We start from the raw sequence: 42,735 nt of genomic DNA, 5'->3' as shown, positions 1-42,735 counted from the left end.
TGCGGCGGGCGAGAGCGCCCACCACCCGGCGAGTCCGAACATGATGGAGGTCAGCAGGGTCGAGGGGCCACCGATGTCCGCGTAGAAGAAGTCGACGAACGTCCAGGTCAGCAGCCCGACGGCGGTCAGTCCGCAGTCGGCGGGGCGGCCCTGGCGGCGCGCGGCGCGCAGCCGTCGGAGCCCGAGCGCCAGCAGCGCCGCCCAGCTGCCGAAGACGGCGGTGACCCCGATCAGGCCCTGCTCGCTGAGGATGAGCAGATACATGTTGTGCGGGGAGAGCAGGGGTTCGCGCTGGAACTCCAGCCCGGCGCCCGCCGTGTCGCTCCCCGAGGACAGCCCGAGCGAGGCGTGTCCGTCCCGCTGCGCGGGGAAGCCCTTGAGGCCCACGCCCGTCACCGGTTCGTCGCGCCACATGCTCCGCGCCGCGGCCCACAGGCTGTACCGGTCGGTCACCGACCGGTCGGGGGCCGCCGCGACCTGGGTGATACTGCTCAGCCGCTGCCCGACCAGCGCCCGCAGCGCGAGCCGGGCGCCGGCGAGGACCAGCACGGCCGACGCCGCCACCGCCGTCGCGAGCCAGGCCCCGCGGCTGAACGACAGCGCGAGCGGCAGCAGCAGCAGCGACGCGCAGACCAGCGCGGCCGGCCGCAACCGGCGGGAGGAGTCCGCGGCCGACGGCAGGCCCAGTGCCAGCGCGATGATCAGGCCGTGCGCGACGACGGTCGCCATCCCCATCACGTCGAGCGGGCCGAAGGTGCCGACGGCCCGGATGTCCTGCCCTTCGTACGAGGCCCCGGTGCCGGTCGCGTACTGCTGGACGCCGAGGGCGCCCTGCACCACGGCGATGGCCAGGACGCCGCCCGCCACCACCATGAAGTCCCGCCGGGAGCGCAGCAGCAGCACCAGGGCGAGCGGGACGAGGACGAAGACCTGGAGGTAGCGGACGAAGCCAGGCAGGCTCGTCGCCGGATCGTTGGAGGTGGCGGTCGCCACGGCGAAGGCCACGGCCGGCGCGGCCAGCACCACGACCGCCCGCCCGGTCAGCAGCCGTGTCCGGGCGCGGACCACCGCGACCAGGCAGCACAGCACCAGGACCGCCGACCCCACGTCCGCCGGGGTGACGTGGACGGCCGCGGTGATGTCCTCGTGACCGGCCGGCCAGCACAGCAGCAGCACGGTGGCGACGGCGGGCAGCACCGGCCACCAGACGGCCGTCCTGGCCGCGGCGCGCCGGGCGGAGCGCTCGCCGGGCGGACGCCCACCGCCCCGCGCCCCGCGCACCGTCTGCTCGTCGGCCCGTACGGATTCCGGCTCCCGCCCGGCCGGCTCCCGCCCCACCGGTTCGGGCGCTGTCGGTTCGGGCGCTGTCGGCGCTGTGGGGTGAGGCATGTCAGCTGCCTCCGAACCGGAAGAGCGAACCGGCGGTGTGCAGCAGAATCCGTACGTCCTGCCACAGCGACCAGGTCTCGATGTAGTGGTTGTCGAACCGGGCCCGGTCCTCGATCGAGGTGTCGCCCCGCAGCCCGTTGACCTGTGCCAGCCCGGTGATCCCCACCGGCATCCGGTGCCGGCTGCCGTAGCCGGGGTGCGTCTGGCTGAACTGCCGGACGAAGAAGGGGCGTTCGGGCCGCGGGCCGACCAGGCTCATATCGCCGCGCAGCACGTTCCACAGCTGCGGCAGCTCGTCGAGGGAGGAGCGGCGCAGCAGGTGCCCCACGGTGCTCATCCGCCGGTCGCTGGCGACGTTCCACAGGGTCGCGGACTCGTGTTCGTCGGCGGGGCGCAGGGTGCGGAACTTGAGCACCACGAAGGGGCGGCCGGCCAAGCCGATACGTTCCTGCCGGAAGATCACCCCCGGCCCGTCGGCGAGCCGGACCGCGAGGGCGCAGGCCAGCAGGACCGGCGCGGCGGCCAGCAGCGCGAGCGCGGCGACCGCGATGTCCAGGACGCGTTTGCCCAGGATGCCGGGGCGGCGGCGGGGCGGCGCGTCGAGGCGGCGGCAGGCGAACCCCCAGAGGTGATCGGGTCCTTCGGGGCGCGGGAGCCCGGCGTGCCCGGCCGGGTCGCCGTTGACCAGCCAGACCGTGCAGCCCGCGTCCCAGAACAGCCGCATCAGCTCCGCCGTCTTCGGATCGCCCCAGGGCCCGCGGGTGAACACCACGCTGCGGACGGCGTTCTGGATGACCGCGCGGGTGACGTCCTCGGGCGATACGAGCACCGGCGCGGACAGCTCCGAGAGGGCCGGCCCGGAGCCGGCGTCGGACGCGCCGACCAGGCCGACCGGCCGCATGCCGTACTCGGGGTGCTCGTGCAGCACCGCGAAGACGTTCCTGGCGGCCTGGTCCGCGCCCACCACCAGCGCGGAGTACGGGCGCCGGCGTCTGCGCCGGCGCACCAGGTGATGAACCGCGCCGCGTCCCGCGCACGCCAGCAGCCCATGCGTGGCCACCGCGGCGAACAGCAGTCCGCCGCGGGGTTGCGCCGCGGGCAGGACGCCGACCAGCACGGCCGACGTCACGCACCAGGCGATCGCGCCGTGCCACAGCAGCCGGGGCGCGCCGTCGAGGGCGGACGCCGAGAGTCCGGGCCGGTACATCCCGCCGCGCGCGTTGAGCGCGACGAGCGTCAGCAGCAGCGGCCCGAGGGTGAGCGCGGCCCGGAGCGTGCCGCCCAGCGCGGTCGCGGCGACGGCGGCGGCCGCGCAGTCGGCGGCGATGTACGGCCCGGCGACATACCCGGGGCGCGGGATCCGCTGCCGGTGGAAGGGCCGCCGCAGCACCTGGAGCCCGCCCGGGCGGCGGGTGAAGGGGACCGGCGAGGCCGGCCGGGTCGTCGTCTTGGGAAGGGGCATGACCCGCCCGGGGTTGGGGACCTCTGCGTTCTCCGTGGTCATCGCCCGGTGCGCTCCCTGCGGTTGATGTGCGGGCCGACGCGATGGACGGCGCCGGGGCCGAGCAGTTCCCGGTACAGCTGCGAGACCGCGGCCGCCGTCTGTCGCACGTCGTATGTCGCGTGCGCGTGCCGCCGCGCCTGCTGTCCCAAGGTCTCGCGCAGCTCCGCGTCCGCCAGCAGGGCGGCCAGCGCCCGGGCGAGCGCCCCCGGATCGCCGGGCGGGACCAGGCAGACGGGCGCGTGCCGGTCGGGCAGGCTCTCGCGGGCGCCGCTGACGTCGCTGACCACGACCGGCCGGCCGCACGCCATCGCCTCCAGCGGCGACAGCGCCATGCCCTCCCAGCGGGACGGCTGCACCACCAGGTCCGCCGCGGTGTACCAGGGGACGGCGTCGCCGGTCCGGCCGGCGAAGACCACGCCCCGGGGCGCGGCGGCGCGCAGGGCCGCGGCCTGGGGTCCGTCGCCGACCAGCACCAGTCGGCTGCCGGGGACTTCGGCGGCGATCCGCGGCCAGGCGCGCAGCAGGACGTCCTGGCCCTTCTGCCGGCAGAGCCGGCCGACGCAGGCGACGAGCGGCGCCGTCGGCGAGATGCCGTACCGCTCGGACAGCCGCTCCCTGGCCAGCCGCCGCTCCCGCGCGCCGACCGGCCGGAAGCGGGCGGTGTCGACGCCGTTGTGGATCACGCTCCAGCGGCCGGGCACCCCGGAGCGCCGGCCGTGCAGCCGTTCGTCCTCGCTGACGCACAGCACGCAGCAGGCCCAGCGGGCGGCGAACCGCTCCCAGCGCAGGGCCAGTTCGGCGACTAGGCCGCCGACGGCGTCGAAGGACCAGGCGTGCGGCTGGTAGACGGTCGGGATGCGGCCGCGTACGACCAGCCGGCCGGCCAGCCCGGCCTTGGCGCTGTGCGCGTGCACCAGGTCGGGGCCCGCGCGCCGGACGATCCGCGCCAGCCGCGCGGCCTCGCGCGGCAGCCGTACGCCCGGTTCGCGGCCCGCGGGCCAGTCCAGCACTTCGGCGCCGGCCGCGGCGGCGGCCTCGCCGAGCATCCCGCCGGGCGGGCAGGCGACCACCGCCCTCACCCCCGACTCCGACTGGCTGCGCACCAGGTCGGTGACGACTCTGGCGACGCCGCCGTCGACGGGCTGGGAGATATGCAGCACCGTCAGCCGGTGTTCCGCACGCTCGCGTTGCAACAAGTCCAGCTCCCCACACGCGAACCGATGGACCCCGACCCACGCCGCGGTCGGTGCGTCCCGGGAAGACCCGCGCAGCCCGTCTCGGGGCTCCGCAAGCTCGACCGGCCCAGACGATGTCAGACAAACCTCTCAAAACGTACATGCCGCGCTCTATCGCACCGTCAGGAAGTCCGCCATTCGGCGCAAGGTGCGGCACGCCGACAATCCCACTTGCACGATTATCGGCATGCGAATTGCTAGCTTCTCGTCTCGGGCGACGCTATGAACAATTCAGCCGATTCAGGCCGTCGCCGCAATGAATTCTGATCGAGACAGCACTGCGGGAGTGCCCCTGATGGCGTCACCGAGACCTGCTCCACAGCTGACCGAGGAATCCACCGCACCTATCGCTGCTCCGGTTTACGACTACGAGCGCTACAGCCAATTGGCGGGTCCGCTCACCGAACCGAGTCCGGAATTCCCCTATCGGGTGCGCTACCGCAGCCTGCTCGCGCAGGAGCCGCACCGGATCCGGGCGGCCCTCCTGCTCTGCGCCGCGCCGCTCTTCTCGGCGGTGCTGCTGGTATGGCTGCTGCGACCGGAGCACTGGGTGCACCGGCAATACGTTTCCGGCTGGGAAACAGCCGCCGACACCACGATGCTGGTCTCCATCGGGCTGATCGAAGCGTTCCGGCTGTTCACCGTCGTATCCAACGCGCACGCCACCCTGGTGGCCCGCGACCCGGTCCCGGTGAACGCGCGGCCGGGCACCCGGGTGGCCTTCCTCACCAGCTTCGTTCCCTCCAAGGAGCCGATCGGGATGGTCCGGGCCACGCTGACCGCGGCCACCCGCATCCGGCACGCGGGCCACCTCGACGTCTGGCTGCTCGACGAGGGCGACGACGCGGCGGCCAAGGAGCTGTGCGCGGAACTGGGGGTCCGGCACTTCTCCCGCAAGGGCGTGGACCGCTGGAACCAGCCGAAGGGCCCGTTCCGGGCCAGGACCAAGCACGGCAATTACAACGCCTGGCTGGACCGGCACGGCGACGCCTATGAATTCATGGCCTGCGTCGACACCGACCATGTCCCGCTGCCCAACTACCTGGAACGCATGCTGGGTTACTTCCGCGACCCCGATATCGCCTTCGTCGTCGGCCCGCAGGTCTACGGAAACTACGACTCGCCGGTCACCAAGGCCGCCGAAAGCCAGCAATTCCTGTTCCACGCCCTGATCCAGCGCGCGGGAAACGCCTACGGCGGAGCCATGTTCGTCGGCACCAACAACGCCGTCCGGGTCAGCGCCCTCAAAAGCATCGGCGGCCTGTACGACTCCATCACCGAGGATATGGCCACCGGTTTCGAACTCCACCGCCACCGCAATCCGGCCACCGGCGCGAAGTGGCGCTCGACGTACACCCCGGACGTGCTGGCCGTCGGCGAGGGCCCCAGCGCGTGGACCGACTTCTTCACCCAGCAAATGCGCTGGAGCCGCGGCACCTACGAGACGGTGCTCAAGCAGTTCTGGCGCGGAACGTTCTCGCTCTCCCCCGGGAAACTGCTCAACTACTCGCTGATGGTGGCCTACTACCCGATGACCGCGCTCAACTGGGTGCTGTCCGCCCTGTCCTGCGCGCTCTTCCTGGTCCTGGGCGCCTCCGGGATCCAGATCTCCTCGGAGATCTGGCTGATGCTCTACAGCGACGCCGCCGCGCTGCAGATCGGGCTGTACGTCTGGAACCGCCGGCACAACGTCAGCCCGCACGAGCCGCGGGGCTCCTCCGGCGCGGCCGGCATGCTGCTCTCCGCGCTCTCCGCGCCGATCTACGCCAAGTCCCTGCTTGACGCGGTGCTGCGGCGCAAGAGCCGGTTCGTGGTCACCCCCAAGGGTGACTCCACGAGCCCCGACCGGGTGGCCACCTTCCGCATCCATCTGCTGTGGGCCGCGTTCTTCGGCGGCTCGCTGATCGCCTCGTTCTTCCTCGGCCACACCCATGTCGCGATGCGCACCTGGACCGTGGTCGCGCTCGCCGTCTGCCTGGCCCCGCCGGCCATCTGGTACGCCGGGCTGCTCCGCCCGCGCAAGGCGCCGCCCGCCGCGCCGCCGGTGCCGCCCGCCCGCAACGACACCTCCAGCGCCGCCTCCGCAGAGAAGGATCCCCTGTGCGCCATCTGATCAGCCCACGTGTCCGCACCGCCGCCGTCACCACCACGGCGATGGTCGTGCTCGCCGGCCTCAACGCCCCCGCGGCGATCAGCTACGCCGAGCGGACCTACCACGCGTACAAGATCGACCAGCCGGGGTACACCGCCCGCCTCGGCCACTGGGACCTGCTCTCGGTCCCGGAGAAGTACCGGGTCAGCGCCATCCACGCCGCGCTGCTGCGCACCGGCAAGGTGCTGCTCATCGCGGGTTCGGGCAACGACGAGAAGGGGTTCGCCGCCGGCACCTTCAAGACACTGCTGTGGGATCCGGCCAACGACACCTTCAAAACGGTGCCCACCCCCGAGGACCTGTTCTGCTCCGGCCACGCCCAACTCCCCGGCGGCCGGCTGCTGGTCGCCGGCGGCACCGCCCGCTACGAGATCATGGCGGACCAGGTCGAGCGCGCCGCCGGCCCGATGCTGGTGAAGAACGAGTCCCCGAAGAGCCCGCGCACCTTCTCCCGCGGCACCGTCTTCCACTCCCCCGACGGCCGCGAGTACCGCTCCGTACGCAGCTTCACCGTGCCCGCCGCCACGAAGACCAAGACCAAAGGTAAGGGCAAGCACAAGCGCGTCAAGGTCAAGATCGTGGCCGGCGAGGTCCGCGCCTTCGTCGAGGCGGTGAAGAAGGGCCGCGACCAGACCCGCTCGCGGCCCGCCCAGTACCGCATCGACGGCCTCCACGGCCCCGACGGGCAGAACGTGTACGGCCTGGCCCAGGCCATGACCATGGACCAGCAGGACTACCAGGGCACCAACGCCGCCTACGAGTTCGACCCCCGGGCGGAACGGTACGTCCCCGTCGACCCGATGGCCGAGAGCCGCTGGTACCCGACCCTGGTCACCCTGGAGGACGGCCGGGTGCTCGCGGTGTCCGGGCTCGACGACATCGGCCAGATCATCGACGGGAAGAACGAGATCTACGACCCCAAGACCAAGAAGTGGTCCAAGGGCCCCAAGCGCTACTTCCCGACCTACCCCGCGCTCTTCCTGACCCAGGGCGGCAAGCTCTTCTACTCCGGGTCCAACAGCGGCTACGGACCGGCCGAACGCGGACGGCAACCGGGCCTGTGGAACCCGCGCAGCAACACCTTCGCACCCGTCCCCGGGCTGAAGGACCCCGACGAGCTGGAGACCTCGGCCTCCGTCCTGCTGCCTCCGGCGCAGGACCAGAAGGTGATGGTGCTGGGCGGCGGCGGCGTCGGCGAGTCGAAAAGGTCCTCGCCGCGCACCGCCGTCGTGGACCTCAAGCAGGACCTCAAGCAGGACCCCGGGAAAGCCACCGGGAAAGACCTCGGCAAGGCGCCCCGCTTCACGGACGGCCCCGACCTGCCGCAGGGCACCCGCTACCTGAACAGCGTGATCATGCCCGACGACACCGTCTTCACCAGCGGCGGCTCCGCCGACTACCGGGGCCGCGGCGGCAGCGACGTCCACAAGGCACAGGTCTACTCGCCCCGGACCAACAGCTTCAGCCCGGCGGCCGAGCCCGTGGTGGGCCGCAACTACCACTCCTCAGCACTGCTGCTGCCGGACGGCCGGGTCGCCACCTTCGGCTCCGACCCGCTGTACGCCGACGGGGAGAACACCCAGCCCGGCGACTTCGAGCAGCGAATCGAGATCTACACCCCGCCCTACCTCTACCGGAAGTCACGCCCGGTGCTGGGCAGCGGCCCCGCCGAGGTGAACCGGGGCGAGCGCGCGACGTACGCGGTGCGCTCCCGCGGGAAGATCGCCGCGGCGCGGCTGATGCGGCCCAGCGCGGTGACCCACACCACCGACGTCGAGCAGCGCTCCATCGACCTGCACGTCGAGGCGCGCGGGCGCTCGGTGCGGGTGTCGGTCCCCAAGGACCCCTCGCTGGTGCCGCGCGGCTGGTACATGCTTTTCGTCACCGACGCCAACGGCACGCCCTCCAAGGCGAAGTGGGTGCACGTGCCCTGACGCCCCCTCACCCCCCGGCCGACTGGGCGAGCCCCAGTGCGTACTGCGCCCACCACTGGCCCGCCGGGGGGCCGCCGTTGCACGGCCCGTCCGACTCGCCGGGGCGCTTGATCCACAAGAAGGCGTCCGCCTTCTCGAATCCGGTGCGGGTGGTCGGCCGCTCGCCCAGCTTCCGGCCGGGGGGATTGCACCACTCCCGCTCGCTCGCCCGGTCGACGGCCCTGGTCTCGGGGTCGACGGGGCCATTGCCGTTGCGGCTGGTGTCGACGAGGTAGTGCGCGCCGCCGAGTGCCTCGGAGAGCTGGTCCCCGTACGTCATCGAGATCCGGGTCGACTGGAAGTTCGACACGTTCAGCGCGAAGCCGTCGGCCTGGGCGACGCCGCTCAGCCGGAGCGCCTCCGCGAGCCGGGCGCGGTCCTTGACCCAGCCCGAGTGCCCCGCGTCCAGATAGACCCGCGTCGCCGGCAGTGCCGACAGCGTGACGACCGCTTCCTTCAGCAGACCCAGCCGCTCCGCCCGCAGCCCCTCCGGGACGCAGCCTTCCACCGCCTGTGCGACGGCATCGGGTTCGAGCACGACGATCGCTTTTCGGCCCTCGATTCCGGACGCGAATTCCTTGACCCATTTCCGGTAGCCGTCCGCGCCCGCCGCGCCGCCCGCGGAGTGGCTGCCGCAATCACGATACGGAATGTGATAGGCGACCAGCACCGGAGTTTTCCCGGCGCGGGCCGCGGATTCCGTGATGTGCCGTGCCCGAATTCCGGGCGCGTCCCCGATCCATTCCGCGATCGGCTGGTCCGCGAGCCACTGCAACGCCACCGCGTCACCGTCCCGTCCCTGCTGCCGCCATTGCAGGACCTGCTGCGCAGCGGGGGTTTCCGGATTCACCCAGAGCTCCGCGTCCGTGTGCGGCGTCTTGCTCCCGATGAGGTAGCAGCCGCTCAGCGACAGTCCCAGCGCGGCGCACAGCGCCATGGTCCGTGAATAGCGCGCAATGGTTCTCCCGGTACGTTCCCCGGCCATCCAAGCCTCCTTCTCGTCCCGTGTAACCACCCCACTCTCACCCATGCACGGACAATTCAGTCCAACCCTGCACGCACTTCCACGCCCGACAGGCCCAATTGGGTGACATGTGCACCCTCGGCAAATGCGAATCGTTGAGAAGAGTGCCGCATCCACATTCCCGAGAGGAAAATTATGAAGAACCGAGTCGCCAAGGCCGCCGCACTGACCCTCGCCGGCTGTGCCCTCAGCGTGGGTGCCGCCGGTACTGTTTCCGCGCATGACAACCCGAGTGGCGCGTCCGCCTCGGCTGCCGCGATCGGCTCCCCCGGCGTGCTCAGCGGCAACATCGTCCAGATCCCCATCCACATCCCGGTCAACCTGTGCGGCAACAGCGTCAACGCGATCGGCTTGTTGAACCCGGCGATCGGCAACACCTGCGTCAACCGCTGATTCACCACCGCAGAGGGCCGGGTCGTCGGAGCGTCCCCCTCCGACGGCCCGGCCCGCTGGCGTCGGCTGCGGCGTCTCCGGCTGATCCGCGTCGCCGCAGGTCAGAGCCTTGTTATCGAAGATGACAACGGACACCGATGCAGCCTTTGCCGATCTGCGCGAGGTGCGCTTCACTGCGAGGGCCGAAGGTCAAAGGTCGAACGCTGGATCGGGGAGGCGCACCGCCATGAGCGCACGCAAGGGGCACGGTCACGGCCGCGGAACGGCCGCGGACGGAGCCGCCGGACACCCGGCCGGCAACGGCCACCACGGGGCCGGCGGGCACGCCGGGCACGCGCACGGCGTGTCGGTGGACGCCGACCGGCGCTGGCTGGCCATCGCGCTCGCCCTGATCACCTCGTTCATGGCCGTCGAGGTCGTCGTCGGCCTCATCGCCGGCTCCCTCGCGCTGCTCTCCGACGCGGCGCACATGCTCACCGACGCCGCCTCGATCGTGCTCGCGCTGATAGCCATGCGGCTCGCGGCCCGGCCGGCCCGCGGCGGCTTCACCTACGGTCTCAAGCGCGCCGAGATACTCTCCGCGCAGGCCAACGGCCTCACCCTGCTGTTGCTCGGCGCCTGGCTCGGCTACGAAGCCGTCCACCGGCTGATCGACCCGCCGGCCGTGCAAGGCGGCCTGATGCTGGTCACCGCCCTGGCCGGGATCGTGGTCAACCTCGCGGCGGCCTGGTGCATCTCCAAGGCCAACCGCTCCTCGCTCAACGTCGAGGGCACCTACCAGCACATCCTCAACGACCTGTTCGCTTTCATCGGCACCGCCGCGGCCGGACTGATCGTGGTGACCACCGGCTTCGCCCGCGCCGACGCCATCGCGACGCTGCTGGTCGTGGTGCTGATGGCCAAGGCCGGTTACGGCCTGGTCCGCGACTCCGGCCGGATCTTCCTCGAAGCGGCCCCCGCCGAGCTCGACCCCGACGAGATCGGCGATCTGCTGGCCGGCCGGCCCTCGGTCACCGAGATCCACGATCTGCACGTCTGGACGATCACCTCCGGGCAGTCCGCGCTCTCCGCGCATGTCCTGGTCACCCCCGAGAGCGCCTGCCACACCGTGCGCCGCGAGTTGGAGGAAATGCTCCGCGCCGACTACGCGATCACCCACACCACGCTGCAGGTCGACCACTCCCCCGCGCGGCTGCTGAGCGTCGCGGGTCCGGGCGGCGCGGTCGTGGAACCGTCGCACTGCGAGGACCCGCACGGGCCGGTGCACAGCGCCGGGCCGCACGACCACTGAGGCGACGCCGCCGCCGGGCCGCGGCACGGTCCGGCGTCCGTTCCCGTGCCCCCGGGGGAAGTACGGGCGCACGGGAGGGGACACGCAAGATATCGGCGGTACCGATTGAGGCCGCGAAAGAGTACCCCCGGGCCGTACCGCGTCGACCGAATCCGGCACTAGCCTCCGAGTACTTCGAAGTACGTCACGCAGCGGAAGGCGGGGCAGTGGCCGAGGCATCGGTGGGCGCTCAGGACCGGTCGGCTGGCGGAGCCGACGGAGCCGACGACGTACTCGTCGACGAGCGCGACGGCGTACTGGTGATACGGCTCAACCGGCCCCGCGTACGCAACGCCCTGACCCGCGGCACCGCCGAGCGGCTGGCCGCCGCCCTCGACGAGCTGGACGCCCGGCCCGACATCAGCGTCGGCGTGCTGGGCGGCGAGGGCCGCTGCTTCTGCGCCGGCATGGACCTGTCCGCCTTCGCGCGCGGCGAGCGCGCCTCCCTCCCCGGCCGCGGCTTCGGCGGTCTCACCGAGGCGCCGCCCGTCAAGCCGCTCATCGCGGCCGTCGAGGGCGCGGCCGTCGGCGGCGGCCTTGAACTCGTCCTCGCCTGCGACCTGGTGGTGGCCGCCTCCGACGCCGTGTTCAGCCTGCCCGAGGTCCGCAGGGGCCTGGCCGCGGCCGCGGGCGGCCTGCTGCGACTGCCCCGCGCGATCCCGCCCAACATCGCCATGGAGATGGCGCTCACCGGCGAGCCCATCAGCGCACAGCGCGCGTACGACTTCGGATTGGTGAACCGGCTGGCCCTGCCCGGCACGGCGATCGACGCCGCTTACGAGTTGGCCAAGACGATCGCGGCGAACACCGGACGCTCGGTCGCGGCGTCCAAGCAGGTGCTCGCGGGCGCCCGTGACCGGCGGTTGGCCGACGAATTCCACAGGCAGCGGGAGGTGCTCGCACCGCTCCTGGAATCGGCCACTGCCCGGGAAGGCGCCAAGGCATTCGTGGACGGTCGTGCTGCTGGCCGGAGCGGCGGTCAGCCGCCGGCCGCGGGAAGGCCGTAGAACGGACTCGGCTGCTCCGAACACCCGCTCTGGCCCGGCGCCCCCGCTTGCGAGGAGTACTTGCGGAACAGCTCGCGCCGGCCGCTCACCCCCAGTTTGCGCAGGACACTGCTGACTTGATTCTTTATGGTCTGATGCGCCAGCGAGAGCTCTTCGGCTATCTCCTCGTTGGTGTAGCGGCGCAGTACCAGACCGAACACCTCCTCCTCACGGCGCGTCATGGCGGTCAGCACGTCATTGGTCACCGGCCGGGTGTCGATCGGGCCGCCGTCCTTGCCGTCCAGCACCCATAGGCGCTGGCCCAGGAAGGTCTTCTCGACCGCCTCGACGACCTCGTCGTATCCGACGCTCTTGTGCAGATAGCTGTCGGTCCCCGCGGAGATGGCGGCGACCACCGCGCCGGGCGAGCTGTCACCGGTGAACACCAGTACCCTCGGCGCGCGTTGCAAGGTCTTCACCCGCCTGCACAGCTCGATCCCGTTGATGCCGCTGTCGAACTCGAGTTCCAGCACGATCACATCGGGGGGCTGGGTCTTGATGCTGTTCCACGCCTCCTCGGCCGAGGCGGCTTCAGCCGTCCATGCGGCTCGCGATTTCAGCAGTGACGTCAACGCGTAACGAACTACGGGATGATTGTCCACCGCAAGTACACTCAACATTGACATGGATGACCCCTCAGAAGCAGTACATCGGCCGTCACCGGTAACCCCACAGCGATAGTCCGCATTTCACATTTCACGGATACGCGACAGAGGAGGGAAATGGCAGAGGGAGAGTGAGCACTCAGACTGGTCATGGGGTGAGGTCCGGACGGGCGGGTCATCCCCGCGCCCGGAGGAGGCAGGCCGGTCACGCGCTGCCTCTGCTCCGCTTTATCCCGCACGCTCGCGACAGTAACGCGATCGCCCTGCTATAGCGGTCTGCGAGCACCAGAATCAGCCATTCCCCCTTTTACCGGCATGCCCATCATTTGACCGGGCAACTAGAGAATGTCATCGGCGCCGGGCCCGGGACAGTCCCTCATCGTACTTTGTACGATAGCTCGTACAGTACTGCGAGTACCGCATCGTGACCAGACCCGAAGGCGGCCCGCCCGGCCCCTGGTCCGGACCGCAGAGGCTCACAACGCCCCCTCCCGGCGGCTGACCAGCGGTTCCGCGACTCGCTCCAGGCGATCTTCGGCAGCGGCGAAAGGGCCGCCGCCGCGACCGTGGCGAACGCAGTGAGCCGGGGACCGTCCCGGATGGGAGGGTCCCCGGCTCACCACGGTACTGGGAGTGTCGGAGTCACGCGTTCCGGCAGCCGCTCGGCGCGGGCCGGAACGGTCGGCTCACTCGGTCGGCTTGCGGTACACCGAGACCGAGTTGAGGCTGTCGAAGGTGAACCGCTCCTGGTGCCAGCCTCCCCAGCGCCCCTCCAGTTCGAGTCCGGCCAGCCGGCCCATCAGGTCCTGCTCCGGCGGCCAGGCGAAGCGCATCGTGGCGGCGATGATGCGGTTGCCCTTCTCGCTGACGATCACATCGGTGCGGTTGATCGTCTGCGTCGTCGGGTCGACCGTGTTCATCTCGAACCACGCCATGCTCGGGTGCCCGGCCAGCCGGCCGGAGACCCGGAAGGGCGCCGTGGTGTCGAAGTCGTTGTACCGGCCGCGCTGATAATTCGTCAGGTCGGGCACGATGTTCTGCACCACGAGCCGACCGCCCGGGTTGAGGTGGGCGGCGCTGTTCGCGAAGCAGCGCACCTGGTCCTCCTGCGTGGTCAGGACGAACAGGGTGGCCAGCGCGATGAAGATGACGTCGTAGTCCTCCTTGACGTCCACATCGGCGAAGTTGCCCTCGTATATCCCGATCTTGTCGCCGCCCTCCTTCTCCCGCAGCTTGCGGATCATGCCGGGCGAGGCGTCGATGCCGCTGACCTTGACGCCGCGTTCGGCCAGCGGCAGGGCCACCCGGCCGGTGCCGATGCCGAGTTCGAGCGCGGTGCCGCCGTTGGCGAGCTCGGCCAGGAAGTCCGCGGCCTCCTCGGCGTCGTCGCGGCGGTCGTTCGGGGTCCAGCTGTCCCAGATGTCGGCGTAGCGGTCCCATTCGGCCGCCGCCTCTTCCTGGACCTGCCGGCTGGTCTTCTGCGTGCCGGTCATGCCATCACTCGCTTTCATCCCATGGCCTTCGCGAATCCGGATTCCGGGTGACGCCCGGCTTTCACATCGGTGATCGCCCCGTCGAGGGCCTCTACGATCTCCGCCACGTCGGCTTCGGTGACGACGAGCGGAGGCATGAGCATCAGGTTGGGCGCCACCCGCAGGCTGGAGCTCAGGACGCCCCGGCTCTCCAGCGCCAGCCGGAGTTTGTTGGCGGCGCTCGGGGCCCAGGGGGCGCCGTCCTCGTCCCCGAACTCCAGGCCGCACATGAGCCCTTGGCAGCGGATGGCGGTGATCTCCGGGTGCCGGGCCTGGAGTTTGCCCAGTCCGGTGACGAGGTCGGCCGACCGCTGCCGCACGTTCTCGAGTACGCCGTCCTTGGTGAGGACGTCGATGACGGCGAGGGCGGCGGCCGCGGCCACCGCGTGGCCGTCATTCGTCGAGCCGACGCTGAGCGCGAACTCGCCCGTGGTGTTGTCGTGCAGTTGCTGGTACAGCCGGTCGTGGATGGCCACCGCGGACATCGGGACGTACCCGGAGGTGATTCCCTTGCCGAGGGTGATGATGTCCGGGGTGACCTCGGGGATCTGCTCGGCGCGGGTGAACGCGCCGACCCGGCCCATGCCGGTGACGATCTCGTCGAAGATCAGGTGGATGTCGTGGGCGCGGCAGAACCGGGCGAGCGAGCCCAGGTACTCGTTGGACAGGATGTGCCCGCCCTCGCCGATGATGGGCTCGACGATCACCGCGGTGACCCGCTCGGGGCCGAACTCGCTGATCGCGCGCTCCATCTCGCTGACCCCGTCGGCGTTCGGGGAGGAGAACGGACCGGGCGCGTGGTGGATGCCGGGCAGCATCGGGCCGGTGTGGTGGTGCAGGTACGACACGCCGGTCACCATGCCGGCGCCGGGGCCCTGGCCGTGGAAGCCGTCCCACATCGCGAAGACCGCCGAGCGCTCCGGGTGTCCGTGCCGCAGCCGCAGGAAGCGGGAGAGCTGGACGGCGGTCTCCACCGCCTGCGCGCCGTTGCTGGCGAACCTGATCCAGTCGATGCCGTCCGGCAATTGGGCGACCAGCGCGTTGGCGCACTCGTGCGTGACCTCCGCGGGCCGGCCGTAGCCGTAGCTGTTGGCGAACGGCAGCCGGTCGATCTGGTTCTTGATGGCCTCCTTCACCCGCTGGTTGCTGTAGCCGAGCGTGGTGTTCCACAACCCGGACCGGCCGTCCAGGTACCACCGCCCGCCGGCGTCGCGCACCCGTACGCCCTCGGCCTCGGTCAGCATGTCCTCGGGGGCGAGCGCCTTGAGATAGGGGCGTGGCACTCCGCTGTTCCACATCGAATACTGCGCGGGGTTGATCACGGCAGGTTCCTCCAACTAGTAGGTATTCACCACGGGCGCCGCCGCCGGGGCCGGCCCGGACGGGCTAGTGCCCCTCCCGGCCGAGCAGGCGCGCCGCGTTGCCGTGGAGCCAGTCGTGCGTGACCTCCTCACCGAGGCCCAGGTCCGCCACTTCCCGCACGATGGTTCCCACGGGCACGGAGTGGACCCAGGTCGCGGAGCCGAACATCACCTTGCGGCGCAGGGTGGTCCGGCCGTAGAGGAGCAGCGGCTCCCATCCCGAGCCCGGCCGGGCCATCCAGCTCGGCCGGTGCGACGAGAACTCCAGGTGGACATTGCGGTGCTGCTGGGCGATGGCGATCATCTCCAGCACCCACGGCCAGGCGGCGTGGCCCGCCACGACCTGGAGCCTCGGGTGGCGTCCCGCGATCCAGTCGACGTTGCGCGGGTGCGATACCTCGGCGGGCCGGCGGGAGAAGTGATGGCCGGTGTGCACCCAGATCGGCATGCCCAGGTCCTCGGCGGCCCCGTAGACCTGGTCGTAGCGCGGTTCGCGGGGGTCGGTCCCCTGCCAGAACGGGGTGATGGCCAGGCCCCGCATGCCCAGCGCGTGGCAGCGTCCGATCTCGGCGACGGCCGCGCGCGGGTCGGACAGGTCGATGCCGGCCCAGGCCGTCATCCGGTCCGGCGCGCGGGCGGCGAGGGCGGCGACTCTGGTGTTGACGTTGTCGCCGTCCGCGGTGACGTCCGAGATGCCCATGACCACTTGGTGGGCGATCCCGTCGCGGTCCATGCCTGCGAGGTGGTCCGCGAGGTCGATCCGTGCCGGGCGCCCGGCAACCAGCAGGCCGATGGCGGCTTCCTGGTCGCCCCGGTCACCGTCGCCGAGGATCTTGCGGTACTCCGCGTGGTCCACGCCGAAGACGCTGGTCAGGTGCCGGCCGAAGGCGTGCAGATACGAGGGGGCCTGCGCGCCCAGGGCACGGAAGTAGGTCCGCCAGGACTCCCGGTCGTGGACCAGGGCGCACATGTCGACGGCGCCTCGCAGGCCCGTCACCGCAGCCGCTCCCGCTTGACCTCGACGCCGGCGGCGCTGCGGTCCCAGGTGTCCGCGCCGACGCCCTGTTCGCGCAGGTCCGCCTTGAGCACCTTGCCGGTGGGTGTCTGGGGAAGTTCCGGCAGCGTGCGCAGGTAGCGCGGGATCATGAAGTGGGCCAGCCGGGGGCGCAGGAACTCGATCAGCTCGGCGGGCTCCACCGTCCCGCCGGGGACCGGCGCCACGACGGCGAGGATCTCGTCCTCGGCGTACTCGCTGGGGACGGCCACCACCGCCGCCTGGGCCACCGAGGGGTGCGCGAGGATCTCGGCCTCGACCTCGACCGAGGAGATGTTCTCGCCCCGGCGCCGGATGGCGTCCTTGATCCGGTCGACGAAGAAGTAGTCGCCGGACGCCTCCCGGTAGAGGGCGTCGCCGGTGTGGAACCAGCCGTTGCGCCAGGCCCGGACGGTGGCCTCGGGCATGGCCTGATACCCGTGGAACATCGACCACGGCCGGTCCGCCCTGACGATCAGCTCGCCCGCCGTGCCGTCCGGCACGTCGAGGTCGTGCTCGTCGACCACCCGGCACTGCACGCCGGGGCGCGGCCGTCCGCAGGAGCCGACCCGGTCCGGGTTGAGTTCGGAGACCAGCGGGGCCGAGGTCTCGGACATGTTGAAGCCCGTGTAGACGTCCACGCCGTACCGCCGCCCGAACTCCAGCGCCTCGCGGGTCAGCGGCATCACGCAGGCGGCGCGCAGCGTGTGCTCGCGGTCGTCCGGGCCGGCCGGCAGTCCGACCAGGAAGTCGGTCATCGCACCGATCAGGGTGCACATGGTCACCCGCGTCTTGCGGACCACGTCCCAGAACTCGTGGGTGTCGAAGCCCTCCACCACCGCGATGGAGCCGCCGCAGAAGAGCATGCAGTACGCGACCTCGGTGCCCCCGCCGTGGAACAGCGGCAGGTTGAGCAGATAGCGGTCCTCCGGCACCAGTTCGTCGTCGGTCAGCGAGGTCACCGTCGAGTAGTGGTGGACGTAGGAGACCAGGACGCCCTTGGAGGGCCCGGTCGTGCCCGACGTGTAGATCACGGCCATGGTGTCCCATGGCTCGACCGGGTCGGCGGGAGGGCTGAAGTCGGCCGCGTCGCCGTCCAGCGCCTCAGGGCCCAGGAACCGCGGGGCGCGCGGCGCTCCGGTTTCGGGCGCTCCGTGCTCCGTCGCGTCGCCGAGGACGATCACCTGCTCGACGCCGCCGGGGTCGACGCCGGTGAGCCGCTGGGCCAGCCGGCCGTGCGCCACCAGCAGCCGGGAGCCGGAGTTGGCGATGACGTGCTCCAACAGCCGCCCCCGGTAGGCGGTGTTGAGCGGCACATGCACGCCGCCGAGCAGGTTGACGCCGAACCAGACGCGCAGCGCGTCCCGCCCGTTGGGCAGCCAGCTCAGGACGGCGTCGCCCCGGCGTACGCCCTGCCGGTGCAGCGCGACGGCTGTCCCGGCGGCGGCCTCGTACGCCTCGCGGTAGGTCCAACTGCCGCCGTCCTCGAAGACGGCGTAGACCCGGGCGGGGTGCGCCCGCGCGCGCTCGGCGAGCAGTGAGCCGACCACGCACTGCTCCCGCGAGGGCACTCGGGGGTCTCCCGGGGGCAGAACCACGTCTGCCGGCAGCGTCATCGCGTCTCTCCGTAGAGGTCGATGAGATGGCCCCCGGACGTGTCGTAGCTCCTCATCTCCCGGAGGTACAGCTCCCAATTGGCCACCGTCTGGGCGCTCTTGCTCACCGGGCGGACCGGGATGATGGGGCCGACGCTGACCGTCGACGGCCGGGTGACCACCCACAGCACGACGTCCGCGATGTCCGCGGGGGAGAGCAGTTCGTCCTCGGGGACGCCGAGCGATGCGGGCGACTGCGCCAGGTCGGTGCGCACCCAGCCGGGGCAGATGCCGACGGCCCGGACGCCGAGGTGGCGGTTCTCCAGGTCGATCTGCGCGGTGAGCGCGTTCAGCGCCCGCTTGGTGATGGAGTACGGGGCCGACCACTCGGCCTGGAGCAGGCTGCCCTCCGAGCTGATGTTGACGACCCAGCCGTAGCCGCGCTCGCGCATCCCGGGCAGCACCGCCCGGCTCAGCAGGAAGGGCACGTCGAGGTTGAGCCGGAACGCCTGCGCCCAGTGCCGGGGCGCGGTGTCGTGGATGGGGCCGGTGCGGGCCAGCGCGGCGTTGTTCACCAGGATGTCGACGGGGCCCAGCGCCGCCTCAGCGGCGTCCACCGCCCGCTGCGGGACGTTCTCGTCCGCGAGGTCGGCGACGTACGCCAGGGTGCGCACCCCGTGGGCGCTCACCGCCGCGTCCACCTTGGTGAGTTCGGCTTCCCTGCGGGCCACCAGGGCCACGTCCGCCCCGGCGGCGGCGAGCGCCTCGGCTATTCCCGCCCCGATGCCCGACGACGCCCCGGCGACCAGCGCCACCTTGCCTTCCAGCGGCCTGCTCGCGCTCACGATCGGCCTCCCTTCTCGTCACGGTCCGGTGTGTGGCTGTACGGATCTTCGGCGGGCGGCCCGTCGGTCGGCGGCCCGTCGGCGGCGCGTGCGCCGCCGAGCGCGGGCAGTCCGAGCAGGCTGTATCCGCCGCCGTCCGCGCGGAGTTGGGCGCCGGTGAGGCCGTCGGCCGCCGGGCTGAGGAGGTAGCAGATCATCGCGGCGATCTCCCCCGGCTCGCTCATCCGGCCGGTCGGGACCAGCCGCAGCGTGGACTCCAGGAAGGCGGGGTTGGTGACGTCGGTCATCGGCGTGCGGACGAAGCCCGGCAGTACGCAGTTGGCTCTGACCCGGTGCCGGGCCGCGGTGGTGGCCAGGTGCGAGGTGTAGCGGGCCATGGCGGCCTTGCTGATGCCGTAACTCGCCAGGTTGGCGACGGGCGCGCTGACCGCCGCGAGCGAGGAGACGGCGGCCACCGCGCCGGGGCGGCGCTCGCCGGACCAGCGCTCCACCAGCGCGTCGCACGCGGCGGCGTAGGAGAGCGAGTTGAGCGCGAGCAGCCGCTCACGGTGCGCGGAGTTGTCGCCGGGACCGTCGAAGGACACCACGCCGGCCGCGTAGGCGAGGCCGTCGATGCCACCCGCGGCGTCCCACGCCTCCTTGATCAGCTCGGGCACCCTGGCAGGGACGGACAGGTCGGCCGGCAGCGCCCAGGCCCGCCGGCCCAGCGCGCGGACCTCCTCGGCCAGCCGCTCCAGCTCCGGCCTGCGGCGGGCGACCAGGACCACGTCGGCGCCCCGGGCCGCGGCCTCGCGGGCGATGCTCGCGCCGATCCCGCTGCTGGCCCCGGTGACCAGCAGCACCCGTCCGCCCAAGCCGAACGGGTCGGGGCCGTCCGCCTCGACGGGCTCCGGTTCGCGCCGGCCGCCCGACGCCTTGCCGGGCTTGGCCGGCCGGGGCATCGGGACGAAGCCGGCGTCCAGGCCGCCGTCGAGCGGGAAGGTCTCGCCTGCCACGTTCTCGAAGCCACGGGAGGCCAGCAGCCGTAGGACCGACGCCAGTTCGGCGGGCCGCACCGGGCGGCGGCTGATCAGATGCCGGAGCAGTTCCTCCTCGGCCGCGGCGTCCAACTCATGGCCCAGGAAGGGCGCGTAGCCCACCCGTACGGTGTTGACCAGCACCCCGCGAGCCGCGCACCGCTTGGCCAGGTGCTGCCACCAGGCGAGGTCGGCGGCGCGCCGGGCGGCCAGGTCGGGGTCGGCGTCGTCGTGGATGTGCGGCGAGGCGTCGGTCACCAGCACCGCGCGGCCGAAGCCGCGCGCCGACATGGCCTCCAGCACCCGGGCCACCCGCTCGCGCGGCAGCGGCGCCGAGTCGCGGGGGGCGCCCAGCGCCTCGTTGCCGATCGCGACGACACAGTAGACATCCGGGGCGGACTCCCCGCCGGGCGAGGCGTCCGGGGCGGGCTCCCCGCCGCGCACCTCCATCCCGTACCGCTGCCAGGCGCGGGCGACGGCCCGGCCGGCCGGGGCGTCCGGGTCGCCTTCGAGGAGCACGCCGGGGCCGACCGGGCGCAGGGACTCGGTGTCGATCACGGTCTCAGGCATCCGCGCCGCCCAGCAGGATCGCGCTGGCGACGGACCCGATGGTGTAGTTGAGACTGAGCGCGCGCTCGATGCGCAGCGGCGCGGTCCGGTGGCCGGGTACCGGGTCGAAGGTGCACAGCGCCGCGGGGATCTCGCAGTTGGCCGTCGGGGCCACCTGACCGTGGTTCATCATGAGCAGCGTGGCCGCGACGCCGATGTTGCCCAGCGGCGCTCCGCTGTGGCCGAAGCAGCCTTCCTGGACGGTGACCGGCAGTCCGGCGGACCGCTCGCCGAAGAGTGTGGAGATGATTTCGGCCTCCATGGCGTTGAACGCCCGGTCGCCGGTGGCGCCGCCGTTCACGTAGTCGATCTCGTCGGGGGTGACCCGGCCTTCCATGCAGAGCCGGGCGGCGCGCACCGCCGCCGTGCCCTTGCCGTCGATGGCCAGGTTGGACTGGGCGTTGCGGCTCGTGGACTGGCCGAAGATCCGCCCGTAGCCGCCCCGGCCGCGGCGCTCGGCGTGTTCGCGGCTCTCCACGATCATCGTCACCGCGCCGTTGCCGTAGTTCAGCCCCGCGGCCCGCTCGTCGTAGGGGCGCATCGGCTCGTCGACCAGCGTCGCGGTCTGCGGCTCCAGCGAGGTCACCGAGCGCTCCTCCAGCGCCGCGTACTGCCGCAGCCGGTCGTAGCGCCAGTAGTCCGCGCCGGTGACCAGCACGATGTCCGCCTCGCCCGCCACGATCATCCGAGCCGCGTTGCCCAGCAGCACCGAGGAGGAGGCGCAGCCGCAGGACAGCGTGTAGCTGGGGCCTGTGGTGCGCAGCAGTCCCGCCTGGGTGGCCTCCACGTCGGAGAGCACGGCGTTGAGGACGTTGCGGAAGAGCAGCGCGCGGGCCTGCTGGGGCGTGGTGCGCTCGGTGTCGGCGAGCAGCACCGGCAGGTACGAGTCGAGGACCAGGTCGGCGCTGCCGTTTCTGGCGACGAGCAGGGCCGCGTCGGTGAGGTCGCCCGCCCGCCAGTCGAAGCCGGCGTCGGCGCAGGCCTCCAGGAGGGCCAGCAGTCCGTAGAAATGGAGGTCCGAATATTTTTCGAGATAGCGCTCCGGTATCTCCGGGAGCTTCTCCTGGATATCTTTCTCGACGATGCTCACATTGCCGAAATAGCAGCCGTCATCCTGCTTCAGGAAAGACTTTCCGCCCGCGATGACATCCCAGAACTGCTGTGTGGTCGCCGTCATGCCGTCCGGTCCGGGGAGGCAGAATCCCATTCCCGTCACCAGGGCGTCCCGCGGGCCCCTTGCTGTGCTCACCTCGGCGTTCCTCCGATCAGATCCGGTACAGGAGTCCGCCCCAGCACCAGACTCCGCCGCCGATGGACGGGGAGAGCAGCAGTTGGCCGGGCTTGAGGACTCCGCGCTGCTTCAGCTCGGACACCGTGCTGGGGATGGAGGCGCTGGAGACATTGCCCCGGAAGGAGAGGTTGGTCAGCACCCGGGCGGGGTCCGCGCCGAGGCTGTGCTGGATGCCCTTGGCGAGCGGCTCGGTGCCCGAGTGCGGCACCAGGTAGTCGATGTCGTCGATGGACAGCTTGTTGCGCTCCAGCAGTTCCTGGACCGCGCGCCGGATGTGGTCGAGGGCTACGTCGTTGAGGTCGGGGTGGCTCTTGACCCAGCCGTGCGGCGGGTACGCGGCGGACATGTCGGCGAGGCTGCCGTCGGTGTGGAAGACCGAGTCGATCAGGCCGGGCTCGCCGCCGGGGGAGGCTTCGAGCACCACCGCGCCGGCTCCGTCGGACACCAGCATCGCGCCCTTGGATCCGGGGCGTACCCGCCGGGTGACCCGCTCGCTGGCCGCGACGAGGACCTTGCGGTACTTCCCCGGCGAGGTCAGGAAGGCGCCGGCGGTGTGGACGGCCTGGATGAATCCGGCGCACGAGCCGGCCACCTCGAACGCCATCGCGTTGTTCGCGCCGATCGCGGCGGCGGTCAGCGCCCCCACCTCGTCGCGGTAGTTGCGGTCGGTCCAGTGACTCACGATCACCAGGTCGATCTCGGCCGGGTCGGTGCCGGAGTCGGCGAGCGCCTGCCGTGCGGCCTCGGACGCCATGAAGGTGGGTGTCTCGTCGTCGGCGGCGCGGTGCCGGGTCCGCACGCCGATGCCGCCGATGACTCTGTCCTCGACGACGCTCGTGGTCGCGTCCTGAAAGCTTTCGTTCTGGATTGTCTCGCGCGGAAAGTAGTGGCCGAATCCAGTGAACCGGATTCCCGCGTCACCCCAGATTCCGCTGTGGCCATTCGTCATACCCGGAACGTTAGAAGGCTGCTTGTCGGCGGACATCATGCCTCAAGTACCCTTTCCATTTCAGTGCTGGTACCGGAAGTACTCACGGGAAACACAGGGCTCACGAAAACCGTCACGGAACCCATCCGGGGGGCCCTCCGCCGTCGATTCGGATGACCGATCCGGTGAGGTATCGATTTTCCGCGGCGAAACACACCGCGTCGGCGATTTCGTCCTCCTGCGCCCAGCGCCCGAGCGGAATCGTGCTCTTCAGCCGCTCCATGTAGCGCGCGTGCTCGGGGTGCCGGGCGAGTTTGTCGTGCAGCGCCTGGCCGTCCATGACGCCCGGCGCGACGCCGACCACCCGGATGCCGTACTCGCCCAGTTCGTAGGACCAGGTACGGGTCAGCGCCTCCACCCCGGCCTTGGCCGCGGTGTACGCGGACTGGCCGTAGGCGCCGCCCGCGAGGCCGGACGAGACGTTGACGATGGCGCCGGGCACCTGGTGCCGGATCATGGCGGCCGCCGCCTCCCGGCCGGCCAGGAAGACGCCGGTGAGGCAGAGCCGCACCGTGTTCTCCCAGTCCTCCAGGGAGTGCCGCAGCACACCGTCCGGCTCGGCCGCAGCGGAGCCGGGGCGCGCGGCGCGGACCAGCAGCCGCGAGAGGTTCCGGCCCGCGTTGTTGACGCACAGATGGAGCGGCTCGGTGGCGGTGACCTTCGCGAACAGTTCGCGGACCGAGTCCTCCGAGGTGACATCGGCCTGCACGGTGCGCAGTTCGAGCTGTTCGGCCTCGGCCTCCTCCTTCGCCCTGCGCAGACTCTCGGGGTCGCGGCCGGCCACCGTGGTACGCCAGCCGTCGCGGGCCAGGCGTCGCGCGACGGCGAGCCCCAGCCCTCTGCTGCCGCCGGTGACGATGGCGTTCCTGACCTCGGACACGGATCTCCACCTCTCGCCGCACTGTGTCCCGCCGCAATCTGTCTCGCCGCACTGTGCGCTCGCCCGGGAACGCCCTGCGCGCGCCCGGGAATTCAGCGGTATGTGAACAACATCGCTCCCCAGCTGATGCCACGGCCGATGCTCACCCCCAGCAGCAGTTCGCCGGGCTGCACCGTGCCGTTGTGCACGAACTCGGAGAGGGTGCCGGGCATGCCCACGCTGGACGTGTTGCCGCGGGAGGGGAGGTTCAGCAGCACCCGCTCGCGCGGGATGCCCAGGTGCTGCGCGACCGGGTACAGCAGGTTGGCGTTGGCCTGGTGCGGTACGCACCAGGCGATTTGATCGGCCGTCAGATCGTTGCGCTTGAGGACCGTCTCGCCGGCGTCGATGAGCATGCCCGGTGTCACCTCGCCGAGCACCCCGCCGCGCATCACCATCTTGTCCTGCTCGTCGATGTCGAAGGCGTCGTAGTAACGGCCGTCCGCACGCAATGCGACGTCGAGCATGCCGTTGCGCCCGTCCTCGGGCACCGTCCACACGGCGGCAGCCGCCCCGGCGCCGAACAGCGCCGAGTTCTTGTAGCGGAAATTGAGGATGGCCTTGGGGCTCTCCGCGCAGACCACCAGGGCGTTGCGCAGGCCCATGGTCGCCAGCAGTCCGCGGGCGACGACGCTCGCGTACAGGAAGCCCGCGCAGGCCACCGAGGTGACGTCGAAGCAGAACGCGTCGTGGGCGCCGAGCTGGCGCTGTACCGGCAGCGAGATGTCCATGTAGTTGTTGCCCATGGACGAGGGGTTGACCCGGGGGCGGGCGGTGGCGCTGGTCCCGATCACCACGTCGATGTCGGACGCTTCGAGGCAGGCGTCCTTGAGCGCGAGGCGGGCCGCCTTGACGCCCATCTCGGCGAACCGCTCCCCCGGCCCTGCCCAGTGCCGGGACTCCACGCCGGTGTGCTCGCGGATCCACGCGTCGTCGACGTCGAGGTCAGGGAGTCCCTCGAAGTATTCGTTGGTGATGGGGTCGCCGGGGAAGTAGTGCCCGATGCCGCTCAGTTGGACAGGGACGGCGGCATTCGGCACGGGGGACGGCGAAGGTGCGTCGGACATGGGAAAGGGCTCCTTCATCACTTCGTCAGAGTTGGAACAGCAGGGCGCCGGAGAACCACCCCGCCCCGGCGGCGGGAGCCAGGATCAGCTCGCCCTTCCGGAGCTTGCCCGACTCGGTGAACTCGGACAGCGCGGTGGGGATGGACGCGCTGGTGGTCTGGCCGCGGTGGCGCAGGTTGGTGAGCACCCGCTCGGGGTCCGCGCCGATGCGCTCGCGCAGCCGCTCCCCGATCCGGGTCGAGCCGGGGTGCGGCAGCACCCAGTCGACGTCTGAGATCTTCAGGTCGGCGCGGCCCAGGACCTGGTCCACGGCCTCGCCGGCGGTCGCCGAGGCGACCTCGGCGATCGAGGGCAGGCTCACCGTCCAGCCGTTGGGGCCGCGGGCCTTGGAGACGCCGGCGTGCTCGCCGTAGCTGAGCACGACCGAGTCGCGCAGCCCCGGCTCGCCGGCGGGGCCGACCTGGAGCACGGCGGCCCCGGCCCCGTCGCCGCCGACGTACGAGCCCCGCCGGCCGGGCTTGAGCCGCTGGGTGAACTGGTCGGAGCAGATCACCAGCGCCCGCTGCCAGCCGTGGCTGCTCAGCAGTGATGCGGCGGTCTGCACGCCATGCACGAAGCCGACGCACGCGGCGCAGACGTCGAAGGCCAGGGCGCGCCGGGCCCCGAGGCGCAGGGCGATGCTCGGCCCGTCCTCCGGCGCGTACTTGCGCTGCGACCAGCTGGAGAAGACGACCAGGTCGATCTGATCCGCTTTGAGGCCCGCGTCGCGCAGCGCCATCCGGCCGGCCTCCACGGCCATGAAGGAGATCGTCTCGTCCTCGTTCGCCACATGGCGCCGGTCCACCCCCAGCGAGGCGCCGAGGATCGCCGCCTCCTGTTCCGGGGCGGCCGGCAGGTCCGCCGGGGTCTCTTCGCATCGCTCGGGGAAGTAGCGGCCGAAGCCGCCGAAGGCGATGCCCCGGCCCTCCCAGATTCCTCGACTCACGCTGTGTGCTCCTTCATCGGTAGAAACCTTCGGGGTCCAGGCTTCGCAGCCAGGCGATCTCTTCGTCGCTGATCCCCCGCTCGGGCAGCCAGCCGTCCGTCAGGACGGGCCAGGCCGTCAGCGCGGCCACCGCCTCCGCCGGGGTCGCCGGGACCGGCCGGGCCGGCGCGGCCTCGTTCACCCGGTCCGCCGCCCGCCGCGCGGGCGTCGGTCCGCCGCCCTCCAGGGGCAGCCAGGTGGCCAGCCGGAAGGGCGCCCCGGGTCCGTCGCGGCGGAAGCGGCCGAAGTGGCTCACCACCTCTCGCACCCGCCGTCCCGGGCTGGTGACGAAGGCGACGCGTTCGACGAACTTGCGCGGGGAGGCGGTGGAGACGACGACGCAGTCCGCGGTGGAGGCGATGTCGTTGGCGCCGCCCGAGCCGGTGAGCCAGCGGCCGTCGGACAGCTTGCTCGTGTTGACGTTTCCCGCCGCGTCGACCTCGCCCGCGGCGAGCACGCCGAGGCAGCCGTCGTTGGCCGCCACCATGCCGCCGAGGATTTCCGGGATGCCGGCCAGCAACTGGGAGCGGTTGCCGTGCAGTTGGCTGAAGAGGAAGACGTCCCCCGGCTCCGGGTCCATGCCGTAGAAGCCCAGCTCCGCGCAGACCGCGACCTCGACGCCGCGCCGCCGCAGCATCCCGGCCGACAGCCAGGCCGCCAGGTGGGACGCTCCGATGCCGGCCAGCAGGGTGTCGTAGCCGTCCTCGGTCACCCGGTCCGCGATCGCGCGGGCGCCGAGCACGATCAGCCGCTCCTGCTGGGAGACGGGCAGGCGCGCCGCGGGCTCGGCGGTGGGCCGCGCGGGCCGGGCCTCGGCGTCCGTACGGGCCGCGGCGGGCGCAGCCGCTGCGCCGTCCGTAGCCGCTGCGCCGTCCGTAGCCGCTGCGCCGTCCGTAGCCGCTGCGCCGTCCGTAGCCGCTGCGCCGTCCGGGGCCGCTGGACCGTCCGGGGCCGCCGGACCGCCCGTAGCCGCCGCGCCGTCCCTCGCGACCGGGCGGCTGGGCAGCACCAGTTGGCGGCGGCGCTCGGCGCCGAGCCGGCGCAGGTAGCCCTCGTGGCTGCCGGTCTCCTCGACCCACTCGTGGTACCACGCCTTCGCGCCGTCCTCGGTGGACAGCCGCTCGGCGAGCTCGGTCAGGAAGGTGTAGTCGTCGTGGTAGCCCGCCACTCCGGCGATCCCGCCGCCGCGCAGCGACTGCGGGTGCGCGCCGAGCGGCGCCTCGCACAGCGCGATCACCCGCTGGCCGGGAATGACGATCCGCTCCGGCTGTTCGTCGATGACGTGATCGGGCACGATCCGCTCCACGGACGCCAGCACGCCCCCCTTGGCCGCGTAGGCCGCCCACGCGCCCTCGCCGACCGGCGGTACGAGCGCGATGTTGCCCCGCGAGTCGGCGCAGACCCCGTGCAGCAGCGTGAGGTCCGGGCGCAGCGGCCGGATCAGCGAGACCTCCTGGTCCGAGCCGCCGGGGTCGGGGAGCCGGAAGAGCGCGTCCTGCTTGCCGTCGGCCAGGTCGCTGCCGCTCAGCGAGGCGGTGACGGCGTACGGCAGGCCCATCGCGCCGGCCATCAGCCGCTGGGTGAAGCTGAGCAGTGACCACAGTTCGGAGGTGAAGGGGACGCCCCGCGCGAGGTCGCGGTAGAGCGGGTTGGGGCGCGGCGAGGGGTAGGTGTCGCCGAGAAAGCAGGTGATCATGTGCCGGACCGCGTCGGACATGGTCAGCGCGTGGGCGGCGGAGTGCACCGCCGAGGTGCTGATGGTGAACTCGCCGCGGCCCGCGAACTGCCGGGCGAGGGCGTAGACGAGCGCGTTGGGCCGCCCCAGCGTCATCGCCAGGTGGAGGTGCATGCCGGGTGACACATGCCGCGCCACCAGGGTGTCCACGTCGGGGACGATGGCCGGGCGTCGCCGGTCACCGGCTGAACGCGTCGTGCTCATGCCGCCCTGCCCTTCTGTCGTTTCGCGGCTCCGCGGTTTGGCTGCGGTTTCTGGGCTCCGCCGTTCGGTGCTCCGCCGTGCAAGGCTCCGCAGTTCCGGAGTCCTGTCGTCCCGGAGTCCTGTCGTCTCGCGGCCGGAGTCCGGTCAGGCGGATCCCAGCACGAGTGCCGAGGTCTGGCTGCCGATCGCGAAGGACAGCGAGACGGCGAGGTCGAGTTCGGCGGGCCGCGCTCCCTCGCCCACGTGGTCGTGGTCGCACTCGGGATCAGGCGCGGCGCCCGCGTAGTTGGCGGTCGCGCACAGGCACTGGTGGTGCAATGACAACGCTGTCGCAGCGGTGTTGACGAGGCCCGCGGCGCCCAGCAGGTGCCCGTAGACCGGCTTGACGGAGCTGAGCGGCGGCCAGCCGGACCGGGGGCGCCCCTCGTAGAGGACGCCGAGCATCCGGCTCTCGGCCACGTCGTTCTTGGGCGTCCCGGTGCCGTGGCCCATGTAGTAGTCCACGTCCTGCGGCCCGCGTCCGGCCGCCGCCAGCGCGTCGACCACCACTCCGGCGGTGACCGAGCCCGTCATATCCATCCCGAACGGGTGGCCGGCCTCGTTCAGCGCCCGGTGCGAGAGCACCCGCGCATAGCCCGCGGCGCCGCGGTCGCGGGCGAAGCTCTCCCGCTCCAGGCACAGGGCCACCGCACCCTCGCCGAAGACGAATCCCTCGCGGTCGCGGGTGTAGGGCCGTACCGCGTTGGCCGGGTCCTCGGACTCCGAGGACAGCACGCCCTTGCCCATGGACGCGAAGCTCTTGTAGATCACCGACAACAGGGGGAATTCATAGCCCGCCACGACCACCGCGTCGGCCGCGCCGGAGCGCAGCAGTTCGGTGGCGAATCCGATCGCGTGCTGTCCGCCGACGCACGCGCTGCTCAATGTCGTGACCAGGCCCTGGATATTGCTGTGGATGGCCGACATGGTCGCCGCGCAGCCGGGCAGACCGCGCAGCATGGCCCCGCTGTTGCCGAAGTTCTCACTGTCGTTCGCGGGGTCCTCCAGCGCGTTGCTGACCCATTCCAGCGGGCCGCGCGACGAGGAGGCGATCAGCGAGAGCCGGCGCGGGTCGATCTCCGAGCCGTCCAGGCTCGCGTCGCGCCGGGCCTCTTCGATGGCCGACATGACGACGAGTGCGTCGCGCGAATAGCGGCGCGCGTGGGCGTCCGGAAGGTCCGGCAGGTATTTCTGGTGGTCGAATCCCTTGAGCTGGCCGGCGACGCTCACCGGGATTCTGCCCGGGTCGCACCGCGTCAGGAATCCGAGCCGGGAATTTCCGGCCCGTACATCCTGCCAGAATTCATTGACGTTCGACGCGCCTGGAAGCATCACTCCGATCCCCGTGATGACCACGGGCTCTTCACGACTGTTCGGTCCGCTCGATCCCGAAGATACATCCATGCCCGGTAACGCTAATTTGTCCGGACAACGGGGGCATCCGACCACCGGTACTGATGCTAGAACGTTCAAGGTACCGGTGGTACCCGGAAATCAATTCGGTACCTCAAGTACTTTTGCCCGAGGCGAATAAGGTACTCGTGGCAGGTTCTCCGATCCATCCCCGTACTTCTAGGTTTCAGTCCGTACGTTACGGCGAAGCGGAGCGAGGAAGCCGGATGGCAGATCCCCTGACAGGCACCGCGAGGGACACTCTTATTACGGGTATGGGTTTTGCCCTGCCAGGACCCGGCGGCCTGTGCGCCACACCGGGTGAGTTCTGGCACGCCATTTCCACCGGAACGTCCTACGTGGAAAATGACGGAGTGTTCTTCGGCACGGTCCGCACGGAAGTGAGCGATGTCAAAGCGCGCTTCCCCGAACTTCCGAAGAGAGCGCTGAATTACTACTCACCGGTTCAGTTCTACGGCCTGATCTCGCTGTCGGAGGCCTGCACCGACGCCGGGCTCGACTTCCGGGCCGGCGATCTGCGCGAGGCGGCGGTGCTGGCCGCCCGGGACGGCGGCGACTGCTGGTCGACGCCGTACCTGGACATCATGAACGCGAAGCGGGACCAGGTCACCAAGGAGGAGATCAACGAACTGGGCACCCGGCTCGCGCTCAACGGCCTGCCGATGGACGTGGCCAGCGTCCAGGTCTCGGTGGTCGGCAGCACCGGCCCCAGCTTCACCGTCTCCAACGGCTGCACCTCGTCCGCGGTGGTGCTCGGTCTCGCCCATCGCATGATCGCCAATGGTGAGCTGGACGTCGCGGTGGTGACCGGAGCCGACTGTTTCGGCATCGACTTCATCCAGCACTACGCCGGACTCATCGACCGCTACAACGAGTTGAACGCGCTGGAGGGCGGCACCCTCGACGCGATGGAGGACTCTGCCCTCGCGATGACGCAGCTCATGCGTCCGTACGACAAGACCAGCCCGGGGTCCAACATGGGCAACGGTTCCATCACCCTGGTGCTGGAGAGCCGGGAGCACGCCGAGCGCCGAGGCGCACCCGGCTACGCCCGGATGACCGCCCAGAGCACCCGGCGCAGCCCGCAGCGCAGCGTGTTCGCCATCGACCGGCAGGGCGCCGGCATGGTGCTGGCGGCGCGCCAGGCCATGGCCGCGGCCGGGATCGACGCGGAGCAGATCGACTACGTCAACGGCGGCGCCGAGGGCGACCCGGTCTTCCACGAGACCGAGTCCAACATCATGCACTCGCTCTTCGGCGACCGGGCGAGTTCGATGCCCGTCACCGTCCAGGAGGCGTGCTTCGGCCACCACGGCGGCCCGTTGGGCAACCTCGGGGTGGCCGCCTCGGCCCTGATGCTCCAGCGCGACGAGGTGTGCCCGACGGCCGGCTGCCGCGAGCCCGCGGACGAGTGCGACTTCGACCCGGTGCCGGGCACCGCGGTGCGGCCGATGCGCGTGGACCACGCCCTGTCGCTCAACTACACGGTCGGCATGGTCAGCAGCGCCATTCTGCTGACGAAGGTATGACAGCCCTCCGGCCCGGCGGGGAGCCGGCGCCGGGGTCACTCAGAAGGGGGAATCGTGTTCGCAGCGCGTGAGGACAGCGGCAACGGCCGGGCGGCCGTGATCGCGGGCGTCGGCGGCTGGGTGCCGTCCGGCACCGTCACCAACCACGATCTCGCCGCCCGTCTGGACACCTCGGACGAGTGGATCCGCAGCCGGACCGGGATCGGCGCGCGGCACGTCGTCGAGCCGGGCAGGGCGACGTGCGCGATGGCCGTCGAGGCCGGCGGGCTCGCCCTGAAGTCCGCGGGCTTCCCCACCGTGGACGCGGTCATCGTGGCCACCTCGACCCCGGACCGGGTGCTGCCGGCGACCGCCCCCGAGGTGGCCTCCCGGCTCGGGCTCGGCCGCATCGCGGCCTACGACCTCGCCGCGGTGTGCACCGGCTTCCTGTACGGGCTGGCCAACGCGGCCGGTCTGATCGCCACCCGGGCCGCGGACAGCGTCCTGGTGATCGGCTCGGACACGTTCTCCACGATCGTCGACCCGATGGACCGCGGCACCGCGCCCATCTTCGGCGACGGCGCGGGAGCGGTCCTGGTGCGCGCGGGCGATCCGGACGAGCCGGGCGCGGTCGGGCCCGTCTGCCTGGGCAGCGGCGGCGAGTGGAGCGAGCTGATCACGATCCCGGCGGGCGGTTCGCGGCAGCGCTCGGAGGGCACCTCGCCGGCCGCCGAGGACTACTTCATCCAGATGCAGGGCCGGAAGGTCTACCGGCACGCGACGGACCGGATGGTGGAGTCCTCGCTGACCGCGCTGGAACGCGCCGGGTGGCAGGTCGGCGACGTGGACCGGTTCGCCGCCCATCAGGCCAACGCCCGGATCGGCGTGGCCGTGGCCGAGCGGCTGGGCATTCCGGTGGAGCGGGCGCTGTCCAACATCGAGCAGGTCGGCAACACCTCGGGGGCCTCGCTGCCGCTGCTGCTCGCCGACTCCGCCGCGGCCGGTCGACTGCGGCCGGGCGAGAAGGTGTTGCTCGCAGCCTTCGGCGCGGGCCTGACCTGGGGCGCGGCCACGGCCGTCTGGCCGGACGTCACCGCTTTGTCCGTGCACGACTACCGGGCCTGACCGCGCCCGGCGGATCTCTCGCAGCATGCCACGCCCACGCTCCCCACGACTACGGACCGCCTCCTGGAGGAACAGTGTTCGATCAGATCAAGACGCTGCTCATCGAGAGCTTCAACACGCCCGCCGAGCTCATCACTCCGAGTGCCACGCTGGACGATCTCGGGCTCGACTCACTGGCGGCGGTCGAGTTCGCCCTCGTCATGGAGAAGAAGTTCGAAGTGGAGGTCTCGGACGACGAAGTGATCGATCTGGACCGGCTGGACAACATCGTGCGGCTCCTCGAGCGCCGCACCGCGGCCGCCTGACGCCGCGCCGGGCCGGCAGACCCGCCGCGTCGCGATCGCCTCGTCCGCACCCCGTGCGGGCGTCGCGATCGCTTCGCGCGTGGCCCGTGCGGGCGGCAGGTTCGGGCGCGCGTTCACGCCCGTGCTCGCGCCCCTGCCCGCGCCCGCGCTCTGTGCGAAGAACGCGCTCTGTGCGAAGAACGTGCGAGGTCCAGCTCAACGGACGACGCCGGCCCCCGGGAGCCATGGGGGGCCGGCGCCTGCTTGGGGTGGAGGGCAGCCCAGCGGGCGGCCCTCCGGGGACCTCAGGAGTGCCCGGTGTCCAACTGCTTCGCACCCTCGGGGCCGACCTCGGCCGGGCCGGCCTCGTCGGAGCCGGCCGCGTCCGGGCCGCGGCCCTCGGGACCGCTTGGAGCGTCGGACTGCTCGCCGCCGCCCTTGGTGGACATACCGGCCGTACGCGGGATGGCGAAGAAGACCACGACCATCACCACGATCAGCATCGAGCCGGTGAAGATCGAGGTGATCCCGAAAGCGCTCGCGAAGGAGTCGTCCGCCTGCCGCTCCAGCGCACGGCCCGTCCCGCCCGGGAGCTGCCTGGCCACGGCCACCGCGTCGGCGATCCCCTCGCGCGCGAGGTCCATCGACTTGGGGTCCACCCCGGCCACCGGGTCGTCCATCTGCCGGCGGAACATGGCCGATGCCACGCTGCCCATGATCGCGACGCTCAGGCCGTTGCCCAGCTCGTACGACGTCTCCTCGATGCCCGCCGCGCCGCCCGCGGACTCGGCCGGGGCGGTCGACATGATCACGTCGGAAGCCGCGGTCATCGCGCAGCCCGCGCCGGCTCCGATGCCCACCAGCGCGATCGCGAAGACCCAGTAATCGGTGTCGGTGTCCACGCCGATCAGCACGAAGAACGCGGCGCCGATCAGCAGCAGCCCCAGCGCCATGGCGTACCGGGTGCCGTAGCGCGGCACGATGAACGACATGCAGGGAGCGCCGATCATGGTGGCCAGCACCAGCGGCAGCAACCGCAGGCCGGACTCCAGCGGACTCGCCCCGTTGACGAACTGCCAGTGCTGGGTGAGCAGCAGCATCAGGCCGCCCATGCCGAACATCGCCAGCACCACGGACACCACGCCGACCGCGAAGGCCCGGTGCTTGAACAGCTTCAGGTCGATCAGCGGATCCTCGACGCGCAACAGCCGCAGCACGAGCCCCACCAGCAGCACCACGCCCACCAGGCCGACCCCGGTCCCGTGCAGGGTGAGGCCGTCCGCGCCGACCCGCTGGATGCCGTAGACGAGCGCGATCAGACCGCAGATCGAGAGCAGCGCGCTGAGCGCGTCCCAGCGCGGCGGGTCGGGGTGCTTGGACTCCGGCACCAGCAGCAGTCCCGCCGCCAGGGCCAGCAGCATGATGGGCAGGTTGACCAGGAAGACCGAGCCCCACCAGAAGTGTTCGAGCAGGAAGCCGCCGACCACCGGCCCGACCGCGGCTCCGGCCGCGGAGACCGAGGCCCAGATGCCCAGCGCCAAGGTCCGCTCCCGGCGGTCCGTGAAGATGTTCCGGATGATCGAGAGCGTCGACGGCATGATCAGCGCGGCGCCCAGGCCGAGCAGCGCGCGGCCCACGATCAGCATCTCCGGGTTCTGCGCCCACGCCGCGACCGCGGAAGCGGCGCCGAACACGCCGAAGCCCAGGCACAGGAAGAACTTGCGGCCCATCCGGTCACCCAGGGTGCCCGCGCTGATCAGCAGTCCCGCGACGACCAGCGAGTAGACGTCGACCATCCACAGCAGCTGCACCGACGAGGGTTGGAGCTCCGTGGCCAGCGTCGGCAGGGCGACGTTCAGCACGGTCAAATCGAGCGCGACCACCAGAAGACTCAGGGAAAGGACGCACAGCACAACCCACCTGTTCGCCGCACGCATGGATTACCCCCTCAAAAGATGCCGGGCCTGCCCGTGGCAGGATCTGTCGTACACGGTACTACCACTCGTACAACGTACGTGTCTACGTTAGAATGCAAGTTGTGACCGAACCCCGACAGCACGAGACGAAGGAACGCCCGAGCTCCGTGTGGCTCCGGCCGAAAAAACGAACCCGGGCTCAGCCACCGCTGAGCCGCGAACAGATCGTGCGGGCCGCTATGGACCTGCTCGATGAGGGAGGTGTCAAAAATCTACGGATGCGCCAGCTGGCGACCCGGCTCCAGACGGCGCCGATGTCGCTCTACTGGCATGTCGCCACCAAGGACGACCTGCTGGAACTGGCGATCGACGAGATCTTCGCCGAAGCGAAAATCCCGGCGTCGGCCATGGACTGGCGCAAGGACATCAAGCAGCTCGGCATCGAGTTCTTCGAGGTGCTGCTCCGGCACTCCTGGGTGATCGAACTCCTGGGAGCGCGGCCCCCGGTGGGGCCGAACGCCCTCTCGCACACCAGCGCGATCATCCAAGTGCTGGACCGGGCGAGCTTCACCGAGAAGCAGTTGGACTCCGCCTTGGCCGGTTTCTACTACTACGTGCTGGGAGCGGCGCTCAGCGAGGCCGCCTGGCAGTCGGTGGCGAACCAGACGGCCGAGGACGAGCAGGTGTGGCTGACCCGGATGGCCCCGTATCTGGAGATCGCGCTCAAGGAGCATCCGCCCTCGCTGACCGAATACCTCCGCCGCAGCTCGACGAGCAACTCGCGGCAACGGTTCCTGGAGGGCCTTGAGTGCTTCGTCAGCGGCGTGGAGCTGATGATCTCGTCATGACGCGCCCTTCAGGGCGGCCCCGGCCGGACCCGCCACTCGGGGAGCACAGCTCCCGTGGCGGGCGGCCGGGCCGCGCCGGCGCGGGCGTCACCCTGGACTGCGCGAGCGCCGCCCGGAGACGAGCCCGGCGGAACCCGTGACCGACGGACGGGGCGGAGCGGCCGTATCCCCGCACCCACCCCCCCCCCCCCCCCCCGCCCCGCCCGGCCGTCGGCGGCATCGCCCCGGGCGAACTCGCAGGTGAGCGGGCGGCGCCGGTGGCGGCCCGGTAGCCAGGTAGCAGCAGCCGAGGGACCTGGGCACACCCCCGTGCGGGGGCTATCCGCATTCCGCGGCCCGCACTCCCGCCCGAGGATCTCCCCATGACAGAACTCGATGCTCGGCAGACACCCCCGATGTCCGTGAACAGGCGCGCGCGGCGCGGCGCGACGGCCGCCGCGGCCCTGCTCGTCGCCCTCGCCGCGACCCCCGCGCTGGCCGCCGGCCCGACGCGGCAGGAAGCCCCGGCGCGGACCGCCCAAGCAACCCGGACCGCCCCCGCGTCCGCCCGTACCCCGCTCGCCCGGGGCGCGCTGCTCTCCGTCACGCCGCTGGAGCGCAAGACCCGCGCGCAGGTGGTGGAGTTCGTGACCGGCGAGGGCGTGGACGCCGCCGCCGCGCGGCACGGCACCGCCTCGTACCGCCTGACCTACGCCACCGTCACCCCCGGCGGCGCGCCGACCACCGCCTCCGCGCTGCTGGTGCTGCCGACCGGCGGCGGCCACCGGCTGGCCGCCGTCTCCGAGAACCACGGCACCCTCGCCTACCGGGGCAACGCGCCGTCCACCGGGGACAACGCCTCCCGCATCGCCGCGCAGCTCTACGCGTCCGGCGGCCGGGCCGTCGTCGCGCCCGACTACCTGGGGCTCGGCACCGGTCCCGGCACGCACCCGTACGTGGACAACCGCTCCTCGGTCTCCGCGTCCCTGGACGCGTTACGGGCCGCCCGCACCGCCGCCGCGCAGCGCGGCAAGCGGCTCGACGGCGATGTGTACGTCACCGGCTTCTCGCAGGGCGGGCAGGTCTCCATGGCGCTCGGCCGCGAGCTGAGCCGGGGCGCGGACCGGCACTTCCGGCTGCGGGCGCTCGCGCCGGTCAGCGGCCCGTACGACATCGAGGGCTCGGAGCTGCCCGGCATGTTCGACGGCCGGGTCGCCGCGGACTCCGCGGTCTTCTACCTCTCGTACTTCCTGGTCGCCCAGAACCGGCTGCACCCGCTCTACACCGATCCGCGCGAGGTCTTCCGCGCCCCGTACGCCGACCGGCTGGAGCGGCTCTTCGACAGCGAGCACCCGGATCAGGAGATCTTCAAGGAGCTTCCCCGCACGGTGAAGGAGCTGCTGACGGACGAATGGTACGAGCGCGTCCAGCATCCCAGCGGCGTCTTCGCCGAGGTGATCCGGCTCAACGACGGCGTCTGCGACTGGGCTCCGCGGGTGCCCGTCCGGCTCCACACGGCCTCGGGGGACACGGACGTGCCGATCGCCAACGCCCGTGACTGCGCGCGGCGGCTGGCCGGCCACGGCGTCCGCGCCAAGGTGACCGACCATGGGAGCGCCGACCACTTCGGCACGTATCTGGAGGCCGTGTCCGACAACGCGCGGTGGTTCGCGCGGCTGGACTGAGCCGCTGGATGAGCCGCTGGATCGAGCGGCCGGTCCGAGCGGCCGGCTTGAGCGGCTGCTTCGTGACGCACCCGCACCCGGGGCCGGGGGGACCGCCCCGGGTGCGGAGCTGTGCGGCCCCGGCGTCAGCCGGCCGGCCGGCTCGTGAGGTATCCGCCCATGGTGCGGAAGTAGTCGGTGGCCGCGTGCTCCGTACCGTCCTCCGTACGCACCCGGGTGACGGCCAGGCCGTGGTTGCGGCCTCCCCTGGCGTCCGCTCCGGCGACGATGACGACCGCGTCGCCCTCCCGGATGAAGATGCGCCCCGGCGTGCCGCCGTAGCGTCCGGCCGAGACCTTGGCGGACACGATGCGCAGCCGCTCGCCCCGGTGGAAGGCGAAGGCGTTGGGGTACGGGTCGCACTGGGCCCGGATCAGCCGGTCCAGGTCCTCGGCGGGCCAGCCGAAGTCGATGCGGCTGTCCTCCAGGGAGCGCTTGTGGAAGAAGCTGGCCTTGGAACGGTCCTGCCGGATGCCCTCGGCGCGGCCCGAGGCGATGAGGTCGAGCGCGCCCGTGACGACCGGAGCGATGAGATCGACGGTGCGGTGGAACAGGTCGGTCGCGGTGTCGGCCGGCCCGACGGCCACCGCGCGCTGCACGTCGGTGGCCTACGTCGTACCGGCCGAGGGCGGAGCGGCTGCCGGACAAGGAACCCCGGCCGAGAGCGGAGCAGGGCCCGGAGCCCCGGCCGACCGCCTCGTCCCGGACGCGGCGCGGCTGCGGGCCCATGTCGCGGGGCTGCTGCCCGACCACATGCTCCCGGCGGCGGTCGTGACCCTGGACCGGCTGCCCGAGCTGGCCGACGGCAAGCTGGACCGCAAGGCCCTGCCCGCGCCGGACTTCGCCGCCGCGCTGTCCGGCCGGGCGCCCGAGAGCCCGCTGGAGAAGACGCTGTGCACCGTCTTCGCCGAGGTGCTGGGGCTGGCGTCGGTCGGCGTCGACGACGACTTCTTCGCCCTCGGCGGCGACAGCATCGTGGCGATGCAACTGGTCAACCGGGCACGCGCCGCCGGGGCGAGGATCAGCCCGCGCCAGGTGTTCCGGCGCCGCACGGTCGCGGGGCTGAGCGGTGTGGCCACCCCGGTGGACGACCGGCCGGGCGCCGCCGGACCGTCCGACGACGGTACGGGTACGGTCCCGCTCACCCCGGTCATGCACTGGCTGCGGGAGCCGGCGGGCCCGTTCGCGGGCTACCACCAGACGGCCCTGGTGCGCACACCGGCCGAACTGGACCGCGACAAGCTCGTCGCGGTGCTCCAGGCCCTCGCGGACCGGCACGACATGCTGCGCGCCCGGCTCGTACGGGCCGGGGCCGGGGGCTCGGCCGGCGGCGGAGCGCAGTCCGGCGAAGACTGGTCGCTGGAGGTCGGACCGGCCGCTTCGACGGACGCCGCCGGCTGGCTCACCCGCGTCGATGTCGCGACGCTGGACGACGCCGGACTGCGCGAGGCGGTGACGGCTCAGGCGGTCGCCGCCCGAGCACAACTCGACCCGGACTCCGGCGCGATGGTGCGGGCAGTCTGGCTTGACGCCGGCCCCGGCCGGCCCGGCCGGCTGCTGCTGATGGTGCATCACCTGGTGGTGGACGGCGTCTCGTGGCGGATTCTGCTGCCCGATCTCGCCGCCGCCTGGGAGCGGATCGCGGTGGGACGAAGCGCCGAACTGCCGCCGGTGAAAACCTCGTTCCGGCGCTGGGCGGAGCTGCTCACGGAGCAGGCCCGCGACCGGGCCCGCGAGGATGAGCTGCCGATCTGGACCGACCTTCTGGCAGGGGTCGAACCTCTGCCGCTGGACCGCCCGTTGGACCCGGCGCGGGATGTCACCGGCACGGTGCGGGAACTGGAGCTGCGGCTGTCCACGGACCGTACGGCCCCACTGCTGGCGGCGGTACCGACCGCCTTCGTGGCCGGTGTCAACGACGTACTGCTGACCGCGCTGTCGCTGGCCGTCGCCGACTGGCGCGCGCCGGGGCGGCTCGGGGAACGCCGTACTGGTGGATCTGGAGGGCCACGGCCGCGAGGAGAAGCTGTTCACCGCCTCGGACGGGCCGCTCCCGGAAGGGCCGCTCCCGGACACGACAGTCTCCGCCGAGGTGGACCTGTCCCGCACGGTCGGCTGGTTCACCAGCGTCTTCCCGGTGCGGCTGGACCACGGCCCGGTCGACCTCGCCGAGGCTCTCGCCGGCGGCCCGGCCGCCGAGCAGGCGCTGACCCGCGTCAAGGAGCACTTGGCCTCGCTGCCCGCCTCGGGCGTGGGGTACGGGATGCTGCGCCGCCTCAACCCGGCGACCGGGCCAGTACTGGCCGAACTGCCCACCCCGCAGATCGAGTTCAACTACCTCGGCCGGTTCGGCGTGCCGGAGGAGACGGACTGGTCGTACGCTCCCGAGGAGGACGCGGCGGACATCGGCGCGGAGGCCGCGATGCCCGAGGGCCACGCGCTGAGCGTCAATGTGGTGACCGAGGACCGGCCCGGCGGGCCTGAGCTGGCCGCCCACTGGTCCTGGCCCGCCGCGGTGCTGTCCGAGGACGCGGTGCGGGACCTGGCAGAGTGTTGGTTCCGGGCGCTGGACGCCCTGGCGACCCGCGCCGCAGCCCGGAACGAGGCCTCGTCCTGAACCCTCCCGACCCGCCGTACCCGTCCCGGCCCGTTCCGTCGTACCCGTCCCGCCGTACCCTCACTGTCCCGCCCCGGCCTCCCAGTTCCCCGGCCCGACCTCCGAAAGGAGACCTGCTCCATGACCAACCCGTTCGAGAACCCCGAGGGTGTCTACTCCGCACTGGTCAACGCCGAGGGGCAGTACAGCCTCTGGCCGGACTTCGCCGAGGCGCCGCCCGGCTGGACCGTGGCGCACGGACCGGACTCCCGGCAGGCGTGCCTGGACCACGTCGAGGAGAACTGGACGGACATGCGTCCCACCAGCCTCGTCGAGTCGATGGCCGCCGAGGCCCGGAAGAGCTGACCGCCCGCAGCCGCTGAACGCACGAAAGCCAGGGCCCCTGGAACACTGTCGGAACCGGGGCCCTGGCTTCGTTTCGGGTCAGGAGGTGGGTCGGGTCAGAGGTAGATCGGGTCAGGAGGCGGGCTGCTCCACCTTCGTCTTGACGTCCCCGTCCACGGCGGCCGACAGCTGCGGGACCAGCCGGTCCAGCAGGTACGGCACGCTGAGCGCCGAGACGAAGGACGTCGCGGTGCCGTACTGGCCGGCCTCCTTGACGTAGACCTCGCGCTGCTCCTTCGCCACCTTCAGGCCGCCGTAGAGCGCGAGCAGCGCCACGGTGGTGACCAGCAGCGCGATGAGCGCGGCGATGCCCAGCGGCAGCGCGAGGCTGACCGCGCCGACGCGGCGGGCGTCCTCGGTCGCGATGTTCGTCAGCGCGCCGGGCAGCCGTCCGGTCTCGGCGCCGCCTCTGGGGTCGAGGACGCGGCCGGTCAGTTCGACGCGCAGGGTGTGCCCGGCTTCCTCGGCCGCGCGTTCCCCGGCCCGCGCCCCGAACCGGAAGCTGAAGGAGAGTCCGATGTAGACGGCGGCCAGCGCGCCGATCCACTGGAGGAGGCTGCTCGTGTCGCCGGTGGAGACCGCTTGGTCGATGACGACGCCGATCAGTACGGGGGCCAGCGCCTCGCCCCCTTGGTGCCCGGCATTCAGGACTGAGCTGACGGCGACGTTCCGGCTCTCGACAAGATCGTCGAAGACCCGGACGCGGTCCTCGCCACCAACACCTCGTCCATCCCGGTGATGCGCCTCGGGATGGCGACCCGGAGCGCCGACCGCGTCGTGGGCCTGCACTTCTTCAACCCGGTCCCGGTGATGCCGCTCGTGGAGATCGTCTCCTCGCTGCACACCACCCGGCGGACCCTCGACCTGGTCGAGGAATTCGCGACGGCGGGCCTGGGCAAGACGGTGGTCCGCTCCCAGGACCGCGCGGGCTTCGTCGTCAACACCCTGCTGATCCCGTATCTGCTCTCCGCGATCCGGATGGCCGAGTCCGGATTCGCCACCCCGGCGGACGTCGACGCCGGCATGGAACTCGGCTGCGCCCACCCCATGGGCCCGCTCAAGCTCGCCGACCTCATCGGCCTGGACACCGTCGCCTCGATCGCCGAATCCCTCTACGAGGAGTTCAAGGAACCTCTCTACGCACCGCCGCCGCTGCTGCACCGCATGGTCGAAGCCGGACTGCTCGGCCGCAAGACGGGGCGCGGCTTCCACCGATACGGCCCGGGGTGAGGGCCCCGGGCGGACCGGACGCGGCGCCGGGCGGCGAGGGGTCGCCCGGCGCCGCGCCCTCCCGGTCCGTACGGCTGCCCGGCCACGCCGTACGGCACGGGCCCGGCCCGGTGCCCGTGCCCGCTGTGATTACGTGGACCGTGCAGCTGGTGCGCTTCTTCCCCCGGGAGGAAGCACCGTAAGAGGGAACCCGGTGGGAATCCGGGACTGCCCCGCAGCGGTGAGCGGGAACGACCGCCGTCAGACGCACTGGAGCCGTACCGGTTCTGGGAAGCGACGGCCAGTAGGAGCCCTGTCCGAGCCGGACACGGCGGGGAACCGGCGAGGCCCTCTTCGATCTCCGTGGGCGTCGAGAGACGGCCGTGGTGGAGCGTGTAGTAGCGGTCGCTGACCTCGATGTAATAGTCACGGAGCAGCGCTGCCGCCTCGCCGGATCCAACGGGTGCCGGGGCAGCGGTCCAGGTCCGGCTGAGCGAGGTGGTCATGGTCATGCCCGCCATTGTGGCCGGGCCTCCACGCACCGGCCGAACGGTTTTCCGGCGGGCCGATACGGGCGTCCGACACCGGGCCTCGGGCCCTCATGAATTCCGCACGCATCGTGCGACGGAATTATACAATTCCACTATTCGATAAAGAGACCGGCCCCGGATCGGGAACAATGGCTCCATACGATCCGGGGCCGCAGCCGGGCGCGAATCAGGAAGTCTCGGTCCGCCTCGACTCGCTCGAAAGACCGCGCATTTCCTCGTTGAGCCGTAGGGCTTCCTGCAACTGATCCTCAAGGATCACGATGCGGCAGGCGGACTCGATCGGCGTTCCCTGGTCCACCAGTTCGCGGGCGCGGGACGCGATACGCAGCTGGTAGCGGGAGTAGCGGCGGTGGCCGCCTTCCGAGCGCAGGGGACTGAGCAGGCGTGCCTCGCCCAGGGCTCGCAGAAAGGCGGGCGTGGTGCCGATCATTTCGGCGGCGCGGCCCATCGTGTAAGCGGGGTAGTCGTCATCGTCGAATTTGTCCGACGGGTTCGCTGGGATGGTGGGGGCCATTGCACCTCTTCTTCATTCGGGACACGTCGAGGGGCCCCGGCACCGTACGGCACCAGGGCCCCGAGGGGTTCAACACCATCTGCCGACCGATTGCGTCGGCTCTCTGTTTCCGCACAGTCCGCCCGCTGGGACGGGGTGCGGGGATCTCGGATGCGTGACCGGGGACCACCTTCCAATCCTGGGCCTGCACTGCCGCCCGGGCGCAACCACGGCCCGGACGATCCTGATGGCGTTTCGTTCCTCACTTTCTCAACATCGTGGTCGGGTACTGCGGTCTGCGATACAGCGTGGCGGCCCTCCGGCCGCCCGGCCCGGCAGTCAACCCCGGAGCCTTCATGCACTTCCTGGCCCCGCGATTCCACTGCCGTTCCGCATACTGCACGCGCCAGTCCGTGTCTGCCGCGCTTCGCCGACTTCCTTGGCTACGTGAGAAACACTAGCCACAGAGGGTGCGGATGTCTACCGCAACCGAGACAGATTTCCGCGTGTCGGGGAGCCAGGTACCCGGCCTTCCCACTGCTCCACAGCCCAGTCCACGCCCGGGACACGTCCAGGACGTGATCAGGGCAGGCCCCCGACGCACACGCGAAAGCACCCGAGCGTGTGACCACACTCGGGTGCTGATGCTGAGCCGATACGGTGCCGTGCACCGGGACGGAGGCCGCCCGCCGCGAGCGGCGGCCGGCCTCATATCCGCTGGGTGCTAGGCGGCGATGCCCCGGCCGGACGCCGTGCGGCGAGCCTGCGCGGGGCG

The 42,735-nt window shown here is 71.6% G+C and carries 32 protein-coding genes, 3 pseudogenes and 1 riboswitch; of the genes and pseudogenes, 13 read left to right on the top strand and 22 right to left on the bottom strand.

The window, feature by feature from the left end; all coding sequences use genetic code 11:
- The 3 genes from QMK28_RS23400 to QMK28_RS23390 all read right to left on the bottom strand — a co-directional run.
- Window positions 1-1,389, bottom strand: a 1,389-nt coding sequence (locus QMK28_RS23400) for an O-antigen ligase family protein (protein WP_326441175.1), incomplete at its 3' end; no start/stop codon positions are given.
- A 1-nt stretch (window position 1,390) separates the two neighbouring features.
- Window positions 1,391-2,893 carry an exopolysaccharide biosynthesis polyprenyl glycosylphosphotransferase gene (locus QMK28_RS23395; RefSeq protein WP_326441173.1) on the bottom strand — a complete coding sequence of 501 codons (1,503 nt, stop codon included), beginning with the start codon at window positions 2,891-2,893 and terminating at the stop codon, window positions 1,391-1,393.
- Entirely contained in the window at window positions 2,890-4,089 is a 1,200-nt protein-coding gene (locus QMK28_RS23390) for a glycosyltransferase (protein WP_326441171.1), read from the bottom strand. Before QMK28_RS23390 ends, QMK28_RS23395 begins: the two co-directional genes overlap by 4 nt.
- A 334-nt stretch (window positions 4,090-4,423) precedes the next feature.
- On the opposite strand from QMK28_RS23390, the gene QMK28_RS23385 reads away from it, so the two are divergent.
- The gene (locus tag QMK28_RS23385; protein WP_326441169.1) at window positions 4,424-6,241 is read left to right on the top strand and encodes a glycosyltransferase family 2 protein; all 1,818 of its coding nucleotides are present in this window, start codon (window positions 4,424-4,426) and stop codon (window positions 6,239-6,241) included.
- Window positions 6,229-8,214: a galactose oxidase-like domain-containing protein gene (locus QMK28_RS23380; protein WP_443050800.1), complete on the top strand. Its 1,986-nt coding sequence runs from the start codon at window positions 6,229-6,231 to the stop codon at window positions 8,212-8,214. Before QMK28_RS23385 ends, QMK28_RS23380 begins: the two co-directional genes overlap by 13 nt.
- 7 nt (window positions 8,215-8,221) lie before the next feature.
- Here QMK28_RS23380 and QMK28_RS23375 read toward each other — a convergent pair whose 3' ends face one another.
- The gene (locus QMK28_RS23375; RefSeq protein WP_326441167.1) at window positions 8,222-9,238 is read right to left on the bottom strand and encodes a glycoside hydrolase family 6 protein; all 1,017 of its coding nucleotides are present in this window, start codon (window positions 9,236-9,238) and stop codon (window positions 8,222-8,224) included.
- Between the two features lie 174 nt (window positions 9,239-9,412).
- Here QMK28_RS23375 and QMK28_RS23370 point away from each other — a divergent pair, with 174 nt between their 5' ends.
- The 3 genes from QMK28_RS23370 to QMK28_RS23360 all read left to right on the top strand — a co-directional run bounded on the left by QMK28_RS23370 (window position 9,413) and on the right by QMK28_RS23360 (window position 12,007).
- A complete protein-coding gene (locus QMK28_RS23370) occupies window positions 9,413-9,670 on the top strand; it encodes a chaplin (protein WP_326441165.1) in 258 nt (85 codons plus the stop codon).
- A gap of 226 nt (window positions 9,671-9,896) precedes the next feature.
- Complete coding sequence (locus QMK28_RS23365) at window positions 9,897-10,961, top strand: cation diffusion facilitator family transporter (protein WP_326441163.1); 1,065 nt, start codon at window positions 9,897-9,899, stop codon at window positions 10,959-10,961.
- A 206-nt stretch (window positions 10,962-11,167) separates the two neighbouring features.
- Window positions 11,168-12,007 (top strand): crotonase/enoyl-CoA hydratase family protein, encoded by an 840-nt coding sequence (locus QMK28_RS23360; RefSeq protein ID WP_326441161.1) that lies wholly within the window; start codon window positions 11,168-11,170, stop codon window positions 12,005-12,007.
- Here the strand turns inward: QMK28_RS23360 and QMK28_RS23355 are convergent.
- The 14 genes from QMK28_RS23355 to QMK28_RS23290 form a co-directional block, all read right to left on the bottom strand.
- Window positions 11,980-12,648: a response regulator transcription factor gene (locus QMK28_RS23355; protein ID WP_326441159.1), complete on the bottom strand. Its 669-nt coding sequence runs from the start codon at window positions 12,646-12,648 to the stop codon at window positions 11,980-11,982. The genes QMK28_RS23360 and QMK28_RS23355 overlap by 28 nt on opposite strands.
- 689 nt (window positions 12,649-13,337) lie before the next feature.
- On the bottom strand, window positions 13,338-14,144 hold the full coding sequence (locus QMK28_RS23350) for a class I SAM-dependent DNA methyltransferase (protein WP_326441157.1): 807 nt from the start codon (window positions 14,142-14,144) through the stop codon (window positions 13,338-13,340).
- 14 nt (window positions 14,145-14,158) lie between these two features.
- The gene (locus QMK28_RS23345) at window positions 14,159-15,505 is read right to left on the bottom strand and encodes an aminotransferase family protein (RefSeq protein WP_326441155.1); all 1,347 of its coding nucleotides are present in this window, start codon (window positions 15,503-15,505) and stop codon (window positions 14,159-14,161) included.
- 64 nt (window positions 15,506-15,569) lie between these two features.
- Complete coding sequence (locus QMK28_RS23340) at window positions 15,570-16,541, bottom strand: amidohydrolase family protein (protein ID WP_326441153.1); 972 nt, start codon at window positions 16,539-16,541, stop codon at window positions 15,570-15,572.
- Window positions 16,538-18,193: an AMP-binding protein gene (locus QMK28_RS23335; protein WP_326441152.1), complete on the bottom strand. Its 1,656-nt coding sequence runs from the start codon at window positions 18,191-18,193 to the stop codon at window positions 16,538-16,540. The genes QMK28_RS23340 and QMK28_RS23335 overlap by 4 nt, the downstream gene beginning before the upstream one ends.
- A complete protein-coding gene (locus QMK28_RS23330; protein WP_326441150.1) occupies window positions 18,190-19,017 on the bottom strand; it encodes an SDR family oxidoreductase in 828 nt (275 codons plus the stop codon). Before QMK28_RS23330 ends, QMK28_RS23335 begins: the two co-directional genes overlap by 4 nt.
- A complete protein-coding gene (locus tag QMK28_RS23325; RefSeq protein ID WP_326441148.1) occupies window positions 19,014-20,603 on the bottom strand; it encodes an SDR family NAD(P)-dependent oxidoreductase in 1,590 nt (529 codons plus the stop codon). Before QMK28_RS23325 ends, QMK28_RS23330 begins: the two co-directional genes overlap by 4 nt.
- A complete protein-coding gene (locus tag QMK28_RS23320) occupies window positions 20,596-21,891 on the bottom strand; it encodes a beta-ketoacyl synthase N-terminal-like domain-containing protein (protein ID WP_326441146.1) in 1,296 nt (431 codons plus the stop codon). Before QMK28_RS23320 ends, QMK28_RS23325 begins: the two co-directional genes overlap by 8 nt.
- 16 nt (window positions 21,892-21,907) lie before the next feature.
- The gene (locus QMK28_RS23315) at window positions 21,908-22,882 is read right to left on the bottom strand and encodes a 3-oxoacyl-ACP synthase III family protein (protein WP_326441143.1); all 975 of its coding nucleotides are present in this window, start codon (window positions 22,880-22,882) and stop codon (window positions 21,908-21,910) included.
- 112 nt (window positions 22,883-22,994) lie between these two features.
- On the bottom strand, window positions 22,995-23,801 hold the full coding sequence (locus tag QMK28_RS23310; protein ID WP_326441141.1) for an SDR family NAD(P)-dependent oxidoreductase: 807 nt from the start codon (window positions 23,799-23,801) through the stop codon (window positions 22,995-22,997).
- Between the two features lie 92 nt (window positions 23,802-23,893).
- Complete coding sequence (locus QMK28_RS23305) at window positions 23,894-24,907, bottom strand: 3-oxoacyl-ACP synthase III family protein (protein ID WP_326441139.1); 1,014 nt, start codon at window positions 24,905-24,907, stop codon at window positions 23,894-23,896.
- A gap of 25 nt (window positions 24,908-24,932) precedes the next feature.
- Entirely contained in the window at window positions 24,933-25,892 is a 960-nt protein-coding gene (locus QMK28_RS23300; RefSeq protein WP_326441138.1) for a ketoacyl-ACP synthase III, read from the bottom strand.
- 13 nt (window positions 25,893-25,905) lie between these two features.
- On the bottom strand, window positions 25,906-27,870 hold the full coding sequence (locus QMK28_RS23295; protein ID WP_326441136.1) for a CoA-transferase: 1,965 nt from the start codon (window positions 27,868-27,870) through the stop codon (window positions 25,906-25,908).
- 144 nt (window positions 27,871-28,014) lie between these two features.
- Window positions 28,015-29,313 (bottom strand): beta-ketoacyl-[acyl-carrier-protein] synthase family protein, encoded by a 1,299-nt coding sequence (locus QMK28_RS23290; RefSeq protein WP_326441134.1) that lies wholly within the window; start codon window positions 29,311-29,313, stop codon window positions 28,015-28,017.
- Window positions 29,314-29,576: 263 nt separating this feature from the next.
- Between QMK28_RS23290 and QMK28_RS23285 the strand changes: the two genes are divergently transcribed.
- From QMK28_RS23285 to QMK28_RS23275, 3 genes are all read left to right on the top strand, one after another.
- Window positions 29,577-30,851 carry a beta-ketoacyl synthase N-terminal-like domain-containing protein gene (locus QMK28_RS23285; RefSeq protein WP_326441131.1) on the top strand — a complete coding sequence of 425 codons (1,275 nt, stop codon included), beginning with the start codon at window positions 29,577-29,579 and terminating at the stop codon, window positions 30,849-30,851.
- 54 nt (window positions 30,852-30,905) lie between these two features.
- Window positions 30,906-31,955 (top strand): beta-ketoacyl-ACP synthase III, encoded by a 1,050-nt coding sequence (locus QMK28_RS23280; protein ID WP_326441128.1) that lies wholly within the window; start codon window positions 30,906-30,908, stop codon window positions 31,953-31,955.
- A 74-nt stretch (window positions 31,956-32,029) separates the two neighbouring features.
- Window positions 32,030-32,260: an acyl carrier protein gene (locus tag QMK28_RS23275; RefSeq protein WP_326441125.1), complete on the top strand. Its 231-nt coding sequence runs from the start codon at window positions 32,030-32,032 to the stop codon at window positions 32,258-32,260.
- Window positions 32,261-32,544: 284 nt separating this feature from the next.
- Here the strand turns inward: QMK28_RS23275 and QMK28_RS23270 are convergent, their stop codons facing one another.
- Window positions 32,545-34,176, bottom strand: a complete 1,632-nt coding sequence (locus QMK28_RS23270) for an MFS transporter (protein WP_326441122.1) — start codon at window positions 34,174-34,176, stop codon at window positions 32,545-32,547.
- A gap of 92 nt (window positions 34,177-34,268) precedes the next feature.
- Here QMK28_RS23270 and QMK28_RS23265 point away from each other — a divergent pair, with 92 nt between their 5' ends.
- Both QMK28_RS23265 and QMK28_RS23260 read left to right on the top strand, forming a co-directional pair.
- Entirely contained in the window at window positions 34,269-35,003 is a 735-nt protein-coding gene (locus tag QMK28_RS23265; RefSeq protein ID WP_326441119.1) for a TetR/AcrR family transcriptional regulator C-terminal domain-containing protein, read from the top strand.
- A 362-nt stretch (window positions 35,004-35,365) separates the two neighbouring features.
- Entirely contained in the window at window positions 35,366-36,667 is a 1,302-nt protein-coding gene (locus QMK28_RS23260; protein WP_326441116.1) for an alpha/beta hydrolase family protein, read from the top strand.
- A 125-nt stretch (window positions 36,668-36,792) separates the two neighbouring features.
- On the opposite strand, the pseudogene QMK28_RS23255 reads toward QMK28_RS23260, so the two are convergent.
- Window positions 36,793-37,305, bottom strand: a pseudogene (locus QMK28_RS23255) (methionyl-tRNA formyltransferase); the annotation flags it as partial.
- Between the two features lie 100 nt (window positions 37,306-37,405).
- Between QMK28_RS23255 and QMK28_RS23250 the strand changes: the two are divergent.
- Window positions 37,406-39,323: pseudogene (locus QMK28_RS23250) on the top strand (condensation domain-containing protein); the annotation flags it as partial.
- A 120-nt stretch (window positions 39,324-39,443) separates the two neighbouring features.
- Window positions 39,444-39,668 carry an MbtH family protein gene (locus QMK28_RS23245; protein ID WP_326441113.1) on the top strand — a complete coding sequence of 75 codons (225 nt, stop codon included), beginning with the start codon at window positions 39,444-39,446 and terminating at the stop codon, window positions 39,666-39,668.
- Window positions 39,669-39,779: 111 nt separating this feature from the next.
- On the opposite strand, the gene QMK28_RS34355 is transcribed toward QMK28_RS23245, so the two are convergent.
- Window positions 39,780-40,496, bottom strand: a complete 717-nt coding sequence (locus QMK28_RS34355; protein WP_443050799.1) for an ABC transporter transmembrane domain-containing protein — start codon at window positions 40,494-40,496, stop codon at window positions 39,780-39,782.
- Here QMK28_RS34355 and QMK28_RS23235 point away from each other — a divergent pair.
- A pseudogene (locus tag QMK28_RS23235) lies at window positions 40,380-40,937 on the top strand (3-hydroxybutyryl-CoA dehydrogenase); the annotation flags it as partial. The gene QMK28_RS34355 and the pseudogene QMK28_RS23235 overlap by 117 nt on opposite strands.
- A gap of 185 nt (window positions 40,938-41,122) precedes the next feature.
- Window positions 41,123-41,246: riboswitch (cobalamin riboswitch) on the top strand.
- A 387-nt stretch (window positions 41,247-41,633) separates the two neighbouring features.
- Here QMK28_RS23235 and QMK28_RS23230 read toward each other — a convergent pair.
- Entirely contained in the window at window positions 41,634-41,981 is a 348-nt protein-coding gene (locus tag QMK28_RS23230; protein ID WP_326441109.1) for a MerR family transcriptional regulator, read from the bottom strand.
- Window positions 41,982-42,735: the final 754 nt, after the last annotated feature.

The organism is Streptomyces sp. H27-D2 (assembly GCF_035828615.1).
Classification (GTDB): Bacteria; Actinomycetota; Actinomycetes; order Streptomycetales; family Streptomycetaceae; genus Streptomyces.
Note: the sequence above shows the minus strand (reverse complement) of the source record. Positions and strands in the feature narration are given on the sequence as shown.

Coding starts and splice junctions, on each gene's coding strand:
- QMK28_RS23395 (WP_326441173.1), bottom strand. CDS start 2,893: ATGACCACGGAGAACGCAGAGGTCCCCAACCCCGGGCGGGTCATGCCC.
- QMK28_RS23385 (WP_326441169.1), top strand. CDS start 4,424: ATGGCGTCACCGAGACCTGCTCCACAGCTGACCGAGGAATCCACCGCA.
- QMK28_RS23375 (WP_326441167.1), bottom strand. CDS start 9,238: ATGGCCGGGGAACGTACCGGGAGAACCATTGCGCGCTATTCACGGACC.
- QMK28_RS23370 (WP_326441165.1), top strand. CDS start 9,413: ATGAAGAACCGAGTCGCCAAGGCCGCCGCACTGACCCTCGCCGGCTGT.
- QMK28_RS23365 (WP_326441163.1), top strand. CDS start 9,897: ATGAGCGCACGCAAGGGGCACGGTCACGGCCGCGGAACGGCCGCGGAC.
- QMK28_RS23350 (WP_326441157.1), bottom strand. CDS start 14,144: ATGACCGGCACGCAGAAGACCAGCCGGCAGGTCCAGGAAGAGGCGGCG.
- QMK28_RS23335 (WP_326441152.1), bottom strand. CDS start 18,193: ATGACGCTGCCGGCAGACGTGGTTCTGCCCCCGGGAGACCCCCGAGTG.
- QMK28_RS23325 (WP_326441148.1), bottom strand. CDS start 20,603: ATGCCTGAGACCGTGATCGACACCGAGTCCCTGCGCCCGGTCGGCCCC.
- QMK28_RS23315 (WP_326441143.1), bottom strand. CDS start 22,882: ATGACGAATGGCCACAGCGGAATCTGGGGTGACGCGGGAATCCGGTTC.
- QMK28_RS23305 (WP_326441139.1), bottom strand. CDS start 24,907: ATGTCCGACGCACCTTCGCCGTCCCCCGTGCCGAATGCCGCCGTCCCT.
- QMK28_RS23295 (WP_326441136.1), bottom strand. CDS start 27,870: ATGAGCACGACGCGTTCAGCCGGTGACCGGCGACGCCCGGCCATCGTC.
- QMK28_RS23290 (WP_326441134.1), bottom strand. CDS start 29,313: ATGGATGTATCTTCGGGATCGAGCGGACCGAACAGTCGTGAAGAGCCC.
- QMK28_RS23285 (WP_326441131.1), top strand. CDS start 29,577: ATGGGTTTTGCCCTGCCAGGACCCGGCGGCCTGTGCGCCACACCGGGT.
- QMK28_RS23270 (WP_326441122.1), bottom strand. CDS start 34,176: ATGCGTGCGGCGAACAGGTGGGTTGTGCTGTGCGTCCTTTCCCTGAGT.
- QMK28_RS23265 (WP_326441119.1), top strand. CDS start 34,269: ATGCAAGTTGTGACCGAACCCCGACAGCACGAGACGAAGGAACGCCCG.
- QMK28_RS23260 (WP_326441116.1), top strand. CDS start 35,366: ATGACAGAACTCGATGCTCGGCAGACACCCCCGATGTCCGTGAACAGG.
- QMK28_RS23245 (WP_326441113.1), top strand. CDS start 39,444: ATGACCAACCCGTTCGAGAACCCCGAGGGTGTCTACTCCGCACTGGTC.
- QMK28_RS23230 (WP_326441109.1), bottom strand. CDS start 41,981: ATGGCCCCCACCATCCCAGCGAACCCGTCGGACAAATTCGACGATGAC.